Source organism: Streptomyces sp. CB02056 (genome assembly GCF_001905545.1).
Classification (GTDB): Bacteria; Actinomycetota; Actinomycetes; order Streptomycetales; family Streptomycetaceae; genus Kitasatospora.
Window position 1 is genome coordinate 114,164 of the sequence record NZ_LIPD01000013.1, and the last position, 55,144, is coordinate 169,307.

Consider the following 55,144-nt stretch of genomic DNA (forward strand, 5'->3'; position numbering starts at 1 on the left):
CCTCCGCGCCCCCCGCACGTCCTTGTGAGTGAGCGGCGGGAAACGCCGCCGGAACGGCCGGCCCGTCGGGCACGGACGCGATCACACTACTCATCAGGCCCGCTTCGTGCTGCCCGGATCCGGTCGTACCGGTCCGGGACGGATATCCAGGGGGAAATCCCATGCGCAAGACCGACCGTGCCCTGAACCGGGCCCGCCGGCTCACCCCGGCGCTGGCGCTGACCGCCGCGCTGCTCGCCGGCGGCGCCGTGACCGCAGCCCCGGCCTTCGCCGCCGCCGGGCCGCTCAGCCTCACCGTGCACACCCCGGCGGTGGTCGGCTTCGCGGGCGGGCCGGTCGAGTTCACCGAACACCTCGGCAACCCGGGTGACCAGGGCACCTCCGTCGTGCTGGACTTCGAGATCGAGAGCGACCTCGGGACGCCGCCGAACGCCCTGAGCCTCGACTACTTCAGCGAGCTGACCGGCGGCTGGCTGCCGGTGGAGCTGACGGAGCGCCCCGGGGCGGACAAGGTGGTCAACGCGGGCGGCACCGGCAAGGTCGTGGTCCCGGCGGGCGGCACCGACGTCCGGCTGCGGCTCGGCGTGCCGATGGGCAAGCCCCACGACGGGGCCACCAACGGCGGCACCGGTCCGAGCCTCACCTTCCGCACCGGCGTCAAGGGCTGGTCGCAGGACTCCCCGGTCGAGCCGCCGCTCACCGACAGCCACGTGGTCAAGGTGGAGGGGATCAGCAACGGAGTGTCCGGGGTCCCGGCCGAGGTCGTCGCGGGCGGCGAGCCCGTCGAGTTCGACGCGGTGCTCTCGAACCCGACGCCGTCCGCCTACACCAACCTCGGCAACGTGCTGTTCACCGACCGCCTCGCCAAGGTCGAGGTCCGCGGCGCCGACGGGAAGTGGACCACCGTGCCGGGCGTCACGGCCCCGGCGGAGCCCGTGGCGGGCCACTACCTGGACGGTCGCAACTCCTCGGCGGCGCCCCAGAGTTCGACCACCCGGCGGGTCCGGGTCAGCTACCCCGCCGACAGCCCGCTGGGCAGGACGGCGCTGAACCCCTGCGTGTTCGTCAACGAGGGCGAGGAGATGCCCTTCCGGGGCACCACCATGTGCTCGCAGGGCGCCACCACCGAGGTCGTCGCCCCCGCGCCGAAGCCCTCCCCGACCGGCACCCACAAGGCCGGCGAGCCCTCGACCGGGCCGGCCGGCTCCGACGGCTCGCGGCCGAAGCCGGACGGCGGCGCGGGCGTCGCCCAGCCGGCCGGCGACACCACCACGGCGCCCGCCGCCCCCGCTCCGGCCGCGCCGCAGCCCGGCGCCGTGTCCGCCGACAACGCCCCCGCCGCGGCCGCCCGGCCGGTGGACGCGAACCTGGCCTCCACCGGTGCGGACAGCGACCGGACCGGCCTGATCGCGGGCGTCGGCGCGCTGCTGGTCGGCGTCGGTGCGGGGGCCTTCGTGCTGGTCCGCCGCCGCACCGGCTGACCGCGCACGGCCGTGCCGTCGGCGGGGCGTACGGCTCTAGCGCAGGCCGGGGACGGGCAGCCCGAGGTGGTCCCGCAGGGTGGGGCCGGTGTAGTCGGTGCGGAACACCCCGCGCTCCTGGAGCAGCGGGACCACACGGTCGACGAACTCGTCCAGGCCGCCCGGGGTGAGGTGCGGGACGAGGATGAAGCCGTCGGCCGCGTCGCTCTGCACGAAGCGGTCGATCTCGGCGGCGACGGTGGCGGGCGCTCCGATGAAGGACTGCCGACCGGTCAGCTCGATCACCAGTTCGCGGCTGGTCAGCCTCTTCTCCGCGGCCACCGCCCGCCACCGTTCGGCGACGGCCACCGGGTCGGCGTGCCGGACCCGGCCCTGGACCAGGCCGCTGTCCGGGTCGGGGTCGACGGCCGGCAGCGGTCCGTCCGGGTCGTGGTCGGACAGGTCGACGCCCCAGACCTGCTCCAGGAAGGCGATCGCGGTCTGCGGGCTCACCTGGGCCCGGCGGATCTCCCGGGCCCGTTCGGCCGCCTCGGCGTCGGTGTCGCCGAGGACGAAGGTGACCCCGGGCATGATCTTCAGCTCGTCCGGCTTGCGGCCGTACGCGGCGAGCCGGCGCTTGACGTCGGCGTGGAAGGCCTGGCCGTCGGCGAGGGTGGAGTGCCGGGAGAAGACCACGTCGGCGGCGGCGGCCGCGAACTCGCGCCCCTCGTCGGAGTCCCCGGCCTGGATCACCACCGGGTGGCCCTGCGGCGGTCGCGGCAGCGAGAGCCTGCCCTCGACCTCGAACTGCGGGCCGGAGTGCCGGACGGGTTCCTCCCCGGCGTCCCAGAACTCCCGTGCCAGCTGGACGGATTCGGCGGCCCGGGTGTAGCGGTCGGCGCGGTCCAGGTACCCGCCGCGGCGGAAGTTCTCCCCGGTGAAGGCGTCCGAGGAGGTGACCACGTTCCAGGCCGCGCGGCCGCCGGAGAGGTGGTCCAACGAGGCGAAGCGGCGGGCCAGTTCGTACGGCTCGTTGAAGGTCGCGTTGACGGTGGCGGCCAGGCCGAGCCGTTCGGTGACGGCGGCCAGCGCGTTCAGCACGGTGATCGACTCGGGGCGGCCGACCACGTCGAGGTCGTGGATGAGGCCCTTGGTCTCGCGCAGCCGCAGGCCCTCGGCGAGGAAGAAGAAGTCGAACTTCCCGCGCTCGGCGGTCTGCGCGAGGTGGCGGAAGGAGGAGAACTCGATGTGGCTGCCGGCGGCCGGGTCGCTCCACACCGTGGTGTTGTTGACGCCGGGGAAGTGCGCGGCGAGGTGGATCTGCTTGAGCGGTCGGTCCGTCATCGGGTCACCTCGGCGAGGGCGGGAGCGGCGGTGGAGGCGGGGGAGGTGGGGGAGCCGTCGGCGGGGCGGGCGGCGTAGCGGCTGGCCGGGCGGGCCAGGCCGAGGTGGTCGCGCAGGGTGCGGCCGGTGTACCCGGTGCGCAGCAGTCCGGCGGCGCGCAGGGCGGGGGCGATCCGGTCGGCCAGCGCGGCGAGGTCGCGCGACGGGTCGGAGGGGGAGAGGTGGAAGCCGTCGACGCCGGTGCCGGGCGCGGTGAGCTCGGCGAGCAGCCGCTCGTCGGCGGCCCGGTCGGGCAGGGCGGACAGGTCGGCGTCGAGCCGGGCGAGGACGCGCAGGTTCTCGCCGGCCCGCAGCCGCAGCTCGGTGGCGGCGGTCAGCCGGGTGGCGCGGTCGGGGGCGTCGAGCAGGACGACGTCGGCGTGCCGGATCGCGGCGTCGACCCGGGCCCGCCCGCCCGGGGAGGCGTCCGGCGCGAGGTCGGCGGCGGCGACGGGCACCACGACCACCGGGCGGCCCTGCGGCGGGCGCGGGGTGATGGACGGGCCGCGGACGGAGAAGCGCGGGCCCTCGAAGTCGATGTAGTGCAGCTTGTCGCGGTCGATGAACCGTCCGGTGGCGGTGTCGCGGATCTCCGCGTCGTCCTCCCAGCTGTCCCAGAGCCGGGCGGCCACCTCGACGGCGTCGGCGGCCTCGGCCCACAGCTCGTCCTCGGCGGCGACGGGGCGGCGGCCGAAGGCCCGCGCCTCGGCCTCGGTCGTGGAGACGCCGACCAGCCAGCCGGCCCGGCCCTCGCTCACCCAGTCCAGGGTGTTGACCGAGATCGAGGTGTGGAAGGGCTCGGTGTGGGTGGTGGTGACGGTCGGCACCAGCCCGACCCGGCCGGTCAGCGGGGCGGTCCGGGCGAGGGTGGCGAGCGCGTCGGGGCGGCTCGGCTGGGCGGCGAAGGAGTCGTCGAGGGTGACGAAGTCCAGGGTGGCCCGCTCGGCGAGGCGGGCGAGGGCGGTGTAGTGCCCGGCGTCGAGACGGCCGGGGCTGTCGAGGGCTGCGGACAGGTGCAACTGGCGGGGCATGGTGAGCCTGGCTTCCTCGTGCGGACGCGTGCGGGCACCGGCGCACCCGTACGGGGACACGGGTGCGCGGGGGCGCGCCGGAGCGCGGTGGCGGCCCGCGGGCGGAGCCCGTACGGGCGGGGGAGGGAGGACCGGCGCCGGGCGGGACGTCAGCCGGGCGGCGGTGGGGGAACGGTCAGCTCAGCCGCGACACGCCGCGGACCACACGCGACCGAAGTCGATGTGGCTGCGGGTGACCAGCGGGCACGAGGCGTTCACCGCTTCAGTTGACCAGGGCGTCCGGCGGTTCGTCAACCGTCGTTTCCGCCCGCCTGAGCCCGCCTGAGCCCGCCGGAGTCCGGCGGGAGTCCGGTCGGGGAGCCGCCGGAGCCGCGTGGGCGTGCCCGGGTACGCCGAAGACCCCGCCCCGCCGCTGGGGGAGCAGCGGCGGGGCGGGGCCTCGGGAGCGGGCGGTGACGCGGGCGTCAGGCCTTGGTGACGTCCTCGATCTCGTCGTCGTCCTCGCGACCGGGGGTCTTGAGGTCGAACTTGGTGATCGCGAAGCGGAACAGGAAGTAGTAGACCGCGGCGAAGGCCAGGCCGAGCGGGATGATCATCCACGGGTCGGTGGCCTTGTTCCAGGCCAGCGCGTAGTCGATCAGGCCGCCGGAGAAGGTGAAGCCGTCGTGCACGCCGAGCGCCCAGGTGACGGTCATCGAGACGGCGGTGAGCAGCGCGTGGATGACGTACAGGACCGGGGCGATGAAGACGAAGGCGAACTCGATCGGCTCGGTGACACCGGTCACGAAGGAGGTCAGGGCCAGCGAGACCATCATGCCGGTGACGGCCTTGCGGCGGTGCGCCTTGGCGGCGTGGGCGATGGCCAGCGCGGCGGCGGGCAGCGCGAACATCATGATCGGGTAGAAGCCCGACATGAACTGTCCGGCGGTCGGGTCGCCGGCGAAGAAGCGGGTCAGGTCGCCGTGCACGACGGTGCCGTCGGGCTTGGTGAAGTCACCGGTCTGGAACCAGGCGTAGGAGTTCACGAACTGGTGCATGCCGACCGGCAGCAGGCCGCGGTTGACCAGGCCGAAGGCGCCCGCACCGAACGCGCCGGCGCCGATCAGGGTGTCGTTCAGGCTCTTGATGGCGTCGCCGATCGGGCCCCAGGCCAGACCGAAGAAGACGCCGACGGCGGTGCCGACGAAGGCCATGATGATCGGGACCAGGCGGCGGCCGTTGAAGAAGCCGAGCCAGTCGACCAGCTTGGTGCGGTGGTACTTCTGCCACAGCACCGCGGCCAGTAGGCCGATCACGATGCCGCCGAGCACACCCGGGTTCTGGTAGGTGGCCGCCTCGTCCTTGCCGGGGAGGATCTTGTACTCGGTGATCGGGAACGCGGTGAGCACGTTCTTGTACACCAGGAAGCCGACCAGGGCGGCGAGGGCGGTGGAGCCGTCCGCCTTCTTGGCGTAGCCGATCGCGATACCCACCGCGAAGAGCATCGGCAGAGCGTCGAAGACCGAGGTGCCGGCGGTGTTGAACACCGCGGCGACCTTGTCCCAGCCGAGGCCGTCCTTGCCGAACACGTCGTCCTGGCCGAGACGCATCAGCAGACCGGCTGCGGGGAGCACGGCGATGGGCAGCTGGAGGCTGCGACCGATCTTCTGCAGACCCTGGAGGAGGTTCTGGCCGAACTTCTTGGCGGGGCTGGGTGAGGCCGGAGCCGTGGCGGGCGCCGGTGCCTGCGCAGACTGACTCATGGGGGTGGGTTCCTAACGGCATGGCGGTCGGTCGGGGGGAAGGCACAGGGGCCGAACCGCGAACTGGTCTACACCACACGTGGTGTAGACCAGTTTTGTAGCACGGGTGGAGAAGTCGAGGAACCCCGGAAAGCGGTGTCGCCGGGAAGCGCTATGAAATCGAAACCTACTTACCGAATGGCGATCATGGTAGCGACCGCGATTGGGATTTTGGCCGACTGCGCAACAAAATCGATTTTGGCTAATCGCGCAACAAAAGCACAGCGTGCTCCGGTGGGCCCTGCCAGGCGCGTTGGGCCCGGTCGGCCGGGCTTTCGGAAATGCCGAAGGCCTCCGGACCGGTGGTCCGGAGGCCTTTGCGGGGATAACTCGGGTGACGCCCGGGTTCAGGCCTTGGTGACGTCCTCGACCTCGGCCTCGTCCTCCCGGCCGGGAGTTTTCAGGTTGAATTTGACGATGATGAACCGGAAGAGCGCGTAGTACACGACGGCGAAGCAGAGGCCGATCGGGATGATCAGCCACGGTTTGGTGGCCAGTCCCCAGTTGATCACGTAGTCGATCAGGCCGGCCGAGAAGCTGAACCCGTCGTGCACCCCGAGCCCCCAGGTCACCGCCATCGAGGCGCCGGTCAGCAGCGCGTGCACGGCGTACAGGGCCGGGGCGATGTAGGCGAAGGAGTACTCGATCGGTTCGGTGACGCCCGTCACGAAGGAGGTCAGGCCGACCGAGAGCATCAGGCCGTAGATCTCCTTGCGCCGGTGCGGCTTCGCCGAGTGCGCGATCGCGAGCGCGGCGGCCGGCAGCGCGAACATCATGATCGGGAAGAAGCCGGACTGGAACTGTCCGGCCGTCGGGTCGCCCGCCAGGAAGCGCGGGATGTCGCCGTGCACGATCGCGCCGTCCGGCCTGGTGAACTCCCCGAACTGGAACCAGACGAAGGTGTTCAGCAGCTGGTGCATGCCGATCAGCAGCAAGGCCCGGTTGAACAGGCCGAAGATGCCGGCGCCGCCCGCGCCCAGGTCGGAGAGGGTCTGCGAGAAGTCGTTCAGGCCGCGGCCGATCGGCGGCCAGACCCAGAGCGCCACCACGGCGGTCAGCATGCCGACCAGCGCGGTGATCATCGGCACCAGGCGGCGGCCGTTGAAGAAGCCGAGCCAGTCGACCAGCTTGGTGCGGTGGAACCGCACCCACAGCCAGGCCGACATCAGGCCGATCAGGATGCCGCCGAGCACCCCCGGGTTCTGGAACGTCGCGGCCGCCGCCTTCGCCGAGCTGTAGTCCACGCACTGGTCGCTGACCAGTACCGTCGGCGGCTTGCAGCTCTCCGGGAAGGCGTGCAGGACCTTGTAGTACACCAGGAAGCCGACCACGGCGGCGAGCGCCGTCGAGCCGTCCGCCTTCTTCGCCATGCCGATCGCGACGCCGATGCAGAACAGCAGCGGCAGGCCGAAGGAGGAGTCGAGCAGCGCGCCGCCGGCGGAGGCGAAGACCTTCGCGACGTTGTCCCAGCCGAGGCCGTCCTTGCCGAACACGTCCGGCTGGCCGAGGCGGTTGAGGATGCCCGCGGCGGGGAGCACCGCCACCGGGAGCTGCAGGGAGCGGCCCATCTTCTGGAGGCCGCCGTAGAAGATGTGCCATCGTTTGGCCTGCGGGGCCGTGGCGCCTGCCGAACTCATCCTTCGCCCTCCGAGAGCAGTTGCCTGCCGGGGGCCCGGCGGGACCCTCGGGCAGGGCTCGGGAACACCCGGGGCCGTTCCCGCGTTCGTCGGAGTACACATATATTGGTGTAGACCACTTGACGCAGGTCGCACTCCGGAGGCGCGAGCCCCGCTGATCGTCATCCTCGGGCGGCGATCCGGAGCCTGCCCGCCGGAATGGGCCGAAAGTGGACTAACGTGGCGGACCGGACCGGCACGGGTGATGCTGGTCGCGCCGCTCGCAGGCCGACCGCGGCCGAACCCGCGTCAGCCACCGGCACGCACCTCACCGCACGACGGTCGAGGGACACCCAGCACCAGCGCAGGACGGCACCCGGCAGAGCCGCCGAAGGGCCGAGACAGAGGGAGAAACCAGATGGCCAGCAAGGCTGAGAAGATCGTCGCCGGTCTGGGCGGCATCGACAACATCGAAGAGGTCGAGGGCTGCATCACCCGCCTGCGCACCGAGGTCAAGGACGCCTCCCTGGTCGACGAGGCCGCCCTCAAGGCCGCCGGCGCCCACGGCGTCGTGAAGATGGGCACCGCGATCCAGGTCGTCATCGGCACCGACGCCGACCCGATCGCCGCCGACATCGAGGACATGATGTGAGCTGAACCACCCAGGTTCAGCCCGCCCGGCCCGCCGACCCGCTCAGGGGGACGGCGGGCCGTGGCGCGTCCCCACCCTCTCCGGCTCGCCTCCGGAAGCGGCCCCCCGGAGCGACTACGCTCAGTGCCTATGTCACGCATCGACGGCCGCACCCCCGACCAGCTCCGCCCGATCACCATCGAACGGGGCTGGAGCAAGCACGCCGAAGGCTCCGTCCTCATCTCCTACGGCGACACCAAGGTGCTGTGCACCGCCAGCGTCACCGAGGGCGTGCCCCGCTGGCGCAAGGGCAGCGGCGAGGGCTGGGTCACCGCCGAGTACTCCATGCTCCCGCGCGCCACCAACACCCGCGGCGACCGCGAGGCCGTCAAGGGCCGCATCGGCGGCCGCACCCACGAGATCAGCCGGCTCATCGGCCGCTCGCTGCGCGCCGTGGTCGACCACCGCGCGCTCGCCGAGAACACCATCGTCCTCGACTGCGACGTCCTCCAGGCCGACGGCGGCACCCGCACCGCCGCCATCACCGGCGCCTACGTCGCCCTGGTCGACGCCGTCGCCTGGGCCCGCGACAAGAAGCTGCTGCGCGCCAAGGGCCAGCCGATCACCGGCGGCGTCAGTGCCGTCAGCGTCGGCATCATCGACGGCGTCCCGATGCTCGACCTCCAGTACGAGGAGGACGTGCGCGCCGAGACCGACATGAACATCGTCTGCACCTCCGACGGCCGCTTCGTCGAGGTCCAGGGCACCGCCGAGGGCGCCCCGTTCGACCGCGAGCTGCTCGACCGGCTGCTCGACCTCGGCAGCCTCGGCTGCGCGGAGCTCGACGAGATCCAGCGCAAGGCCCTGGAAGGCTGAACCGGCGAGGGCCCCGCGGCCGTGGAGCGGAACGGACGGACGGTCAACCCGTGGGTGGGGACGGCCGTTCGGACCGGTACGGACGCGCGTACGGGCCGCGGGTGGGGCCGCGGGGCGAACGGCCCGCCGAAGGGTCGACCTGACGGTCGGCCTGCTGTACAGGCCGGGTCCGGAGACCGTACGGTTCCCGCAGCACCCCCGCTGCGGGAACCGCGCACCCCTCTGCGCGCGTCCCACCCCACGGAACCCGCGCCCCCCAGGAGGATCGGATGCCGTCGAGCATCGCCCGCCCCGCCGCCCTCGCCGTGGCCGGACTCATCGCGATCCTCCCGCTCAGCATGGTGAGCTGCTCCGCCGCCCAGAAGGCGCTCGACTGCGGCAACACCGCCGTGAGGATCACCGGCGACCTCGCCGACGTCACCCAGGCGTACGACAACGCGAGCAACGACTCGGCGGCCGCCGGGAAGGCCCTGCAGAAGCTCAAGAACGACCTCGACCAGGTCGGGAAGAACTCCAAGAACACCGACGTCGCCAAGGCCGTGACCGATCTGCAGAAGCAGGTCGAGAACGTGCAGCGGGCGGCGGACAGGAACGAGGTCCCGGACCTCAAGCCGCTCGGCAACGCGGCCGGCAACCTCACCTCGCTCTGCACCGGCTGACCGCCTCCGGCCACTCGGTAGGGTGGGCGATATGTCCACCCGCCTGATCCTCGCCACCCGCAACCAGCACAAGGTCACCGAGCTCCGCGCCATCCTGGCGGACGCCGGCCTGGACGTCGAACTCGTCGGCGCCGACGCCTACCCGGAGATCCCGGACGTCCCCGAGACCGGCGTCACCTTCGCCGAGAACGCCCTGCTCAAGGCCCACGCCCTGGCCCGCGCCACCGGCCTGCCCGCCGTCGCCGACGACTCCGGCCTCTGCGTGGACGTGCTGAACGGCGCGCCCGGCATCTTCTCCGCGCGCTGGTCCGGCAAGCACGGCGACGACCGCGCCAACCTCGACCTGCTGCTCGCCCAGCTCTCCGACATCGCCGAGCCGCACCGCGGCGCCCACTTCTTCTGCGCCGCCGCCCTCGCCCTCCCCGACGGCACCGAGCGCGTCGTCGAGGGCCGCCTCCTCGGCACCCTGCGCACCGCCCCGGCCGGCGACGGCGGCTTCGGCTACGACCCGATCCTCCAGCCCCTCGGCGAGACCCGCACCTGCGCGGAGCTCACCGCCGACGAGAAGAACGCCATCAGCCACCGCGGCAAGGCCTTCCGCGCCCTCGCCCCGGTCGTGAAGGACCTCATCGCCTGACGCCCCGCAGTAACGAAGATGGCCCGCTCCCCTTCGATTTGAAGGGGAGCGGGCCATCTGGCCTGGTGCGCCCGGTGGGACTCGAACCCACGACACTGCGGTTCTAAGCCGCATCTCTCTTGCCAGCTGGAGTACAGGCGCGTGCCAGGTCAAGCCTACCGGCTGTCGCGCGTGGTGGTGGCACGATTCTTCCGGCGACAGTAGGTATCGGTGATGGCATGGCAGTTCGGGCAGAGCAGCCGGAGGTTGCCCGGGCGGTTGTCCGACCAGTCGCCGTTGACGTGGTCGACCTCCAGCGTCATGGGGCGTCCTCGCCACTCCGGCCCGGTGCCGCAGTCCTCGCACAGCTCGGGTCGGCCGAGTTCGGCCAGCGCACTACGGATTCGAGCGCCGGGGATTCGCTTCGCGCTCTGGGCGCGTCGGACCAGCAGTTGATCGGCTGGGATCCGCGTCGGAGCGTGCCCGCCGCGATTGTGGGCCTGTCCGGTGAAGTGCGACGTGTCGATGCCGAGGTCCTTGATGCGCCGCCCGATGTGGGCCTGGGTGCCGCCGGCCTGTCGTCGATCGAGGTAGCGTACGACGCCGGCCACGCTGTGGGATGCGGCGACGGCCTCCTGGAGCAGTTCCTTCGTGTAGATCGTCCCGGGCGTCGGGAAGTGCGAGGCGTCGACGCCGTACGCCTTGATCCGTTGCCGCAGGTACTTGCGGTTGTACTCGTTCGGCTCGCGATCGAGCGCGAGCAGCATCTCGTCGAGCGTGGTCGCGAGGGCTGCGGCTTCGGCCAGCGCCTCCTTCGAGTACTGGCGCTGACGGTAGGAGCGGCAGCCCTGGTCGAAGTGTGCGGTGTCGATGCCGTAATGGTGGAGCCGCTTGGTGAGGTAGCTGTGTGTGCCACGCGCCATCGGGATGCCGAGCTTGCGCATCATCTCGTTCACGCTGCTCGACTCGGCGGCGAGCGAAGCCAGCAGCTCGCGGGTGTACTTGACCGGCATGATGGCCCCCAGTGCGGGCTCGTGCGGGTCCTCCCTCGGACGGGCCAACGAGCGGGGCGGGGTCGGGTTACGGGTGGCGGTGGGTTTCGGCCAGGGGGCTGACTGGATGTCGCGCGCTTCCGACCTGTGATGTTTGGCTGTTGATTACCAATTGGTACAGACCTATTGACCTATGTGGTTCAGACCACATAGCTTCTCCGCCAATTGCAACCCCCCACGTGCGTGCTCCCCCACAGGCACGCGCCGACACTCTCTCCTGGAGGACCGAGTGTTGATCCGAAACACGGCGGAGCGGCGTCCCACCGCCGCGCACCGCCGGAAGAGCCCGGCGGCCCGCGCCGGTGTGGCCTCGCTCGCGGCGGCCTCGTTGGCCGGACTGCTGATGGCGACGCTGGGTGCGGCGCCCTCGCAGGCGTCGGCGGCCGTCGACAACGCGGCCTGTCGGCCCGACGGCCTGTACCAGACGCCCGGCGTGGACGTCCCGTACTGCTCCGTCTACGACACCAGCGGGCGCGAGAAGATGGGCGCGGACCACCAGCGCCGCATCATCGGCTACTTCACCGGCTGGCGCACCGGCAAGAACGGCGACGCCCCGTACCTGGCGACCGACATCCCCTGGGACAAGGTCACCCACCTCAACTACGCCTTCGGCCACGTCGGCGGCGACAACAAGCTCTCGGTCGGCACCGACGGCCCGACCAACGAGGCCACCGGGATCTCCTTCCCCGGCGTCCCCGGTGCCGAGCTGGACCCGAGCCTGCCGTACAAGGGCCACTTCAACCTGCTGACGAAGTTCAAGAAGCAGTACCCGAACGTCAAGACCCTGATCTCGGTGGGCGGTTGGACCGAGACCGGCGGCTACTTCGGGGACGACGGCAAGCGCGTCAACTCCGGCGGCTTCTACTCGATGACCGTCAACCCGGACGGCAGCGTCAACCAGGCCGGCATCGACACCTTCGCCGCCTCCTCGGTCGACTTCATCCGCAAGTACGGCTTCAACGGCGTCGACGTCGACTACGAGTACCCGACCTCGATGAAGGACGCCGGCAACCCGCTGGACTGGCAGCTCGCCAACGGCAAGCGCGGTTCGCTGGCCAAGGGCTACGCGGCGCTGATGAAGACCCTGCGCGAGAGCCTGGACAAGGCCGGCGCCGCCGACGGCAGGCACTACCTGCTGTCGGTCGCCGCCCCGTCCTCCGGCTACCTGCTGCGCGGCATGGAGACCTTCCAGGTGGCGAAGTACCTGGACTACGTCAACATCATGTCGTACGACCTGCACGGCGCCTGGAACAAGTACGTCGGCCCGAACGCCTCGCTGTACGACGACGGCAAGGACGGCGAGCTGGCCGCCGCCAACGTCTACGGCACCGGGCAGTACGGGGGCATCGGCTACCTGAACGCCGACTGGTCGTACCACTACTTCCGCGGCTCGATGCCCGGCGGCCGGATCAACGTCGGCCTGCCGTACTACACCCGCGGCTTCAAGAACGTGCAGGGCGGCACCAACGGCCTCTGGGGCACCGCCTCGGCGACCACCTGCCCGGCCGGCTCCGGCCTGACGGCCTGCGGTGACGGCGCGGTCGGCATCGACAACATCTGGAACGACAAGGACGACGCGGGCAAGGAGTCCCCGGCCGGGTCGAACCCGATGTGGCACGCCAAGAACCTGGAGAAGGGCATCCTGCCCGACTACCTGGCCAAGTACGGCGTCTCCGACACCGCGCTGCAGGGCACCTACACCCGCAACTACAGCTCGGCGCTGGTGGCGCCGTGGCTGTGGAACGACGCCAAGAAGGTGTTCCTCTCCACCGAGGACGAGCAGTCGGTGGGCGCCAAGGCGGACTACATCGTCAACCAGGGCGCCGGCGGCGCGATGATCTGGGAGCTCGCGGGCGACTACAAGTGGGACGCGGCCGCCAACGGCGGCAAGGGCGAGTACGTGCCCGGTTCGACGCTGACCTCGCTGATGTACGACAAGTTCAAGTCGGCGGCCCCGTACGGCGCGGTCCGCGCGACGACCGCGCTGCCGCAGCAGACCCTGCCGATCGACGTGTCGTTCACCAACTTCGCGCTGGGCGACTCGAACTACCCGATCAACCCGAAGCTGCACATCGTCAACAACTCGACGCTGACCCTGCCGGGCGGCACCGAGTTCCAGTTCGACTACGGCAACTCGGCCCCGGGCAACGCCAAGGACCAGTCCGGCTTCGGCCTCCAGGTCATCAAGCAGGACAACCCGGGCCCGGGCAACGTGGGCGGCCTGAAGGGCACCTACAACCGGGTGTCGGTCAAGCTGCCGGGCTGGCAGTCGCTGGCGCCGGGCGCCTCGATCGACATGGACTTCGTCTACTACCTGCCGGTGTCCACGCCGTCGAACTGGACGGTCAACGTGGGCGGCACGCTGTACGGGATCAAGGGCGACCTGACCCGCGGCGCGGTGGACGGCGGCACGCCGACCCCGACCCCGACGCCGTCGCAGACGGCCACCCCGACGCCGACCCCCACGGGCACGCAGACCGGCACGCCGACGGCCACCCCGACCGGGACGCCGACGCCGACCGCGACCCCGACCTCGGGCACCTGCGCGGCCGCCCCGAGCTGGGACGCCGGCACCACCTACGCGACGCCCACCAAGGTCTCGTGGAAGGGCCACTACTACCAGAACAAGTGGTGGACCAAGGGCGACGACCCCGCGGCCAGCGGCTCGTGGGGTGTCTGGAGCGACCTCGGGACCTGCTGATCAGGGCGGTCCGCTGAGGTGAGGACGGCGGTGGCGGTGCACCCGGTCGGGGGGTGTGCCGCCACCGCTTCGTCGTACCGGCCGTGCTTACGCGCCGACGCTTACGCGCCGACCTTGAGGTCGCGCAGCAGCTTGGCGACGTGGCCGGTGGCCCGCACGTTGTAGAACGCGTGCTCGACCTTGCCGTGCTCGTCCACGACGATCGTGGAGCGGATGACGCCCAGGTACGTGCGGCCGTAGTTCTGCTTCTCGCCGAAGGCGGCGTACGCCTCCAGCACCTCCTTGTCCGGGTCGGACAGCAGGGTGACCTTGAGGTTCTCGGCCTCGCGGAACTTGCCGAGCTTCTCCGGCTTGTCCGGGGAGATGCCGATGACGTCGTAGCCGGCGTCCGCGAGGACCTCCAGGTTGTCGGTGAAGTCGCAGGCCTGCTTGGTGCAGCCGGGCGTCAGGGCGGCGGGGTAGAAGTAGACGATGACCTTGCGGCCCGCGTGGTCGGCGAGGGACACCTGGTTGCCGTCGGCGTCGGACAGGCTGAAGGCGGGCGCGGTGTCGCCGGGCTGGAGACGCTCACTCACGGTCGTACTCTCCTGGATGCTGGGACGGGCGGTCGTACCACGGCAAACTTACCTCCGATGGTGGGTGGGGCCGCGCGACCGTGTGCGGCAGCTGACACACTGGGTCAGTCGCACCGATCGCAGGGATCGGATGGAACAACATCGGCGAGTGAATGGGGTGGCCCGAGTGGGCGAGGCGAGCACGCAGGACAAGTCGGCGCGGACGACCGCCCAGATCGAGGCGGACATCGAGCGGACGCGTGACCGGCTGGCGTCGACCCTGGACGAGCTGGCCGTCCGCGTCCACCCGAGCACGGTGACCGCCCAGGTCAAGGCCAAGGCGGTGGCCGCCGTCGAGGAGAAGACCGCCCGGGCGTACGTGGCCGCCAGCGGCGTGGTGGAGAAGGTCCGGGCGCAGTTCGTGGACGAGAAGGGGCAGCCGCGCCGCGAGCGGATCGTCCCGGCCGCGCTGGTCGGCGTGGGCCTGGTGCTGCTGGTCGCCTCGGCGCGCAAGCGCCGCAAGGGCTGAGCGCACAGCGGGACGGCGGGGCCGGGCGCGACGGGTGCCCGGCCTTTCGCGTGCCCGGGCTTCCGGGTGCCCGGCGCTCCGCCTGCCGGGCCTTCCGGATACCGGGCCAGCGTCACGCCCCGCGCCCGGGGGAGGTACCTTCGGGACCGTGAGTACGAACCACGAACCGACGCGCTCCGACGACGCGCAGGAGCCCGCCCGGCCACGACCGGCTCGGCGAGAAGCTGCCGATCCGGATGCTGCACGACCGCGTGCTGGTGCGGATCGAGGGCGGCGAGGGCGAGCGCCGTTCGACCGGCGGCATCCTGATCCCGGCCACGGCGGAGCTGTCCAAGCGCTGTACCTGGGCGGAGGCCGTCGCGGTGGGCCAGAGCGTGCGCTCGGTGGAGCCCGGCGACCGGGTGCTGTACGACCCGGAGGACAAGCTGGAGGTCGAGGTCCGCGGCGCCACCTACGTGCTGCTGCGCGAGCGCGACCTGCACGCCGTCGCCGCCACCCGCTTCGGCGACACGGAGGGCTCGACCGGGCTGTACCTGTGACGGTCTGATCCGCTCCGTGCCCTGAGGTGCCCCCGACCCGGGTCGGGGGCACCGTGCTTTCGCGGCGGGGGTCCGCGACATGGCGGTCCGCCGCGGGGGTCGGGGGCGTTGTCGGTGCCGCGCGCTAGGGTCCCGGCATGAGTGTGCCGGTGATCGGGGACGGGGAGCGTCGGGCCAGGCTGGGGCGGCGTCAGCTGCTGGCGCCGTCGGTGCGGGCGGCGCGGGTGGAGGACGTGGCCGACGCGGTGGTCGGGCTGCACGCGACGGACGCGGCCACGGTGTACCTGTCGGCCTGCGCGAGGCTGGCGGAGCCCTCGGCGGCGGAGGTGGACCGGGCGCTGTACGAGGACGTCTCGCTGGTGAAGCTGCTGTCGATGCGGCGGACGATCTTCGCGGTGACGGAGGGCCTGGCCCCGTACGTGAGTTCGGCGGCGGCGCGGGCGATCGCGGCGAAGGAGCGGGCGACGCTGCTGAAGCACCTGCGGGACCACGCCGAGGGCTGGGACGAGGCCCGGCTGGCGGAGGCGGAGCGCGAGGTGCTGGCCGCGCTGGCCGGGCGCGGCGAGGCGACGACCAAGGAACTCTCCGAGGACGTACCGCAGTTGCGCGAGACGATGCTGATGTCGGCGGGCAAGGCGTACGAGGCGCGGCAGAGCGTGGGCAGCCGGCTGCTGCGGCTGCTGGCCTCGGACGGGCACGTGCGCCGCTGCCGTCCGCGCGGGTCGTGGCTGAGCAGCAGCTACCCGTGGGCGCTGGTGCCGCAGTGGCCGGAGGTGCCGGTGCGGGAGGCGAAGGCCGAGGTGGTGCGGCGCTGGCTGGCGGCGTACGGGCCGGCGACGGTCGAGGACGTGAAGTGGTGGACGGGCTGGACGCTGGGGGACGTCCGCCGGGCGCTGGCCGATCTCGGGGCGCTGGACGTGGCGTTGGCCGGCGGGGCGCCCGCCCTGGTGCTGCCGGGGGACGAGGGGCCGGTGGCGGAGCCGGAGCCGTGGGCGGCGCTGCTGCCCGCGCTGGACCCGGCGGTGATGGGCTGGCGCGGGCGGGACTGGTACCTGCGGCCGGAGGACGTGCCGGCGCTGTTCGACCGGGCGGGCAACGCCGGGCCGACGGTGTGGTGGTGCGGCGAGGTGGTGGGCGGTTGGACGCAGCGCGCGGACGGCGAGGTGGTGTGGCGGCTGTTCCGGGGGGCCGGGGCGGAGGCGGAGCGGGCGGTCGCGGCGGAGGCGGAGCGGTTGGCGGGCTGGCTGGGCGAGGTGCGGGTGACGCCGCGGTTCCGCACCCCGCTGGAGAAGGAGCTCAGGGGCTGACCGGGAGCCGATCGGGGGCTCAGGGCGTCGGGGGCGGCGGCACCGGGTGGCTCGCGGGGCCGCCGGTGGCACTGGGCAGGGCCGTGGGGCGGGTCGGCTGGACCAGGGTGGGCTTCGGGGTGGGGCTGGGCTGCTCCGGGTCGGTGGTCGTCGGCCTGGTGGCCTGCGGGCTGGGGGTGTTGGGGCCGGTGGGGGGCTGGCCGGTGGCGGCGGGGGCGCTGGGCGTGTGGCCGGCGGGCGTGCCGGGGGCCGGGTCGGTGGTGGCGGGTTCGCCGCCGGCGGCCGGGGCGGTGGTCGGGGTGGTGGCGCTGGGGCTGCTGCTAGCGGACACGCCGGGCCAGGGGGTGGCGGTGGTGGCGCCGTGTCCGGTCCGGAGGTCGAAGTCCTGGGTGGGGGTGCCGTCGAGGGCGGCGGCGGTGTAGGCGGTCCAGATCCGGGTGGGGAAGGCGCCGCCGTTGATCCGGCTGAGTCCGGCGGTGCCGGCCAGCGGTTCCTTGGCGTGGGTCTTCGGGTTCTCCCGGAACAGGCCGACGGTGGTGGCGAGTTCGGGGGTGTAGCCGGCGAACCAGGCGGAGAGGTTGGAGTCGGTGGTGCCGGTCTTGCCGGCGGCGGGGCGGCCGAGGTCGAGGGCGGCGGCGCCGGTGCCGCGCGGGCTGATGACGTCGCGCAGCACGTCGGTGACGGAGTCGGCGATCTCCCGGTCGAGGGCGTCGGTGGGGTTGTGCTCGGGCATCTTGGGGACGTCGACGGCGCCGCCGGGGTTGACGCGTTCGAGTTTGAGGACGGACCAGGGGGTGTGCGCCTGGCCGTGGTCGGCGAGGGTGGCGTAGGCGCCGGCCAGGTCGAGGGCGCTGGGGGTGGCGGTGCCGAGGGTCATCGAGGTGTTGGCCGGGTCCATGCCGCGGACGCTGTCGGGGATGCCGAGTCTGACGGCGGTCTCCCGGACGCGGGCGAGTCCGGCGTCCACACCCTCCTGGGCGTACACGGAGTTGACGGACTTCACCATGGCGTAGCGCAGGGTGATGTTGCCGTAGTCGACGCCGTCCTCGTTGGGCGGGGCGTAGGGGGTGGGGCCGCCGGTGACGGGGCGTTCGCTGGTGCCGTCGTAGCGGGACTCGGTGGTGATCGGGCGGCCGTCGAGGTCGTGCTGGGCGACCAGGCCGGCGGCGAGGTCGATGGGCTTGAAGGTGGAGCCGATCTGGTTGTCCTGGCGCAGCGCGTCGTTGTAGGGCTGCTTGGCGTAGTCGGGGCCGCCGTAGACGGCGACGACCCGGCCGGTGGCGGGTTCGACGGAGGCGCCGGCGACCCGGACGTCGGTGTCGGTGGTGGGGCGGGCCTGGGGGTCGAGTTCGCCGGTGAGCTGCTCCTGGACGGCCTTGGCGAAGGCGTCCTGCCGGGGCTTGTCGAAGGTGGTGGTGATGCGCCAGCCGCCGGCCTTGAGGGTGGCGGCGTCGATGGTGCCGGAGGAGACGAGGTAGTCGTCGGCGACGCCGACCAGGTAGCCGGCCTGGCCGGCGAGGCCGGTGGCGGGCTGGGGGTCGATCGGGTCGGGGAAGGTGGTGGCGGCGCGGTCGGCGGGGGTGAGGAAGCCGAGTTGGACCATGCCGTCGAGGGCGTAGTTCCAGCGGGCGACGGCCTTCTCGCGGTTGGCGGGGGTGGCGGTCTTGACGTCGTAGAGGCTGGGGGCCTGGAGCAGGGAGGCGAGGTAGGCGCCCTGGCCGAGGGTGAGTTGGGAGACGTCGACGCCGTAGTAGGCGTGGGCGGCGCTCTGGATGCCGTAGGCGCCGCGGCCGAAGTAGCTGCTGTTGAGGTAGCCGGCGAGGATCTCGCGCTTGTCGCGCTGCTGGTCGACCTTGAGGGCGATGAGCAGTTCGCGGCCCTTGCGCTCGATGGTGCGGTCCTGGGTGAGGTAGTAGTTCTTGACGTACTGCTGGGTGATGGTGGAGCCGCCCTGCATGCCCTTGCCGAGCAGGGTGTTCCAGCCGGCCCGGAGCATGCCCTTCAGGTCGATGCCGCGGTTCTGGTAGAAGGTGCGGTCCTCGGCGGAGACGACGGCCTGCTGGGTCGGGAGCGGGATCTGGTCGATGGTGACGTCGGTGCGGTTGACGGCGCCGGTGCGGGCGATCTCGGTGGTGCCGTCGGCGTAGAGGTAGATGTTGTTCTGGGCGACGGCGTGGGCGTTGGGGTCGGGCACCGGGACGATGACGTAGAGCACGGCGAAGCCGCCGGCGGCGAGCAGGAGCAGCGCGGTGAGGGTGCCGAGGGTGATCCGCCAGGTGGGCAGGAGCCGGCGCCAGAGCGGGAGGGCGCGGCGGGCCTCGCGGCGGGCGGCCCGTTTGGCCTGGCGGCGGGTGCTCAAGGTCATGCCGAGATTATCTGCTATTTGACGTCGGCTCAGGTCGGAAAAACCGGGTGCGGGTGGTGCGGGCCGGAGGTACGGTGAAAGGTGAAAACCGCATAGCGCGCCGACTTTTCGGTGTACTGGCCTTCCAGTGCACCGGCTTTCCGGCGCACCGACTTCCGCAGCTCCGCCCGCCAGGCCCGGCACCCCCCGGGTACGGCCGGTCGGAGCCGTTGGGGCGTGCGCGGATGTCGAGGGGCGCCTCCCTCTGCCCATATTTGTCGACAAGGAGACAATATGCTCTACGCCGCCGTTGCCCGCGGCGCCTTCCGCCGCTACTCCACCTACCGGGCCGCCACCGTGGCCGGCACCTTCACCAACACCGTCTTCGGCATCATCCTGGCCTCCTCCTTCCTCGCCCTCTGGCAGGCCCGCCCCGGCCTCGGCGGCTACGACCAGAGCCAGGCCGTCACGTACATCTGGGTCAGCCAGAGCCTGCTGGTCACCGTCGCGGTGTGGGGCGGCGGCTTCCAGGACGACCTCCAGGACCGCTTCCGCAGCGGCGACATCGCCGTCGACCTCTACCGCCCGGTCGACTTCCAGGGCTGGTGGCTGGCCTCCGACCTCGGCCGGGCCGGCTTCCAGGCGCTGGTGCGCGGCACCGTGCCGATGCTGATCGGCGCGCTGGTGTTCCGCATCCGGCTGCCCGAACACCCGCTGACCTGGGCGTTCTTCCTGCTCTCGGCGCTGCTCGCGGTGATCGTCAGCTTCGGGCTGCGGTTCCTGGTCTCGATCACCGGCTTCTGGCTGCACGACTCGGAGGGGGTGCGCTCGGTGATGCTGGTGGTCTCGATGTTCTTCTCCGGGATGCTGCTGCCGGTCGCGCTGTTCCCCGGCTGGCTCGGCGACCTCGGCCGGGTGCTGCCCTGGTCGGCGCTGGTGAACGTCCCCACCGACGTCTTCCTGGAGCGGACCGGCGGCGCCGCGCTGCTCGGGGCGCTCGGCTTCCAGCTCGGCTGGGCGGCGGTGCTGCTCGCCGCCGGGCGGGGCGCCCAGTGGCTGGCCACCCGCAGGGTGGTGGTGCAGGGTGGCTGAGCAGCTCGTACGGGAGCCCCTCGAGCCCCGCGACTCCCTCGGGCACCAGGAGTCCTTCGGGCCCCGCACCGCCTGGGCGCTGCGCTCCTGGTGGCTCTGCGCCCGGATGTGGATGCGCTCGATGATGGCCTACCGGGCCTCCTTCGCCCTGAACCTGGTGGCCAGCCTGGTCACCCACTCCCTCGACTTCGTGGTGCTGGTGATCATGTTCCGGCACACCGACCGGCTCGGCGGCTGGAGCCTGCCGGAGACGGCCTTCCTCTACGCCACCGCGGCCTTCTCGCTCGGCACGGCCAACCTGCTGGTCGGCTCGGCCGAGGGCCTGGGCGCGCGGATCAGGAGCGGCTCGCTGGACACCATGCTGATCCGGCCCGCGCCCGCGCTCTCCCAGCTGTGCGCGGAGCGCTTCACGCTGCGCCGGCTCGGCCGCCCGCTCCAGGCCGTCGCCGTGCTGGTCTGGTCGCTGACCGCCCTGGACGTGCACTGGACCTGGGACCGGGTGCTGCTGGTGCCCGTCCTGCTGCTCTGCGGCACCGTCATCTTCGGCGCGGTCTACGTCGGCGGCGCCACCGTCCAGTTCTGGTGGGGCGAGTCCAAGGAGATCCAGAACTCCTTCACCTACGGCGGCGCGACCCTGCTGCACTACCCGCCGACGATCTTCGCCAAGGAGCTGGTCGCCGCGGTGGTCTTCGGCGTCCCGCTGGCCTTCGTCAACTGGCTGCCCACGCTGCGCATCCTCGACCGGCCCGACCCGCTCGGCCTGCCCACCGCCTTCCAGTTCGCCTCCCCGGTGGCCGCCGCGGTCTGCGTCCTCGCCGCCGGACTCGCCTGGCGGGCCGGGCTGCGCGCCTACCGCGGCACCGGCAGCTGAACCCCCCGCTTCGCTTCGCTTCGTGAGGAACCCCATGGCACTGATCGAACTCCAGGACGTCCACCGCACCTTCACCGTGCGGACCCGCACCGGCCGGTTCAGCCGGGCCAGGCGCGAGGTCCGCGCGGTGGACGGGCTCGGCTTCACCGTCGAGGCCGGCGAGTGCGTCGGCTACATCGGGCCCAACGGGGCCGGCAAGTCCACCACCATCAAGATGCTCACCGGCATCCTCGTCCCCAGCTCCGGACGGCTGCGGGTGGCCGGGGTCGACCCGGCCCGGGAGCGCGTCGCGCTGGCCCGCCGGATCGGCGTCGTCTTCGGCCAGCGCACCACCCTCTGGTGGGACCTGCCGCTGCGCGACTCCTTCGAGCTCGCCCGCCGGATCTACCGGATCCCCGACGCCCGGTACCGCGAGAACCTCGACCGCTGCGTCGAACTGCTCGACCTCGGCGGGCTGTTGGACACCCCGGTGCGCCAGCTCTCGCTCGGCCAGCGGATGCGCGGCGACCTCGCGGCGGCGCTGCTGCACGACCCCCGGGTGCTCTACCTGGACGAGCCGACCATCGGCCTGGACGTGGTCAGCAAGGGCCGGGTGCGGGAGTTCCTGCGCGAGGTCAACCGGGACCGGGGCACCACCGTGCTGCTCACCACCCACGACCTGACCGACATCGAGCAGCTCTGCGGCCGGGTGATGGTGATCGACCACGGCCGGCTGGTGTACGACGGCGGGCTGGAGGGGCTGCACGCCACCGGCCGCAGCGAGCGGACGCTGGTGGTGGACCTCGCGCAGGAACTCGGGCACCCGGTCGAGGTGCCCGGGGCCCGGGTCACCAGGGTCGAGGGGTCGCGCCAGTGGCTGGCCTTCCCGGCCCAGGAGAGCGCCGCGCCGATCGTGGCGGCGGTCGCCGCGCGCTACCCGCTGGTGGACCTGTCGGTGCGGGAGCCGGCCATCGAGGACGTGATCGCCCGGATGTACGCGGAGGTCGCGATCGGCTGACGGGTGCCGGACCGAGGTTCGCCTCCCTGGTCGTCGCTCACCCGTGCGACGGCCGGGGGTGCGTTCGGTTCCGCGTCACCGGTGTGGGTGATCGTCGTGACCCCCGGCCCCCACCGTGAGTTGACCCGGCATCACTCGCCGATGTCCGGAACCGGAGGCCCGCCACCCGATGGCCGTACCCGACGTGACCGTGGTGGTCGCGGTCTACAACACCATGCCGTACCTCACCGCCTGCCTGGACTCGCTGGTCGGGCAGTCCCTGGCGCCGGGGCGGCTGGAGGTGGTGGCGGTGGACGACGGCTCCACGGACGGCGGCGGGGAGCTGCTGGACGAGTACGCCGCCCGCCACCCCGGGCTGTTCACGGTGGTGCACCAGTCCAACTCGGGCGGCCCGGCCGGCCCGACCAACCGTGGCCTGGAGCTGGCCCGCGGCCGCTACGTGCTGTTCCTCGGCGCGGACGACTGGCTCGGCGAGGAGGCGCTGGAGCGGCTGGTCACGGCCGCCGACGCCTGGGGCTCGGACGTGGTGGTGCCCAAGCAGGTCGGGGTGAACGGGCGGCTGGTGCCGCAGGGGATCTTCCACGCCGACGCCGAGTCGGTGGGCTTCGCCGACTCCGCGCTGGCCTGGGCGCTGGCCGACACCAAGCTGTTCCGGCTCGACCTCGTCCGGCGCCACGGGCTGCGCCGCGACGAGGGGTTGAAGGTCTTCTCGGACCAGCCGTTCACCCTGGAGGCCTGCCTGCGGGCGGCCAGGGTGTCCGTCCTCGCCTCCTACGACTGCTACTTCCTGGTGCTGCGCGAGGACCGGGGCAACGTCACCGAGCGGGCCGGGGTGCTGGACCGGCTGCGCGGGATCGCCGCGCTGCAGCAGGTGGCCGTCGAACTGGCCGAGCCGGGCGAGGAGTTGGACGCCATCCGGGCCCGCAGCTTCGGCTGGGACGTGCCCCGGCTGCTGCGGGAGGGCTTCCTGCTGCTGACCGCGGACATGCAGGAGCGGGTGTGTGTCGAGACCGCCCGGCTGGTCGAGCGGTTCGGTGCCCGCGAGGTGTACCACCGGCTGCCGGTCGCCGAGCGGGTGCGGCTCGAACTCGCCTGCGCGGTACGGCCGGAGGCGCTGCGCGACCAGGTCCGCTACGAGGCGGCGCACGGCGATCCGCCGGTGGTGGTGGACGGACGGCGGCAGTACGCGGGCTACCCGGCGTTCCGGGACGCCCGGCTCGGTCTGCCGGACGAGCTGTTCCTGCTGCGCGAGGAGGCGGCGGTGGCGGAGGTCGAGGCGGCCGCCGGGCCGCTGGACCTGGCGCGGCAGCTGTGGCGCGGTCTCGTCCCGGAGCAGGTGCGGCGCGGGCTGCGGAGGAACCCGGCGTGGCGCCGGCTGGCCGACTCGGTGAACGGAGGACGGGGATGAGCCTGGACGTCTGCGTGGTCGGGCTGGGCAAGCTGGGCCTGCCACTGGCGGTGCAGTTCGCGCTGAAGGGCCACCGGGTGACCGGCGCGGACATCGCGCCGGGCGTGGTGGACAGCGTCAACCGGGGCGTGCCGCCGTTCCCCCGGGAGGCGGGCCTGGACCAGGCGCTCAAGCGGGTCGTCGCCGAGGGCCTGCTGCGGGCCACCACCGACACCACGGCAGCGGTCGCCCGGGCCGAGGCCGTCGTCGTGGTCGTCCCGCTGGTCACCGCCGCCGACGGCAGTCCGGACTTCGCCCTGCTGGACGCGGCCACCGACGCCGTCGCGGCCGGGCTGCGCCGGGGCACCCTGGTCAGCTACGAGACCACCCTGCCGGTCGGCACCACCAGGGAGCGCTGGGCGCCGCGGCTGTCGGCCCGGTCGGGGCTCGCGGCCGGGACGGACTTCGCGCTGGTGTTCAGTCCGGAGCGGGTCCGCACCGGACGGGTCTTCGCGGATCTGCGGCGCTACCCCAAGCTGGTCGGCGGTCTGGACGCGTCCTCCACCCGGCGCGGCGCCGAGTTCTACCGGGCGGTGCTGGACTTCGACCCGCGCCCCGACCTGCCCCGGCCCAACGGCGTCTGGGAGCTGGCCTCGGTGGAGGCGGCCGAGTTCAGCAAGCTCGCCGAGACCACGTACCGGGACGTGAACATCGCGCTGGCCAACCAGTTCGCCCGCTACGCGGACGAGGTCGGGGTGGACTTCGCGGAGATCGCCGACGCCTGCAACTCGCAGCCGTACAGCCACCTGCACCGGCCGGGCATCGCGGTCGGCGGGCACTGCATCCCGGTGTACCCGCGGCTGTACCTGTGGAACGACCCGGGGGCGACGGTGGTCCGGGCGGCGCGCGAGGCCAACCTGGCGGTGCCGGGGTACGCGGTGGGCGTGCTGGCGGGCGCGGTGCCGGGCGGGATCGCCGGGCAGGGCGTGCTGGTGCTCGGCGCCTCGTACCGGGGCGGGGTCAAGGAGACGGCGTACTCCGGGGTGTTCCCGCTGGTCGAGGCGGTGCGGTCGGCGGGCGCGCGGCCGTACGTCAGCGACCCGCTGTACGAGGCGGAGGAGCTGGCGGCGCTCGGGCTGCCGCCGTACGGCGGGGAGCCGGTGGTGGCGGCGGTGCTGCAGGCGGACCACCCGGAGTACCGGGACCTGGCGCCGGTGGACCTGCCGGGGGTGCGGGTGCTGCTGGACGGGCGGCGGTGCACGGACCCGAAGCGCTGGGCGGGCGCGGAGGTGCGGCGGATGGTGCTGGGCGGGGAGTGAGGCCCCTCCTCGCCCGGCATGTGAGGTCCCCGGGGGCGCGTGATCGCGATGCGCGCCCCCGTCCGCGCCGGGCAACGGGCAGACTGGCGGGGTGAGTGACGATGCCTTCAGCGGGACCGGCCCCGGAGTCCGGTTCACCGCGGCCGACGAGGAGAAGAGACGCGGCGTCCGCCGGATGAAGACCATCGCGACCGGCCTGCTGGCCTTCGCGACCCTGGTCTTCGCCCTGGCCACCTGGGCCAAGGCGGCCGGCGCCGGCCCCTGGGCGGGGTACGTGGCGGCCGCCGCCGAAGCGGGCATGGTCGGCGCGCTGGCCGACTGGTTCGCGGTGACCGCGCTGTTCCGCCGGCCGTTCGGCCTGCCGATCCCGCACACCGCGATCATCCCGACCAAGAAGGACGCCTTCGGCCGCTCGCTCGGCGACTTCGTCGGCGAGAACTTCCTCTCCGGCCACGTGGTCCGCGGCCGCCTGGCGGCGCTCGGCATCGGCCGCCGGCTGGGGGAGTGGCTGGCCGCGCCGGGCAGCGCCGAGCGGGTCACCAAGGAGGCCTCGGCGGTGCTGCGCGGCCTGCTCGCGGTGCTCCGCGACGACGACGTGCGGGCGGTGGTCGCCGAGGCGGTGACCAGGCGGGCCGCGGCCACCTCGGTGGCCGAGCCGATGGGCCGGATGCTCGGCAAGGTGGTCGCGGACGGCGGGCACCACGGGGTGGTGGACCTGGTCGCCGTCCGGGCGCACGGCTGGCTGACCACCAACCACGAGGAGGTGGTCCAGAAGGTCACCCAGAAGACCCCGGGCTGGACGCCCAGGTTCATCGACCACCAGGTCGGCGAGCGGGTCTACAAGGAGCTGATGCGGTTCGTCACCGAGATCCGGGACGACCCGGACCACCCGGCCCGCGGCGCGATCGACAACTTCCTCGCCGACTTCGCGACCGAGCTGCAGACCGATCCGGAGACCATCGCCCGGGTCGAGCGGGCCAAGGGCGAGCTGCTGGCCCGCCCCGAGGTGCAGGACCTGATCAACTCCACCTGGGCGGCCGTGCGCACCCTGGTGATGGGCGCGGCCGAGGACGAGGACAGCGAACTGCGCCGGCGCATCCGCGACGGCGTGCGCCGCTTCGGCGAGCGCCTGGCCACCGACCCCAAGCTCCAGGCCAAGGTGGACGGCTGGCTCCAGGACGCCGCCCAGTACCTGGTCGACACCTACCGCACCGAGATCACCTCGCTGATCTCCGAGACGGTGGCGGGCTGGGACGCCGACGACGCCTCCCGCAAGATCGAGGCCAACGTCGGCCGCGACCTCCAGTTCATCCGGATCAACGGCACCGTGGTCGGCGCCCTGGCCGGGCTGCTGATCCACACCGTGGCGGTCGCGCTCGGGGGGTGATCCGGGGACGGCGCCCCCGGCGTGGGCCTATCCTGGGCCGAACTTCGCGATACGCGCGTAGAAGCACGGAGAAGGAAGAAGGGAACCACCGTGGTCCAGCCGGACGGAAGTCGGATCGTCCCCCACACCAGCCGGATCGGCTCCACCGACCGGAGCATCGAGGCGTTCATCGCCGGGATGCCCAAGGCGGAGCTGCACGTCCACCACGTCGGCTCGGCCTCGCCGCGCGTCGTCGCGGAGCTGGCCGCCCGGTACGCCGGGAACTCCAAGGTGCCGACCGACCCGGCGGCGCTCGCCGAGTACTTCACCTTCACCGACTTCGCGCACTTCATCGAGGTCTACCTCAGCGTGGTGGACCTGGTCCGGGACGCCGAGGACGTCCGCGCGCTCACCTACGGCGTGGCCGAGGACATGGCCCGGCAGAACATCCGGTACGCCGAGCTGACCATCACCCCGTACTCCTCGGTCCGCCGGGGCATCCCCGAGGTCGCCTTCATGGAGGCGATCGAGGACGCCCGGCTGCGCGCCGAGAAGGAGCTCGGCGTGGTGCTGCGCTGGTGCTTCGACATCCCGGGCGAGGCCGGGCTGCGGTCCGCCGAGGAGACCGCCCGGCTGGCCACCGAGCTGGGCCCCGAGGGCCTGGTCAGCTTCGGCCTGGGCGGCCCGGAGATCGGCGTGCCGCGCCCGCAGTTCAAGCCGTACTTCGACCGGGCCCGGGCGGCCGGCCTGCACAGCGTGCCGCACGCGGGCGAGACCACCGGGCCGGAGACGGTCTGGGACGCGATCCGGATGCTCGGCGCCGAGCGCATCGGGCACGGCACCCAGGCGGTGAAGGACCCGGCGCTGCTCGATCACCTGGGCGAGCACCGCATCCCGCTGGAGGTCTGCCCGACCTCCAACATCGCCACCCGGGCCGTGGAGCGGATCGAGGACCACCCGATCAAGCGGATGGTGGACGCCGGACTGCTGGTGACGGTCAACAGCGACGACCCGCCGATGTTCGGCACCGACCTCAACACCGAGTACGCGGTGGCGGCGCGGCTGCTGGGCCTGGACGAGGCCGGGGTGGCGGGGCTGGCCCGCAACGCCGTCGAGGCCTCCTTCCTGGACGGGGCGGGCAAGACCCGGCTGACCGGGGAGATCGACGCCTACCTGGCGGGCTGGCAGCAGGCCTGACCGTCCCGCGGTCCGCGTTTCCCCTGGTGAACCGCCCCGTCGACCCCCTCGTTCCCGGGGGTCGGCGGGGCGGTTCCGTGTTCCGGTGCGGGTTGGCGCCACCGCCGTTCGGGTGATGGCGCCATAGTGGTGCCATAAATGCTCGACATGGCGCCACCGCTGTGCCATGCTTACGGCCATGGACCTCACGCCATATGTGGAAAACCTCCGGAACGAGCTCGCGGTGGCCGCCGCCACCGGCGGGGACGAAGCCCGCGCGCTGGCCGAGCGGCTGACGCTCCCGCTGGAGTCGGCCGTGCGGCTCACCCTGCTCAACGCGCTGTCGGCGGCCATGGGAGAAGTCACCCGCGACCTCGCCCCCGGCTCGGTGGACGTGCGCCTGCGCGGACTCGACCCGGAGTTCGTGGTGACGGCGCCGCCCGGATCGGACGCCTTCCACGGCGATATGGCACCACCGTCGGCGCCGGTGGCACCAGTCGTGCCGCCCGTGGTGCCACCGGTGGTGCCTCCGGTGGCGTCGGAGTCGGACGAGACGGGCACCGCCCGGATCAACCTCCGGCTGCCCGCCCACCTCAAGGCCCGGGCGGAGGAGGCCGCCGTCGAGGCCGGCCTCTCGCTCAACGCCTGGCTGGTCCGGGCCCTGGCCGGCGCCCTGGAGGGCGGTGAGCCGGCCCGCCGGCCGGTCGTCGACCCGGGGAGCCGGGTCCCGCGCAGCATGGGCGGCCAGGGCTTCACCGGCTGGGTCCACTGACAGCTCCGTAGCGCCCGCAGCACCTCCCGCACCACCTTCTGCACCTTCGACGTCACCCCCGCTCCGACCAGCGGGGACACCCACACGAGTCAAGAGGACGGGACAGCCATGCCTACGTACGAGACCGACGGACCGATCTCCGCCATCCTCGAGTTCGACATCGGCTCGGTCTGGATCAAGGCGAGCAAGCGCACCGACGCCGTGGTCGAGGTCCGGCCCGCCAACCCGGCCAAGGAGGCGGACGTCAAGGCCGCCGAGCAGACCCAGGTCGACTTCTCGGGTGGCCGGCTCGGCATCAAGGCCCCCAAGCAGCGCTCCGTCTTCAGCGGCAAGAAGGGCGCGGTCGAGATCCTGGTCGAGCTGCCGGTCGGCTCCGAGGTCCACAGCGAGTCCCCGATGGCCGAGTTCGTCACCGAGGGGGCGCTCGGCGCCTGCCGGCTGAAGACCTCGCTCGGCCGGATCCAGGTCGAGCACGCCGACAGCGCCCGGCTCGACAGCGGCTTCGGGGACATCCGGCTCGGCGGGACGGCCTGGGACGCCGAGGTCTCCGGAGCCGGCCGGATCGAGATCGGCTCCGTCGGCGGCCGGCTGACGGTCAAGAACAGCAGCGGCGACACCGAGATCGACGAGGTCCGCGGCGAGCTGCACGCCAACGCCTCCAACGGCCGGATCCACGTCGGCCAGGCCGAGGGGAACGTGACCGCCAAGTCGGCGCACGGCCACATCCGGGTCGGCCGGGTGGTCCGCGGCCAGGTCACCCTGCAGACCAGCGTGGGGGACGTGGAGGTCGGCATCGCGGAGGGCACGGCGGCCTGGCTCGACGTGCACAGCAAGGTCGGCGGCGTCCGCAACGACCTCGGCCCCACCAAGGGCCCGGGCGACGCGGTGGAGACGGTCGAGGTCCGCGGCCGCACCCAGGTCGGCAACGTCATCGTCCGGCGGGCGTGATGGCGGCGAACGCGGCGGCCCCGGCGGACGCGGCGGTCCGTTCGCTCCCGGCGGTCTCGGCGACGGGGCTCACCAAGTCCTACGGGGACAAGGCGGTCCTGCGGGGCATCGACCTGGAGATCCCGGCGGGCAGCGTGTTCGCCCTGCTCGGGCCCAACGGCGCCGGCAAGACCACCACCGTGCAGATCCTCTCCACCCTGATCCCCGCCGACGGCGGCTCGGCCCGGGTGGCCGGGCACGACGTGGAACGCGAGGCCGACGGGGTGCGGAAGGCGATCGGGGTGACGGGCCAGTTCTCCGCGGTGGACAACCTGCTCACCGCCGAGGAGAACCTGCTGCTGATGGCCGACCTCAACCACCTCCGCCGTCGGGAGGGTCGGAGGCGGGCCGAGGAGCTGCTGCGGCGCTTCGACCTCACCGAGGCCTCCCGCGAGGCCGTCGCCACCTTCTCCGGCGGCATGCGGCGCAAGCTCGACCTCGCGATGACCCTGGTCGGGGACCCGAGGGTGATCTTCCTGGACGAGCCGACCACCGGGCTGGACCCGCGCAGCCGGCGCACCATGTGGGAGATCATCCGGAGCCTGGTCGCCGACCACGGGGTGACGATCTTCCTCACCACCCAGTACCTGGAGGAGGCCGACCAACTCGCCGACCGGATAGCCGTCCTGGACGGCGGCCGGATCGTCGCCGAGGGCACGGCCGAGGAGCTGAAGCGGTACGCCCCCGGCGGGCGGATCCGGCTCCGGTTCACCGACGCCGGCTCGCTGGCCGCCGCCGCCGTCCTGTTCCCGTACGCCACGGCCGACACCGAGGCACTGCGGCTGGAGATCCCGGGGGACAACTCCGTCCTCACGGTGAAGGCCGTGCTGGACGCCCTCGACAACGCGTCCGTGCAGGCCGAGTCACTGGTCGTGGAGACGGCCGACCTGGACGACGTGTTCCTCCAACTGACCGGGGAGGGCTCGCGATGAGCACGGCCACGCACACGGCCACGCGTATGGCCACCAGTACCGCCGGCCAGGCGCTCGGCGACTCGCTGACCATGCTGCGCCGCAACCTCAAGCACGCGCTGCGGTACCCGTCCCTGACCTTCGCGGTCGTGGTGACGCCGGTCATGATGCTGCTGCTCTTCAACTACGCCTACGGCAGCACGCTGGGCGCCGGCATCGGCGGCGGCCACTACATCGACTACGTCACGCCCGGCATCGTGCTGATGGCGGCCACGTCCGGGGCGCTGGTCACCGCGATCGGCATCTGCACCGACATGACCGAGGGCATCGTCAACCGCTTCCGCACGATGGCGATATCGCGCTCCGCCTTCCTGGCGGGGCACGTGGTCGGCAGCGTCATCCAGACCATGATCGGGCTGGTGCTGGTGGTCGGCACGGCCCTCGCGATGGGCTTCCGGCCCAACGCCGGACCAGTGGAGTGGCTGGCCGCGGCAGGGCTGCTGCTCTTCCTCACCATCGCCCTGACCTGGATATCGGCCGGCATCGGCCTGGTGGCCAAGACGGTCGAGAGCGCCAGCAACATGCCGATGCCGCTGCAGTTCCTGCCCTTCATCGGCAGCGCCATCGTGCCGACGGACTCCATGCCCACGGCGCTGCGCTGGTTCGCCGAGTACCAGCCCTTCACGCCCATGATCGAGACCCTGCGCGGGCTGCTGCTGGGCACCGGGATCGGCAGCAGCGCCTGGATCGCCCTCGCCTGGTGCACCGTGCTGACGCTGGTCGGCTACTTCTGGTCGCGGAGCGTCTTCTACCGGCGGTGACGGGGGTATCGCCGGTGCGCCGAGTGACCAGGGCCGAGTGACCAGCGCCGGGTGACCAGTACGCAGTGACCAGGTGCCGGGCGGCCCGGACAGCGGAGCACCCGCCGTCCGGGCCGCCCGGCACCCCCGTAGTAAAGTCCCGGCAAAGGGCAACTCCGGGGGGAGCAAATGACGGTGACGCGCCGCGGGCAGGTCGTCTGGTGGCTCCGTGGCGCGGCGCTGGCGGCCTTCCTGGTGTACCTGCCGGGCTACTTCTCCTCCCGCCAGGGCGGGCTGGTCGAGGTCGAGCGCTGGCTGAACCACCCGGTGCTGCTGCTCGGTACGGCCGTCACCCTGGCCATGGCCTCGGCGGTGGCCCAGGTCGAGTTCCGCACCAGGTGGGCGCAGATCGGTTTCGCGGCCGTCCTGTCGCCGCTGCTCGTCATCGGGGCGGCGGTCGGCGGCCTGGCGTACGTCTTCGGCGGCGACGGCCGGCTGGTCGACCGCAAGCCCGACCCGAGCCGCTCCGACCACGTGCTGAGCGTCACCGACGTCGCCTTCTCGATCGATCCGGTCTACCGGGTGGAGCTGGTGGCCGGCAGCGGCTGGTCGGCCCGCCACTGGGGCCTCGGCACCTGGGAGGAGGAGGACGGCTTCGTCAGGGCCGAGTGGTCCGGTCCGGGCCGGATCACGGTGACCTTGGAGAAGGAGATCGAGGTCTTCACCGTGGGCGAGGACGGGACGCCGGCCGGCCCGTCGTCCACGCCCCGGCCGCGGTAGCGGGCCTGTAGTAGGGTCCGCGCCAAAGTTCGGTCAAGAACCGCCGGGGGGCGAAGGTGACAGCGGTACGCCGCAGAGGGATCGCGTGGGGGCTCAGAGGCGTGGCGCTCGTGGCGCTGTCGGCCTACCTGGTGGGCCGGCACGCCTCCCGTTCGGGTGGGCTGGTGGAGCTCGAACTCTGGTTCCACCGGCCGGTCCTGCTGGTCGGGGCGACGGTCGTGCTGGTGCTGGTCTCGCTGATCGTCGAGCTGGACTTCCGTACGCCGGAGTCGCAGATCAGCCTGGCCGGCGGCCTGGTGGCGCTGGTCCTGCTCGGAGTGCCGCTCGCGCTGTCGACGCTCGCGGCCGGGGACTCCGGGGTGCGGACCGCGCGGGAGGCCGCCCCGGGCCACCCGGACCGGGTGCTCGTCTTCACCGATGTCGCCGACTCGTTCGAGCCGGACCGCCGGGTGGAGCTGCTGACCGGCAGCGGCTGGTCGGCGCGCCACTGGTCCCTCGGTGCCAGGGGGCCGGGCGAACGCCTGCTCAGGGCCGAGTGGTCGGGCCCGGACCGGATCACGGTGACCTCGGAGAAGGAGGTCCAGGTGTTCACCGTGGGCGAGGACGGGACGCCGGCCGGCCCGTCGTCCACGCCCCGGCCGCGGTAGCGGGCCTGTAGTAGGGTCCGCGCCAAAGTTCGGTCAAGAACCGCCGGGGGGCGAAGGTGACAGCGGTACGCCGCAGAAGGATCGTGTGGGGGCTCGGAGGGGCGGCGCTCCTGGCGCTGCTGGCCTACGCGGTGGGTCGGTACGAGTCCCGGTCGGGAGGGCTCGTGGTGGTCGAGCGCTGGCTCGACCACCCGGTCCTGCTGGTCGGGACGGCGGTCGTGCTGACCGCCGTCGCGTTGTACATCGGGATGGAGTTCCGGACCTGGGTGTCGCAGATCGGCTGCGCCGTCGCCATGGTGGCACTGGTCTTCGGTGGGCCGCTGATCGCGTTCCTGGCGCTCGTGAGCGGCGAGGGGCGGACCGCGCGGACGGCCGCCCCGGGCCACCCGGACCGGGTGCTGACCATGACCAACGTGGCCTCGATCGACCCGGTCTACCGGGTGGAGCTGGTGGCCGGCAGCGGCTGGTCGGCCCGCCACTGGAGCATGGGAATCTGGGACACCCGGGGCGGCGACTTCGTGCGCGCCGACTGGTCCGGCCCGGACCGGATCACCATCACCGGCCGCAGGAAGCTCACGGTCTTCGACGTCCACCCGGACGGCAGCCTGAGCGCGCCCCGGGAGGAGCCCAAGCCCCCGGAGGGCTGAGTCCGGCCCGGCCCTCCTCCGAAGTCCGGGGGAGGGCCGGGGCGTTCGGGCTCAGCGGGGCGGTGTCACCACGTGTCGATGTGCATCGTGTTGGCCGCGTTGTGGATGGCGTTGTAGTGCGGGATCGACATGTCGGACCTCTTCTGGCTCGCCGGCAGGTTCTTGTCGGCGGCGCGGAACTCGTCGCGGGCCTCCGCCAGCAGGCTGACGCCGTGGGAGACCGGGACGTCCTTCGTGCCGTGCGCCGGGTGGGACTTGGCGGCCGTCTTACTGCCGGCGTTGATCAGGGTGCCGCGGGCCTGGTTGTAGTCGGCCACCTTGATCGTCTTCGGGTTGCGGAGCTCTGCCTGCACCCCCGCGGTCGGCGGCGTCTGCTCGGCGGCCAGGGCGGCGGGAGCGGCGGCGGTGGTGAGCGCACCCGTCACGATGACGGTGGCGAGGGCGTTGCGGAGGGTCCTGTGCATGAGGGTGTCCTTCCGATAAGAAAGCATCAAGGATTTCGCGCCCGCCGTGATGATGAAACGGTCGGGATGCGAACGTCTCGGCCCTACCCCGGCCCTCGGTGGCGGAAAACCGGCTTCCGTTCCGGGAATTCGCAGAGGATGAGATCAGGCCTTTTTCTGATGATGCGCCAATACGATTGGTGTAATGGGGCGATGGGGAATCACCGGCCCCGGCCCCGGTGCCGCGAGCGCGGCGTCCAGGCTCGGCCGAGGGACTGCGCCGGGGGGAGGGGGAGCCCGGGCGCGGCCCCGCGCTGCGGCAGACGGGGCAATGCGATTCGTACGCTGACTCCACCCGGGTTACTCGGCGTTGCGGGGGCCCGGTGCGGGTGGTTCCCTCGCGTTCGTGACCGGAAGTGCGGTCACGCGATTCGAGGAATCACCCTCGCAGAAGGAGAGATCCTTGTTCAGCATCAAGAAGGCGGCCGTCGTCACGGCCGCCGCCCTGGCCGTCGCCGGCTCGGTGGGCGCGGCGGAGCCCGTCAAGGCGGGCGGAGTGCGGGGCCCGGGCCAGGAAGTGCGCTTCTTCAACGAGGCCGTGAACGGCTTCCTGGACTCGGCCAAGCACGGGCCCGTCGCCATCACCTGGCAGGCCAACGGCACGGAGTGGCAGAACTGGGTCCTCCGCCCGACCTCCAACGGGTACCTGGTCGAGGCCAAGGCGAAGCCGGACAAGTGCCTCCAGGCGATCATGAAGCCCGGCTCGGAGGTCCCGCTCGTTCCGTGCAACGTCGACGTCCCGACCCAGCACTGGCAGCTCGACCGGGCGGGCGACAAGTACGTCATCGCCGAGGCCACGGACGAGGACTACGTCATCGCGGCACAGGGCAACGACAGCCCCGTGGTGAAGGCGCTCCGCGACAACAGCCCGCGCCAGCTCTGGGACGTGGTGTCCCCGAACTGACCGACCGGTGGTCTGAGGGTTCCCGCCGGATCCGCCTCCCTCCGGCCGGGTCGTCGATGTGTTCCTGATGGCGGCCCGACCGGAGTGAACCGGATCGCGGCGGTGAAGGAGGGCCGGGCGATCTGCCACACTCTTGCCCACTCTCGCCGACGCGGACGGAGTGTGGATGGAAGAGCAGAGGAACGGTTCAGGGGCGGGCCCGGCGGCAGGCCGGCGTCGGCCCCGGAGGACGCGGGGGGCGCGGGGGGCGGAGAACTCCGCAGGCCAGGGCCCCGTCCAGCCGGTCATGTTGGAGGTCGAGAAGAACGCCGAAGGAGTCCGGGGCCGTGTTTCGGCACCGGATTCGCCCCGGGCCCACGGGACGGTCCGGATCGTGGCGTCCCTCGGTGCCGCGGTGGCCATCGTCCTGGGCGGGGGGTCGCTCGCGGTCAAGTACGCGACCAGTACGGGCAGCGCCGGTTCGACACCGTCCGCGCAGCACCCGGAGCCGCCGCCGGCCGCGGTGGCGGGGGAGCAGTGCGCTGCGGAGTCGCCCGGTGACGCCGCAGGGAGCACGATCAGGGTCTGCTTCCGGCGGGCCGGGAACACCGTCTACATGGTGGCCTACGCCAAGGCGGACCCGGCGACGTCCGCGGACGTGTACCTGTGGCTCAAGGACGGCAGCGGCACCGCGGCCGTGTACCCGGCGAACGGCCAGGCCGTGTCGTGGACCGGCGTCCCCCTGGAGTCCTCCGCCGAGGTGCGCAAGGAGACGCCCGTCAACCAGTCCCTGGTCCGCGGCACGACCTACAACGTGTCCCTCGCCGTGAAGCCGGCCGGCGGTCCGGCGCCGAACATCAGGAACCACGCCGTGGACGGCCGACAGATCCAGTTCACGTACTGAGGCTTCGGCGGGCGACTGGGCGCCGAGTGATCAAGTGCCGGGGGAACGCGGAAGGGTCCGGCACCTGTGTGGTGCCGGACCCTTCCGACTGTGGAGCGCCAGGCCCGGGTTGCACGGACTCTTCCTACTGAAAGTAGGACGTGCTCTGGTAGCACCGCTGACGCCTGACGAGGACTCATGTCCCTCGCGACATCAGGAATATTAGCAGCTCAACGCCGGTGCGCCGAATCGCGTCCCCGGCACCAGGGCCTTGCCGAACTCCAGTGGGGCGTGCGCATGTCGGAGGCCGTCGGCCCGAACCCGGTTGGCCGGGCGCCGGCCGGGTGCTATCACCATCAGCTGACCGTATTCGTGTGCGTGGCCTGCGACCGTCCGACCACCGGGGAGCTGACCGGGTTCCCCGAGGTCCCGGAGCGGCCGATGGGCCAGGGCAGCAGCAAGGCCGACGGGTCCCGGTAGGCCACGTCCACCGTGCCGCTCGGCTTCTTCGCCGTGGAGCCCGAGCCGTGGGGCGCCCCGCTCGTTCCCTCCAGGGAGTGCCTGGCGGTCTTCCTGGGCGGGCCCGCCGTCGTGGACCCGGACGGCTCCGGGTTCCTGGTGTCGCGGGGCCCCGCGACACGGTCGTCCTCCACCCCGGGGATGCGGCGGAACTCCAGCCGCATCCCCGGGGTGGGGGCACGCGGGGTGCTGCGGCACCACAGGTCGGAGCGGCATGAACCGGCTGTGCCCCCGCGGTGCGGAAGTGGCCACGCTGGTCAGCGATTGCAGTACCCCGTACGAGCTGCACCTGGATCCCGACCGGGTGCGCGCCGTCCGCCAGGGTTCGCCCCGCGAACGCGAAAGGGCCCGGCACCTGTGTGGTGCCGGACCCTTCCGACTGTGGAGCGCCAGGCCCGGGTTGCACGGACTCTTCCTACTGAAAGTAGGACGTACTCTGGTAGTACCGCTGACGCCTGACGAGGAATCATGTTCCTCGCGACATCAGGAATATTAGCAGTTCAGTGCCGGTGTGCCGAATCGCGGTGCCACGAGGCCGGGGGTTCGGGGTTCAGGGGGCGACGGCGTACTCGGTGAACAGGCCGCAGGGCTGGAATCCGAGGCGGCGGTAGACGGGCTCACCGTCGGAGGAGGCCTGGAGGACGGCGGTGCGGTAGCCCGCGTCGTAGGCCGTGCGCAGGGTGGCCAGGGTGATGGCTCCGCCGTAACCGCGTCGGCGTTCGGAGGCGAGGGTGGCGATGTTGTAGATCCCGGCGACCCCGGTGAAGAGGAAGACCTCGGCCGAGCAGACCGGCCGCCCGGCCACGTACCCGACGAGGTAGCGGGCGGGGCAGTCGGGGGAGAGGGCGGACCCGGCTGCGTCGGCGTAGAAGCGGCGGACCGTGGCGGCCGGCGGGTCCCAGTTCGCGGCCACGATCGTCGCGTAGTCGGCGAGTTGTTCGGGAGTTGTCGCGAGGCGGATGTCCAGGCCGTCGGCGGACGGCTCCGGCGGAGCGGTGTGCAGGTCCAGGCACATCCCGGTCTCGGTCTCGGAGGCCTGGAGGCCGGCGGTGGAGAGGAGGGTGGGGAGATCTGGGGGAGTGGTGGCGGGGCCGACCCACCAGGAGAAGGGGCGGCCGGTCGCGGTGAGCGTCCGGACGGTCTCCGCGATCCGGGCGGGGGCGGTGGAGGCGGTGAAGCGCGCCGCCGCAACGATGTTGAAGGTGTCGTCGTCGAGTCCGCTGTCGGCGATGACGAGGTCGGCGGTCTCGGTGACGGTCGCGTGCTCCAGGCGGCGGTGCAGGTGGCAGGCGTGCTCGGCGAGGTTCCGCTCCATGCTGACGGGCAGGTCGGAATCGTCGGGAGCGGTTGGTCGCGTCTGGTCCATGCCCGCCACGATGTCAGTCGGGGGAGGAGATGCCGAGTGATTAACTGATCGTTTCGGAATGACTTCGAAGGTGCCGGAGGCAGACGATGCTGCAGGCCAGGCCGCCGATCCGCTGCTGCACCTGGTGTCACAGGTCATCGCTAGGTTGGTGTTCCTTGCAGGCCGATTGTGCCGGTGACCGGACGCAGCACGGGGGTTGGGATGGGTGTCGGAGTCGGAGGCCGGGCGAGCTGGCTACTGGAGCCGCTGGTGGGGGTGGGGCCGCTGCGGTTCGGGATGTCGCCTGAACAGGTAAACGTGGCGCTGGGCGAGGATGCTCCGGCCGGTGTCCTCAGCGGCGCTCTGCGGTCGTGGAGCTGGTACCGCCGGCATGGAGTGAGCGCGATCTTCGGACCGCGGGAGCAACTGGTGGCCGTGGGGATCAATGCGAATAGCGGGCCGCTGGTGCTGTTGGAGGGCGTGGTGCTGGTCGGCCGGGCGCCTTCCGAGGTGCGCGCGGACATCAGCCGCCTGGCGCTGCGGTGCGGGGTGAAGGAGGTGCCGAACGCCGAAGGGGAGCAGGACGTGCCGGCGTGGGGTGTCTCGGTGGGTGCGGTCCAGCAGTGGCTGCCGGATGCCGAGGGCTTCCGGCGACAGCGGCTGGATGCCATGGTCACCGACCTGCTGGTGACCGGGCCCGGCCTGGCCGAGAACCCGTACGGCGACAGGACCGTGGCGAGTTGGCGTAGCAACTTCCGGCGCCCCGACCCCGAACCGGGGCCGTGGACAGTACGGCCCGAGCGGGAGCGGCCGCAGTGGGAGTGTGTGCCGCTGGAGCGGGTGGGGCCGCTTCGGTTCGAGATGACGCCGGAGCAGGTGTCGGCTGCCCTGGGCGGGGAGACGGCTTCTTCGCGCGGCATCTACCATCCCTTCCCCGCAGGCACCCCTTGGGCGACCCAGGGTGACCCTGAGGAGGAGCGACTGGTGGAGGAGCGATTCGAGGCCGCCGGCGTCCGCGCGCACTACTCGGGGTGGGAGCAAGGCCGCGGCTCGCTCCTTGTCGCGGTCACCGCCCTTGGGCGATCCGGCCCCCAGATCCTCCTCGACGGCATCCCGCTCGTCGGCCGGCCGGTCACCGCCGTCGAAGCCGACATCGTCAGGTACATCGCGGACAACGACCTCGGCCTGCGGCTTCCCGTCAGCGGGGACATGGAGATCTACGGCCTCGGCGTGTTCGTGCGTGCCGCCCGTGTCGGTGACGCCGCCATCAGCGAGGCCCGGCTCGGGGCAGAGCAGTGGTACGAGGAGTGATCCTGCCCCTGCTGACCGCTTCAGCATGAGTTGAGCTGCCCTCTTGTACTCGGCGGTCTCGGTCGGCAGGGTACCCGGGGTGCGTGTTGCTCCCGTCCCGGATGACTTGTGGGAGCGGGTGGCTCCGCTGCTGCCGCCCGCTCCCGGACGACGCCATCGACCGAGGCCAGCGTGTGGCCCCGCTTGCACGCCGCACTGCTGACCGAACTGCACCGCGCGGACCTGGCTCCAAGCGCCATGTGATCGTGGACCGTCGCGGCATCCCGATCGCCGTGACATTCACCAAGTGCCGGGGGGGAATGCGGAAGGGTCCGGCACCTGTGTGGTGCCGGACCCTTCCGGTGATGGAGCGCCAGGCCCGGGTTGCACGGACTCTTCCTACTGAAAGTAGGACGTGCTCTGGTAGCACCGCTGACGCCTAACGAGGGCTCATGTCCCTCGCGCTGAAGGAAATATTAGCAGTTCAGTGCCCGTGTGCCGAATCGGAGCCGCCGGGGCACCGGCCGGAGGGTGGAGCGGGCCGGCCGGTGCGGCGGGGGAGGCGTCAGACGTCGAACTCGCCCGCGCGGATGGCGGAGACGAGGTCGCGCCATTCGTCGGGGGTGAGCTGGGCGATGGCGTCAGGCAGGAGGCTGCTGCGGACGTATACGGCGTTGGTGGTGATTGCCACCTCTGGGCAGTTGCCCGCATTGGAGCACGCGTTGGGACGGGTCCAGGAACGGTTCTCCATCGGCTATATCTCCTTCTTGATCTTCGCGATCAGATCGCGGGAGTCGGCAACCGAGAGAGACCTGTCAGTCATCTGTTCAACGACTGCGCGGTACTCCTCCAGGTGCTCAGCCAGATGGAGGAAGATCGGGCCCTCCATGGAGTCATAGCTGACGGTGTCGAGCCTGGGTACGAGCCCGTTCGCGTAGTAGATGGCCTGGCCGGGTCCCTTGAAGCCTCCAGCCGCGAAGCTGATCACTCGAAGCGTGACATGTGGCAGCTGGGACAACTCCAGCATCCAGTCCAGCTGTTCCCGCGCCACGTCACGGCCGCCGAACTGCATGCGAAGAGCCGCCTCGTGGACGATCGCCGTGTATGGATGGGTGCCTTTCGCCATCAACATCTCGGATCGCAGCATCCGTTGCTCGACACGCGTCTCAACGACGCGCGGAGTCAACCGGACCTGGTTGTCCTGGAAGATCGCGCGACTGTAGCGCTCCGATTGCATGGGGCCCGGCGGATGGCAGATCTGGTACGAGTACATGCCCTTCGCATGGTGCTCGAACTCGCAGATGTCGAGGAAGCCCTGCGGAACCGATCCGCGATACTCCTCCCACCAACCCTTGGTCTTGTCGCCCGCAATCGCCGCGAGGGCCTCGACGTACTCGGAGTCGGCTTCGCCGTACTTCTGAGCCAGCGCGACCACTCGTTCGGGAGACACGGAGTAGGTCGCCTGCTCGATGAGTGTGATCTTCGTGCGATCCACGCCAAGGACGGTGGCCGCCTCTGTGGTGGTCGTACCGGCGGCATCGCGCATCTTCCTCAGCTCGATGCCAACCCGCTGCTTGCGTGCACTTGGGGTAGGTGGCATGTGCCCAAGCATCCACCGGGGCACTACAGCGAGTCCAGCCGCATTTAGGGGTACATGTGTGAGAAGTGCTCGCACATGTACCGTCCTATGCCCTACAGTCTGTGATGCACCGATCACCGAACGGATCGTCAGTAACGCCGCTCGGGCACCGAAGAACACCCATGTCCAGTGGGTTCGTTCACGGCGACGCATCCGCCGGTCTCACCCTTTCCCCCATCGGGAGACACTGTGCGCAACATCAACTCCCCCTCCCTCACCCTCTCCCGCGACGCCCTCCGCGACGGCATGGCCAGCGCCGGCTGGCCGCCCTCCCTCATCGCGGACGCCGAGCTCGCCATGGTCGAACTCATCGTCAACGCCTGGCGCCACGGCGAGACGACCTCCCCGGTCATCCTCATCGACCACCGCGTCGACACCCTCCGCGTCGCCGTCTCCGACCGCAGTCCACTCCTCCCGAACCTGGGCCCCCACGCCCTCCTCTCCGAGACCGGCCGGGGCCTCCAGCTCGTCGCCGGCCTCACCCACCGCTGGGGTGTCGACCCGCAGCATCTCGGCAAAACCGTCTGGTTTGAGCTGCGGCAGGACGGTGCCGCGTGAGCGCCCACCACCCGATCCACCCCGCCGACCCGGCCCTGCTCCACCTCACCTCGCGCCAGGTCACCGAACTCATCGTGGAACTCCGCACCGAGGGGCGTGAGTTCGGCCTCCTCTGGCCGTCCGCCATTCCCGGTGACATCAACCTCCACGGCCGCCGCCTGGTCGACATCGGCAATGTTCCGGCCAGCACTCTGATCAACCTCCTCGCGCTCATGCGCGAGTACAAGCGCAACCGCGACGTCCGCCACCGGCTGGAGTGACGACACCTTCCCGGGAACAGTCCCGCTCTGTGATCCTGTTCGCATGCTGCTCCCCGACGTCGCCTCGCAGACCGTCCTCATCGAAGTGGTCCGGATCGCGGATCCGGTGAGGGCCTACGGCTCGGACTCCGTCACCGGCGAGGTCCTCACCGTCTGGGATTCCGAGCACCTCCGGCAGGCCCTCGACCTGATGGGCGAGCTGCCGGAGGGCGAACTGCGCCGCTGTTTCGCGCCCGGGTACGGGATCCGGGCGCACGGCCCCGGCGGGCTCCTCTTCGAGGTCTCCTTCTGCTTCAGCTGCCACGGCGTCTGGCTGGCGGGCCCCGGAGTGCCGTCCGACCTCCACGGCATGCAGGCCTTCGACGCCGACAGCCCGCCCGCCCGCGAACTGCTCCACCGCTTCCGTACGTCCGCCGGAAATCCGGCGTGACACGTCACCCCTGCCCATCGGACCGACCTCACCCCGAGGAGCCGCCATGCCCGTACCGCAGCAGCCCGCCGACCCGTACGCGGCGATCGGCGTCGTGGGCCCCGCCCCCGAAGGGGTCACCCTGCCGTTGCCGCCGGTGTTCGACTCGGTGGAGGAGGAGCGCCGGTACCGCAAGGAGCAACTCGCCGCGGGCTTCCGCCTGTTCGGGCGGTTCGGCTTCTCGGAGGGCGTCGCCGGGCACATCACCGTCCGCGACCCGGAGCACCCGGACCGGTTCTGGGTGAACCCGTTCGGCATGAGCTTCAGCCAGATCAAGGCCTCCGACCTGATCCTGGTCGACCACGAGGGCACCCAGCTGCACGGCACCCGCCCGGTGAACCGGGCCGCCTTCGCCATCCACTCCCAGGTGCACGCCGCCCGCCCCGACGCGGTCGCCGCCGCCCACTCGCACTCGCTCCACGGCAAGGCCTTCTCCAGCCTCGGCATCCCGCTCGCCCCGCTGACCCAGGACGCCTGCGCCTTCTTCGAGGACCACGGCCTGTACAGCGACTACCGGGGCGTCGTGACCGACACCGAGGAGGGCAAGAGGGTTGCCGCCGCGCTCGGCAGCCACAAGGCCGTCATCCTGCAGAACCACGGCCTGCTGACCGTCGGCCAGTCCGTGGCCGAGGCGGTCTGGTGGTTCGTCACCATGGAGCGCTCCTGCCAGGCGCAGCTGCTCGCGATGGCGGCCGGCACCCCCAAGCCGATCGACCGGGAGACCGCGCTGATCACCCGGGGCCAGGTCGGGACCCCGCTGGCCGGCTGGTTCCAGGCCCGCCCGCTGTGGGACCAGATCACCGTCTCCGACCCCGACCTCTTCGACTGACGGCCCCCGCCCTCCCCGCCCCCTCCCCGTCCGCCCTCCCCTCGGAGAAGCCCCCCGTGCCCGCCACCCCCGCCCAACGCAGGCTCCGGATCGCGGTGTTCGGCGCCGGCTCCATCGGCTGCCACCTCGGCGGCATGCTCGCCGCGACCGCCGACGTCACCCTGATCGGGCGGCCGGCGGCGATGGCGGCGATCGACGCGGCCGGGCTGACCCTCACCGGCCCGGGCGGGGCCCGCCGCGAGGTACGGGGCCTGACCGTCGCCACCGACCCGGCGGCCGTGGCCGGCGCCGACCACGTCCTGGTCACCGTGAAGTCCGCCGACACCGCGACCGCCGCCCGCGAACTCGCCCCGCACCTCGGCCCGGACACGGTGGTGGTGAGCTTCCAGAACGGCCTGCGCAACACCCGGGCGCTCGCGGCCGCGCTGCCCGCCCACCGGGTGCTGGCCGGCATGGTCCCGTACAACGTGGTGCGGACCGGGCCCGCCGCCGTTCACCAGGGCAGCGGCGGGTCGCTGATGCTGGCGGCGGGGGAGGGGGCCGCCGCCCTCGCCGGGGCGGCCCGGGCGAGCGGGCTCCGGCTGGACCTGCGGCCGGACATGCCGGCCGTCCAGGCGGCCAAGCTGCTGCTGAACCTCAACAACGCCGTCAACGCGCTGTCCGGGCTTCCGCTGCGCGAGCAGGTCGGGCAGCGGGCGTTCCGGCGGTGCGTGGCGCGCTGCCAGCGGGAGGCGCTGGCGGCGTTCCGGGCCGCCGGGGTCACCCCGGCGCGGCTCGGCCCGGTGCCGCCGGGGCTGATGCCCTGGGTGCTCGGCCTGCCCGACGCCCTGTTCCAGCGGCTGACCGGGGCGAGCCTGCGGATCGACGCCACCGCCCGCTCCTCGATGTGGGAGGACCTCCAGCGCGGCCGCCCCACCGAGATCGACTCGCTCCAGGGCGAGATCGTCGCCCTCGCCGAACGCCACGGCCTCACCGCCCCCGCCAGCGCCCGCCTGATCACCCTCGTCCGCCGGGCCGAGGCCGCCGCTCCCGCCGCCACCCCCGCCTGGACCGGCCCCGCCCTCCTCGCCCAACTCCCCCCGGCCCGCTGACGGCTGGCGCCCGTCGGCCTGGTTGGATCGCCGCATGACGGACTGGTCGCGCCTCCACCACGCCTACGGCTCCGCCGAGGACGTACCCGCCCTGCTGGACCGGATCGCGGCGGAGCCCAGCGCCGAACTCTGGAACGACCTGTGGTCGGCCCTGTGCCACCAGGGCAGCGTCTACCCGGCCAGCTTCGCGGCACTGCCCTGGCTGGCCGACCTGGCCGGGCGCGGGGACCGGGACCAGGCGGTCAACGCCGTGGTGCTGGCGGGCGCGATCACGGCCGGAGCCGACCAGCTGCACGAGGCGGGCGACGTCCGCGCGGAGCACGCGACGGAGATCGCCGGACTCCTGGCAGCCGCGAACCGGTACCTGCGGACCGCCACGGACCGCAGGGAGTACGTCCACCTCCTGGAGGCCGTCCTGGGCTTCGAAGGCGTCGCGGGGTGGAGCGAGGACCTGGCCTGGGGGCTCGGGAGCGAGGAGTACGAGGTCTCCTGCCCGGGCTGCGGGGAGGGCCTGTTCATCGTCTTCGGCGAACGCGGCCACTTCTCCACCGGCGAGGACTACGCGCTCTCCGATGGGGACATCGAGACCCGGCCCCTGCGGTCGGCCGACCCCGCGGACCTGGACGGCATCGGGCGGCGCCTCCACGACCTCGCGCTCGCCGACGGACAGCGCGAGGTCGCGCACGCGCTCACCCACGTGTTCGGCGGTGCGACCTGCCCCGACTGCGGGACCGACTTCCCGGTCGCCGACCGGATCCGGGCCGAGGGCTGAGCCGGCTGCCGAGCTGCGACCGCCGGGCGGCGGGCGGCGCTTGCGGGCGGGCGCCGCTCAGTAGTCGAACCAGACCACCAGCCGGACGTTGTCGTCACCGTGCTGCGAGGCGAGGGCCTCCATGACCGTCCAGACCGGCTTCCACTCGCCGTCCTCGCGGACGGCGTCGCGGCGGTCCATCCGCTCGGAGCGGTAGACGATGTCGTCGACCACCCACTCGCTGCCCTCGGGCCAGGTCCGGACCTCGCCCGGCTCCGACCCCGGCCCCGGTGTCGGCACCGGTTCGGGAATGCCGAGGGTCTCGCCGAAGCGCCGGTTCCAGGCGCTCTTGCCGACGAGCGTGAGCCCGTCGGGGGTCCGCCGGTACTCGTGGAGCCGGCTGTCGGGTGCCTCCGCCGCCTCGGCCCAGTCCACGGCCCTCACCTCGGCCCAGGTGATCCAGGTGGTGCCGTAGAAGGTGGTCCCGTAGGTGTCCACCGCCGCCCGCACGGTCTGCGAGGCGTCCGGCGGCAGTCCGCGATCGGCGGCCAGCGGACGGAAGTTGGCGTGGTTGCGGACCCCGAAGAGGCAGCCGAAGGCGTCGTAGTTCCTGGTGGTGTTGAGGAGGTCGAGGGCGACGGCGGCCTGCCAGGCCGGCTTCCCGTCCTCGTCGCGAAGGAACCACGCCCGGCACTCGATGAATCCGTTGATGTCCGTTCCCATGCCGGGCATTCTCCAGGCCGCCCCGCGCGAGAAGTCGGCCCGGCCGACTTCCCGTGCGCTCCCCAGCCGGGCCGACGTCCCGCGCGGCGCCCGCGTCGGCTCAGTCGCGCGGCCAGGGGCGGCCGTCGAGCCGCTCGATGCCGGTGTTGAAGCGGCGCAGGAAGCCGGCGAAGGAGGCGATGTCCTCCTCCGGCCAGTCCGTCATCACGAGGTTCAGTGCCCGTACGTGGGCCTCGCGTTCCGCGTCCAGCCGGCGGCGGCCCTCCTCGGTGAGGCGGAACTTGCGGGCGATGCCGCCGTCCGGGTCCGGGATGCGTTCGAGCAGTCCCGCGCTCTTCAGGGCCGCCGTCTGCCGGTTGAGGGTGGAGACGTCCAGGGCGAAGGCGTCGCTCAGCTGGCCGATGGACATCGGCCCCTCGGCGTCGACCCGGCTGAGCAGGATGTAGGCGCTGCGTTCGAGCTGGCTGCCCTCGGGGCGGGCGTTGACCTGGCTGAGGTCGCGGTGCCGGGCGAACACCAGGAACTCGAGGGCGACCTCGTGCGTGGGGCTGGTCATGTCGAAGTCCCTTCATCACCGCTTCGACCTGCGGGTTCTCCGTGGATCACCCTTCAGTATGCCAGAGGCATGCGCGGCACACATGATGTGCATCGCGCACATCCTGTGTAAGCTGACCGTCTTGTGTTTCATGCACATCGTGTGTTTTGTGCATGTTTCCGCTCTCGAACGCTCTTCGAACGTTCTTCGACTGCTCTTCGACCGCCCGAGGAGGCCCGTCATCAACGGCCCCGCCCCCACCCCCCGCACCGGTCCGATCGTGGCGGTGCTCGCCTTCACCGGCACCGTCGCCGCGATCATGCAGACCCTGGTCACCCCGCTGATCAGCCAGCTCCCGCAACTCCTGCACACCAGCGCGTCCAACGCCTCCTGGGTCATCACCGCGACCCTGCTCTCCGCCGCCGTCTTCGTCCCGATCAGCGGCCGCCTCGGCGACCTCCTCGGCAAGCGGACGATGCTCATCGCCTCCTGCGTCCCACTGCTGCTCGGCTCGGTGCTGTGCGCGGTGGCCGACTCCGTGGTGCCGATGATCGCCGGACGGGCCCTGCAGGGCATGGGCATGGGCCTGGTGCCGATCGGCATCAGCCTGCTGCGCGACGTGCTGCCGCCCGAGCGGCTCGGCTCGGCGATCGCCCTGGTCAGCGCCTCCATGGGGATCGGCGGCGGCCTCGGCCTGCCGATCGCGGCCGGCGTCGCCGACTACGCCAGCTGGCGCGTGCTGTTCTGGGGCACCGCCGTGCTGGCCGTCGTCATCATCGGCCTGCTCTGGGTCATCATCCCGGCCCCGGCCGCTTCCGCTTCCTCGGGCGGCCGCCCCGCCGCCGGCGGGCGCTTCGACTACGTCGGCGCGATCGGCCTGAGCGTCGGCCTGGTCTGCCTGCTGCTGCCCGTCTCCAAGGGCGGCGACTGGGGCTGGGGCAGCACCCGGACCCTCGGCCTGTTCACCGCCTCCGCCGCGATCCTGCTGCTCTGGGCCCGCTGGGAGCTGCGCGTCACCGAGCCGCTGGTGGACCTGCGGGTCACCGCGCGCCCCCGGGTGCTGCTGACCAACGCCGCCTCCGTCCTGGTCGGCTTCGGTATGTACGCCCAGGCGTTGATCGTGCCGCAGCTGCTCCAGCTGCCGGAGGCCACCGGCTACGGGCTCGGGCAGTCGATGCTGGCGATGGGCCTGTGGATGGCGCCCGGCGGGCTGATGATGATGGTCGTCTCCCCGTTCGGCGGCAAGCTGTCGGCCGCGCGCGGACCGAAGTTCACCCTGGTCGCCGGGGCGCTGACGATCGCCGTCGGGTACGGGCTGGCGCTGCCGCTGATGGGCTCCACCTGGGGCGTGCTGATCGTGACGATCGTCTGCAACAGCGGCGTGGGCCTGGCCTACGGCGCGATGCCCGCGCTGATCATGAGCGCGGTGCCGCTGACCGCGACGGCCTCGGCGAACAGCTTCAACACCCTGATGCGCTCGCTGGGCACCTCGGTGTCCGCCGCCGTGATGGGCGTGGTGCTGTCGCAGATGACCGTCACCCTGGGCGGCCACACCCTGCCCTCGGAGGGCGGCTTCCGGGTCGGCCTGGTGATCGGCTGCGGCGTCGCGCTGATCGCGGCCGCCGTCGCCGCCGTCATCCCCGCGCCGCCCGCGTCCCGGCTGCGCTCCGTTCCGGTGCCGGCGGGGGCCGGCGCCGAGGAGGCGGACCAGGCCAAGGCCTGAGCTCCGCCGGTCCTCGAAGCCCCGCCCCGGGCGCGCCGTGCTCGCGCGCCCGGGGCGGTCCGTCTTTCCCGGTCCGCCGTTCCGCCGGGCCCGGGCCACTCGGACGGGTCAGGAGCTGTCGCTGTGGAGCGGGATGTTGCCAAGCATGGGGACGTACGGGCCCCTCGGCCGCCGAACACCGACCAGGAGAGGGATCCCTCGGTGCGTGAACTCCACAGTCCCCCCAGCCACCGCCGACCGGGCCGGAGGTGGACGCCGCAGCGGACGGTCGCGCTGATCGTGGCGGCCTCCGGCGTCGCCGTGCTCGCGGCCTGCAGCAGCAGCTCCTCGGGCACGGCGGCCGGCTCGGCGACGGCCACCCCGCCCAACGCGGGCGCCTTCTCCGGCGAGCCGCCCTCCGCCGTCGCCTCCGCCGCCGAGTCGCTGCTGGCCTCGGCGTCCGCGGCCATCGCCTCGGCCTCGGAGGCCTCCGCGGCGTCCGTCGCCTCCAAGGCCGCGGCGGCCTCCGCCTTCGAGGCCTCCGTCTCGGCGCAGCAGGTGACGACCAGGGAGAAGGCCGCCTCGGTGCTCAGCGGGGAGCCGGACGGCGGCAACGCGGTGAACGACGTCGCGATCACCGGCATCAACCGGCAGAACACCGGCGGCCTGCACGCCGTGGTCGTCACGATCCGCAACCGGGGGCTCGAAGCGGCCTCCTACGCCGTCCAGGTCGACTTCACCGACACCAGCGGCAAGACCGTGGACAGCGCCGTCGTCGGCGCCGAGAACGTCCCGGCGAACGGCACGGCCGAGCCCGTCGCCTTCAGCAGGCAGCCGGCCGACCGGACGCTGCTGCCGGTGGTGGTCAAGGCCGTCCGGTACTGACCCCCGGCCTGGCGGAAGTCCGCCGCGTGGTCCCGCACCCAGCTGCGGACATCGCGCGGCGGACGCCCGGGCCCCTCCCGTTCGCGGGCGCGTCCCGGGTTACGTCACGCCGCCGGGGGGTTACGTGACGCCGTCCGCGCGTTCCCGCTGCCGGGTGCGGTAGGCGCGGGAGCGGCAGCGGGGCGAGCAGTAGCGGGGCGGGCGGCCGCCGGGGCGCGGGCCGGCGGGGGAGGGGGCGGGGGCCGTCAGCGGGCCGCCGCAGGCGGGGCAGGCCGGGGCCGGTTCGGGCTCCTCGCCGGGGGCCGGGGCGTCCGGGACCGGGTGCGAGGTCAGGCCCAGCCGTTCGGCGACCACGCCGGCCTGGAAGCGGCTGTGCGCGCCGAGGCCGTCCAGCAGGTCCGAGACGTGGCGGCGGCAGGTGCGCAGGGAGATGCCGAGGCGGCGGGCGACGGACTCGTCCTTGAGGCCCTTCGCGAGCAGCACCAGGATGCTCTGCTTCATCGTCTTGGTGACGTCGTGCGCGGCCTGCGGGCCGCTGGCGAACGGGGCCGCGTTCTCCCAGTCCCGTTCGAAGACCGTCAGCAGGTAGGAGAGCAGGTCGGGCTCGCGGATGATGAGGGCGCCGCCGGAGCTGGCGGGCAGCAGGGCCAGCGAGCCGTCCACGATGATCAGTTGCGGCAGCACCTCCGGCAGCGTCCGGATCTCGGCGCCGGCCTCGATGAGCTGCTCGGCGTGCACCCGGGTGGGCTGGTCGAAGCGGGTCGCGTGCTGGTAGAGGCTGCGCATCCGGACGCCCCGGTCGAGCAGCGCCAGGTCGCGCGGCAGCGCCTCGCGCAGGGCGGCCGGGGAGAACGAACCGCCGTGCTTGGAGACCAGCACCTCGCTGCGGCAGGAGTCGATCACGTCGGCGAGCAGCGAGCGCACCGCGAACTTGTCCGGCAGGCGGTCGATGGTGCCCTGGGGGAAGGCGTGCTGACGGGCCTGGAGGTAGACGGGCACCAGCGCCGCGAGGCCGTCGCGCTGCTGCTGGACGATCCGCCGCTGCTCGCGCAGGGCCTCCTCCCGGGCGCGCAGGGCGGTGTCGCGGGCGGAGAGCAGCTGGGCGGTGGCGGCCTGGGGGCTGACGGGCTGCCAGGCGACCGGGGGCGCGTCCGTACGGGTCCCCTCCGTGCGGCGGTCGTCGGGGAACAGTTCCTGGAGGAGGCAGGCCCCGGTGAGCTGCCGGACGGCCGCCTCGCACTCCGGCAGGGTCAGGTCGGTCTCCGACGCCGCCTGCGCGAGGGTCGCCGGGGTGAGGCGCTCGTGCACCACCGTCCACCGGTAGAGCGTGACGGCCGCGCTGTCGAGCGCGGGCACGTCGGCGGTCGGGTCGGGGACGGTCGGGTCGGGGCCGGTCACGGGGTGCATCGCATGCCTCCTAAAGCTGCCAGGCAGGCTCATGATCCCCTGCGGGGGATGCCGTGGCCATCCGCCGCCTGGCAGGGTGACGAGCACGGACCGGGCGATGCGGCAGGAACTGCGGAAACGCCCGGAACGTGTGGAACCGTCCCCGAAGTGATGGGAGTTGTCGTCATGCGAGGAATCGTGACGCGGACACTGGCCGTGGTCGCGCTGGGTGCCGCCGCCTGGTTGGGCGGGGTGGCTCCGGCCGGCGCCTCCGTGTTCGACGGCGCGACGCTGACGGAACCCGGCGGCGTGCACGACGGCCACCACTGCGTCCAGACGACGGCCTGGGGCGACGCCTGGTGCCCGGGCAAGCCGCTGAGCTGACGCGTCGTCGCGGGCGACTCCCGTCCCCTCCTCATCGAAAGGGAAGTCCTGTCATGCACATGGCTCTGAAGCGTTCCGTCCGTACCGCGCCCACCGCCACCGGCCGGGCCGGCTCCGCGTCCTCCGCCTCCTCCGCCGGGGCCTCCGCCGGGTCCGCGAGCTGATCCGCCCGGTGAAGTGACGTAGCGCGCCCTGCACGGGAAGTCGGCGGAGTCGACTTCCCGTGCAGGGCGCGTTGCCGTACCCGTGGGTGCGAGGGGCTCAACCGCCGACGCGCACCACGTACTTGCCGGTCGCCCGGCCCTCCTGCATGGCGTCGTGGGCGGCCGGGACGGCGTCGAGGCCGGGCAGTTCGGTGACCGGCAGGTCCAGGCCGCCGTCGGCGAGGAGGTCGAGGACCCGGCGGACGGCGCGGGCCAGCCGCTCGGGGGCGGTGGCGGCCAGGCCGCGGTGGCTGAAGCCGGTGACGGTCAGGTTGCCCGCCATCAGGCGGCCGAGCGGGGGCAGGTCGGCGACGGCGCCGCCGCCCGCGTTGCCGAACAGCACGATCCGCGCGCCGGGCGCCGCCACGGCGAGGTCGAGGTCGAGGGCGGCGGTGCCCAGCGGGTCGAGCACCAGGTCGACGCCCCGGCCGCTGGTGGCGGCGCGGATCGCCTCGGCCGGTCCGCCGCCGCTGCCGCTTTCGCCGCTACCGCTTCCGTCGGCGCCCGGTCCGTCGGCGCCCGGTCCGTCGGCCGCGCCGCGGGCGAAGACGTGGTCGTAGCCGGAGGCGAGCGCCGCCGCGGCCTTCTCCGGCCGGCCGACCGTGCCGATCAGCCGGCCGCCGCCGAGCAGCGGGACGAGCCGGGCGACGGCGTTGCCGATCCCGCCGCCCGCCGAGTGGACCAGGACGGTGTCCCCGGCGGTGAAGCGGCCCGCGTCGGTCAGCAGCAGCATCGAGGTGGCCAGGCCCAGCGGGACGGCGGCGGCCTCGCGCAGCGCCACCCCGTCCGGGAGCGGCACGGTGAGCGCGGCCTCCGCGACCACCACCTCGGCCAGTCCGGCGCCGACCGGCGCGGCGACCACCCGGTCGCCCACCGCCAGGCCGGTGACCCCGGCGCCGAGCTCGCGGACCGTACCGGACACCTCCTTGCCGGGCCGGTACGGCCACTCGGCGGCGTACGCGGCGTCGCCGCGGCGGGTCATCACGTCCACGAAGTTCAGTCCGGCGTGGGCGACGTCGACCGCCACCTGGCCCGGTCCGGGGTGCGGCACCGGGACCTCCCGGACCTCCGAGTTCTCCGCTCCACCGGGTGCGGTCATCACCAGTGCACGCATGTCGGGCCCCCTCGACTACGATGTTCGACGAACGACGAAATTGGCGCGGGACAGTGGTACCACGCCATTTCCATGGATGTCGAACATCGCAGATCAGGGAGGTCGACCCATGCCCCGCAGCACCCGCCGACGACCGGCGCTCGCCCACCCCGCGGCCGAGGAGATCGACCTCTTCGACGTCCTGCACGCGCTCTCCGACCCCACCCGGATGACCATCGTCCGTGTTCTGCGCACCGAGCCCGAACGGGCCTGCGGCACCTTCCCGGTGGACGTCGCGCCCTCCACCCTGAGCCACCACTTCAAGGTGCTGCGCGAGTCCGGCCTGATCGTCCAGCGCGAGGAGGCCAACCGGCGCTTCTCCGCCCTGCGCACCGTCGACCTGGAGCAGCGCTTCCCCGGGCTGCTCGACACCGTCCTCGCCGCCCACGCCGCCGCCGTCGCCCACGCCGCCGCCGTCGCCCACGCCGCCGCCCACGCCGGTACGGCGGGTTAGGCGACACCGGAGCGCTCAACGCCGGTGCCAGACCGCCCAGTTCTGCCGGGCGTCGAAGCGCTCGACGTACCAGTCGGCGGGGTGGCCCGGCCAGTACGCCTCCGGCGGCCTCCCCTCCCCGGGCAGCGGGAGGACCATCACGTTCGCCTCCGCCGGGACGGGCTGCCAGCGGGGATCGCGGGACCAGACCCGCCCCCGGTAGACCTCGAAGGTCTGGGCGGCGCGCAGCGACCAGTCGACGTCCCAGGCGAACACCACGTTGTCGTCCGCCGTGATCCCGGCGGCGCGGGTGAAGCCGGTCGCCAGGCCCTCGCGGCCCTCCGCGTGCGGCCGGGCGACCTGTGCGGTGATCGTCGTGGTGGCGAAGGCGGCGAACAGCGCCAGCGAGACGCCGAGCGCCCCGAGCACCCGGCGGCCCCCGGCGTGGCGGACCAGGACCGCCGCACCGAGCAGGACCAGTACGGCGGCGCAGGTGCGGGGCAGGTCGATCCGGCCCCAGTCCGCGGCCAGGAACGAGACGTCGGGCAGGGTCCAGGGGATGAACATCGACGTGTGCAGCCGCTCGCCGGCCGCCAGCGCCACGACCCCGGCGAGCAGCAGGACGAGCCCGGCCGCGACCGCCGCCGTCCGGACCAGCGCGCGGCGACCGTGCCGCGCGAGCACCGCGACGCCCGCGACGAAGGCCGACGGGACGAGGTAGGAGGTGTACCGGGCGTACACCCAGTCGTCGACCCGGCCGTCCAGCGGCAGGGCGGCGGCGGAGGCCACGGCCGTGCCGAGCAGCAGGGCCACCAGCACGCCGCCGGTGGTCCGCAGGGCGGGCGGCCGGCGGCGGTCGAACACCGCGCACAGGCAGGCGACGACGGCGAGCCCGCCGACACCCCAGGTGGAGACGGTGAAGTACCAGATCTGACCGGCCGCCCGGGCGAGGGTCTGCACGGCGGCGCCCGGATCGGTCAGGCCCTTCCAGAGCGAGCCGCCGACGTCGCTGTCCGGGACGGTGAACCGCGCGTGCAGCCAGGCCGACAGCAGCTCGGCGCCGAGCACGCCGAGGCCGAGCGCCGCGAGCCCGGCCGCCGTGGCGCGCCACGGCGCCCGGCGCAGCAGCAGGACGCCGAGCAGGACGGCGGCGGTCAGCGCCACCACCACGCCGCCGCGGTCGTGCACCGCCATCGCGTAGCCGGCCGACGCCCCCGCCCCGACGGCGTGCCAGGTGCGGCGCCGCGGCGGACCGTCGGCGAGCCAGCCGTGCAGGCAGAGCAGCCAGGCGAGCACCAGGACGGGCAGGACGGCGTCGGTCAGCACGAACTGCGAGTAGAAGACCACCGGCGGCAGCAGCGCGGTCGCGGCGGCGAAGGCGTACGAGAGGCGGCGGTTCAGGCCGAGGCGGCGCAGCGCGACATGGGCGAGCGGGAAGACCAGGGCGTTGACGGCGGCGTTGACGCCCGTGACCAGGTGGTAGGCGGTCGTCGGGTCGTCGGCCAGGCGCAGCGCGGGGGAGATCAGCAGGGGGTAGCCGCCGGGGATGACCGCGCCGACCGGGATCTCGGTCGCCGAGCCGCCGGCCAGCACCCGGGCCTCGGCGAGGTAGGAGTCCTCGTCGGGGTGGACGGACGGGAAGTCCATGGACCGGACGAGGACGAGGCGGAACAGCAGCTCGGCCAGGTAGCCGACGAGCAGCACGACGGCGGGCCGGGTGGCGGCGGTCCGGAGGACGGCGGCGCGGACGGTGGCGGCTGTGGCACGCACGGCGGTTCGGGCGGTGCTTCGGGCGGTGCTTCGACCGGTGGCGAGCGGAGTCGGGTCGGGCCGGGTCGGGTTCGGCCGGGTCGTGGTGCGGGGTGGCATGGGCGCGCCCCCTTCTGTCGACTGTCGGACGACTGTATATGTCGTTGGACTGCATATGTAGTCCGACTGGTTCCACGGAAGGGGGCGGGCGCTTACGGGCCGGGCCGGGTCATTTCGCCGGCGGGGTCGGGTGCAGGCTCGCCAGCGGGTTGACGTACTCCTTGGCCGGCATGCAGGAAGGGCCCGGGGACTTCATCAGCCCGGCCTGCATCTCGCGGGAGCTGTTGGCCGGCGAAGTCCTGGCCAGCGGCAGGTAGATGAAGATCTCCGTGCCCGCCGGGAGCCGACGGGGGTGGACGGTCAGCACGAGCGGTTCCCCGGGCCCGTGCTCGATGTCCCACCCGGCGGTGAGGTCCACGTGGGAGGGCTGCTTCGGCTCGCGCGCCTTGCAGCCCGGCTCGCCGGGGTAGACCCGGGCGCGGATCCCGAACCGGTCGATGTCGCGCTGCAACTGGTCCACGTCCACCGGCTTGTAGTCCTCGAGGATGGTCAGCCGGACCACCTCCTCCTCGCTCTCCAGGGTGTACGCGACACCGCTGCTGCTGCCCAGCGACCGTCCGCTGTCGTCGCCGCCGGGGGCGGAGCCGTCGGTGCCGGTGGCGAGCAGGACCCCGGTCAGCGCGGCGGCCAGCCCCAGCGGGAGGGCGGCGCCCAGGAGCAGGCCGCGCCGACGGGTGGTGCGCCGGGGAGCGGAGGGGGTGCCGTCCGGGTCGGTGATGCTGTCCAACAGGTGCTCCTTGAGCAGGAGGTGGCGGCTCCGGGGGAGGACCGGAGCGGCCGGGGCCGGCAGCAGCCGGGCCAGCTCCTCCCGATCGGCCTGTTCGGACCGGTGCCGGGGGGTGGCGCTCATCGGATCGTCTCCTTGGTCGGCCGGACCGCGGGAGTGCGGTCACCTGGTACCTGTCCGGTGCTGCCCGGGCGTTGCGCGGTCTCCGCCGCCCGGTGGCCGGCCCGCTGCCCCGGCCGCGGCGTGCCCGGCTGCTCCGCCGCCGGCGCGCCCCGCTGCTCCGCCCGCGCCGAACGCGCCGCGGCCAGCTCCCGCTCGGTCAGCTCCCGCAGCCGGGCGCGGGCACGCGAGAGCCGGGAGCGGACCGTACCCACCGGGCAGCCGAGCGCCTCGGCGACGGCCGCGTGGTCCAGCCCCTCCCACACGTACAGCGCGAAGACCTCCCGCTCGGCCGGCCGCAGCCGCTCCAACGCGGCCTTCGCGGCGGCCAGTTCCTCGGCGTCGGCGATCCGGCCCGCCAGCTCGCCGGAGAAGTCCGGCACCACCTCGCGCGGCGGCAGCTTGGCCATCGCCTTCTGGTGCCGGCGGGCCGCCCGGCGGGTGTTGCGGATGACGTTCCCGGCGATGCCCAGCAGCCACGGCGCCAGGCTCTCCGCGCCGTCCTCCCGTTCGGGGGCGATCCGGGCGCGCAGCCGCCAGGCCTCCAGGAAGGTCAGCGAGACCACGTCCTCGGCGACGGTCCGGTCCCCGGTCATCCGTACGGCGTGCCGGTACACCGCCTGGGCGTGATCCTCGAAGACCTGCCCGAACGCCTCGGCGTCCCCGGCGCGGATCCGCGCCCGTATCGATTGCTCCACACCCGGTCCTGTCCGGCGGGCCCCGGGCGCTGCCGTGATCCGCGTCACATGCCTGCCCGGCTGTGCTTCAGGCCGTCCGCGGGAGCGTCGTCGCCGCCGACGGCGCCCGGTGGCGGCGGTGGTACGACACGGTGACGGCCGCCAGCAGCGGCGCCCAGGCGACGGTCGGCAGGTAGAGGAAGCCGACCAGGGTGTGGCCGAGCGGGGTCATGCCCGTACCCGGCAGGGCCCACCAGCCGACGAACGGCGTCCACAGCAGGGCCAGGCCGACGGCGCCGAGCGAGGCCGCGAGCACCACCGCACGCGGGCGGACCGGGCGGCCGCCGAAGAACGGCACCCAGCGCGGCGGCACCGTGCCCCACGGGCGGACCAGCCCGATCGTGAGCAGCGCCAGCGCCTCGGTGAACAGGCTCAGGAAGACCGGCCACACCGCGCC

55 protein-coding genes and 1 tRNA gene (1 of these 56 only partly in view) are annotated in these 55,144 nt (G+C 72.7%); 36 read left to right on the plus strand and 20 right to left on the minus strand.

The features are described from left to right. Nucleotides 1-161: 161 nt before the first annotated feature. Complete coding sequence (locus AMK13_RS31065) at nt 162-1,481, plus strand: LAETG motif-containing sortase-dependent surface protein (protein WP_074005048.1); 1,320 nt, start codon at nt 162-164, stop codon at nt 1,479-1,481. Between the two features lie 36 nt (nt 1,482-1,517). On the opposite strand, the gene AMK13_RS31070 is transcribed toward AMK13_RS31065, so the two are convergent. The 4 genes from AMK13_RS31070 to AMK13_RS31085 form a co-directional block, all read right to left on the minus strand. After that, nucleotides 1,518-2,804: an LLM class flavin-dependent oxidoreductase gene (locus tag AMK13_RS31070; RefSeq protein ID WP_074005049.1), complete on the minus strand. Its 1,287-nt coding sequence runs from the start codon at nt 2,802-2,804 to the stop codon at nt 1,518-1,520. Continuing rightward, nucleotides 2,801-3,874: an LLM class flavin-dependent oxidoreductase gene (locus AMK13_RS31075; protein WP_074005050.1), complete on the minus strand. Its 1,074-nt coding sequence runs from the start codon at nt 3,872-3,874 to the stop codon at nt 2,801-2,803. The genes AMK13_RS31070 and AMK13_RS31075 overlap by 4 nt, the downstream gene beginning before the upstream one ends. Before the next feature lie 464 nt (nt 3,875-4,338). After that, complete coding sequence (locus AMK13_RS31080) at nt 4,339-5,616, minus strand: PTS transporter subunit EIIC (RefSeq protein WP_049655708.1); 1,278 nt, start codon at nt 5,614-5,616, stop codon at nt 4,339-4,341. Between the two features lie 386 nt (nt 5,617-6,002). After that, the gene (locus tag AMK13_RS31085) at nt 6,003-7,292 is read right to left on the minus strand and encodes a PTS transporter subunit EIIC (RefSeq protein ID WP_049655706.1); all 1,290 of its coding nucleotides are present in this window, start codon (nt 7,290-7,292) and stop codon (nt 6,003-6,005) included. A gap of 397 nt (nt 7,293-7,689) precedes the next feature. Here AMK13_RS31085 and AMK13_RS31090 point away from each other — a divergent pair, with 397 nt between their 5' ends. The 4 genes from AMK13_RS31090 (at nt 7,690) to rdgB (ending at nt 10,074) form a co-directional block, all read left to right on the plus strand. Beyond that, nucleotides 7,690-7,923 carry a glucose PTS transporter subunit EIIB gene (locus AMK13_RS31090; RefSeq protein WP_030060521.1) on the plus strand — a complete coding sequence of 78 codons (234 nt, stop codon included), beginning with the start codon at nt 7,690-7,692 and terminating at the stop codon, nt 7,921-7,923. A gap of 129 nt (nt 7,924-8,052) precedes the next feature. Then, nucleotides 8,053-8,778, plus strand: coding sequence for a ribonuclease PH (gene rph / locus AMK13_RS31095; RefSeq protein WP_049655704.1), 726 nt, complete (start codon nt 8,053-8,055; stop codon nt 8,776-8,778). A gap of 269 nt (nt 8,779-9,047) precedes the next feature. Continuing rightward, the gene (locus tag AMK13_RS31100; RefSeq protein WP_049655703.1) at nt 9,048-9,437 is read left to right on the plus strand and encodes a hypothetical protein; all 390 of its coding nucleotides are present in this window, start codon (nt 9,048-9,050) and stop codon (nt 9,435-9,437) included. Nucleotides 9,438-9,468: 31 nt separating this feature from the next. Next, nucleotides 9,469-10,074 (plus strand): RdgB/HAM1 family non-canonical purine NTP pyrophosphatase, encoded by a 606-nt coding sequence (gene rdgB / locus AMK13_RS31105; protein ID WP_074005051.1) that lies wholly within the window; start codon nt 9,469-9,471, stop codon nt 10,072-10,074. Nucleotides 10,075-10,137: 63 nt separating this feature from the next. On the opposite strand, the gene AMK13_RS31110 is transcribed toward rdgB, so the two are convergent. Then, nucleotides 10,138-10,215, minus strand: a tRNA-Leu gene (locus AMK13_RS31110). Nucleotides 10,216-10,229: 14 nt separating this feature from the next. Beyond that, a complete protein-coding gene (locus AMK13_RS31115; RefSeq protein WP_063780269.1) occupies nt 10,230-11,066 on the minus strand; it encodes an HNH endonuclease signature motif containing protein in 837 nt (278 codons plus the stop codon). 382 nt (nt 11,067-11,448) lie between these two features. On the opposite strand from AMK13_RS31115, the gene AMK13_RS31120 reads away from it, so the two are divergent. Further along, nucleotides 11,449-13,806 carry a chitinase C-terminal domain-containing protein gene (locus AMK13_RS31120; RefSeq protein ID WP_380717822.1) on the plus strand — a complete coding sequence of 786 codons (2,358 nt, stop codon included), beginning with the start codon at nt 11,449-11,451 and terminating at the stop codon, nt 13,804-13,806. 101 nt (nt 13,807-13,907) lie between these two features. Here the strand turns inward: AMK13_RS31120 and bcp are convergent, their stop codons facing one another. After that, complete coding sequence (bcp, locus tag AMK13_RS31125; RefSeq protein ID WP_049655699.1) at nt 13,908-14,381, minus strand: thioredoxin-dependent thiol peroxidase; 474 nt, start codon at nt 14,379-14,381, stop codon at nt 13,908-13,910. Between the two features lie 166 nt (nt 14,382-14,547). Here bcp and AMK13_RS31130 point away from each other — a divergent pair, with 166 nt between their 5' ends. The 3 genes from AMK13_RS31130 (at nt 14,548) to AMK13_RS31140 (ending at nt 16,735) form a co-directional block, all read left to right on the plus strand. Further along, nucleotides 14,548-14,889, plus strand: a complete 342-nt coding sequence (locus AMK13_RS31130; protein ID WP_049655697.1) for a DUF3618 domain-containing protein — start codon at nt 14,548-14,550, stop codon at nt 14,887-14,889. Nucleotides 14,890-15,125: 236 nt separating this feature from the next. Then, the gene (locus tag AMK13_RS31135) at nt 15,126-15,428 is read left to right on the plus strand and encodes a GroES family chaperonin (protein WP_049655715.1); all 303 of its coding nucleotides are present in this window, start codon (nt 15,126-15,128) and stop codon (nt 15,426-15,428) included. A gap of 137 nt (nt 15,429-15,565) precedes the next feature. Continuing rightward, nucleotides 15,566-16,735 (plus strand): winged helix DNA-binding domain-containing protein, encoded by a 1,170-nt coding sequence (locus AMK13_RS31140; protein WP_049655696.1) that lies wholly within the window; start codon nt 15,566-15,568, stop codon nt 16,733-16,735. Nucleotides 16,736-16,754: 19 nt separating this feature from the next. On the opposite strand, the gene AMK13_RS31145 is transcribed toward AMK13_RS31140, so the two are convergent. Further along, nucleotides 16,755-19,100 (minus strand): transglycosylase domain-containing protein, encoded by a 2,346-nt coding sequence (locus tag AMK13_RS31145; RefSeq protein WP_074005052.1) that lies wholly within the window; start codon nt 19,098-19,100, stop codon nt 16,755-16,757. A 273-nt stretch (nt 19,101-19,373) separates the two neighbouring features. On the opposite strand from AMK13_RS31145, the gene AMK13_RS31150 reads away from it, so the two are divergent. The 14 genes from AMK13_RS31150 (at nt 19,374) to AMK13_RS42395 (ending at nt 32,831) form a co-directional block, all read left to right on the plus strand. Continuing rightward, a complete protein-coding gene (locus AMK13_RS31150) occupies nt 19,374-20,171 on the plus strand; it encodes an ABC transporter permease (protein WP_074005053.1) in 798 nt (265 codons plus the stop codon). Next, nucleotides 20,164-21,042 carry an ABC transporter permease gene (locus tag AMK13_RS31155; protein WP_241853105.1) on the plus strand — a complete coding sequence of 293 codons (879 nt, stop codon included), beginning with the start codon at nt 20,164-20,166 and terminating at the stop codon, nt 21,040-21,042. The genes AMK13_RS31150 and AMK13_RS31155 overlap by 8 nt, the downstream gene beginning before the upstream one ends. A 34-nt stretch (nt 21,043-21,076) precedes the next feature. Next, nucleotides 21,077-22,039, plus strand: coding sequence for an ABC transporter ATP-binding protein (locus tag AMK13_RS31160; protein WP_074005054.1), 963 nt, complete (start codon nt 21,077-21,079; stop codon nt 22,037-22,039). A 169-nt stretch (nt 22,040-22,208) separates the two neighbouring features. After that, complete coding sequence (locus AMK13_RS44285; protein WP_053111993.1) at nt 22,209-23,447, plus strand: glycosyltransferase family 2 protein; 1,239 nt, start codon at nt 22,209-22,211, stop codon at nt 23,445-23,447. A 2-nt stretch (nt 23,448-23,449) separates the two neighbouring features. Further along, nucleotides 23,450-24,745, plus strand: a complete 1,296-nt coding sequence (locus AMK13_RS31170; protein ID WP_074005141.1) for a nucleotide sugar dehydrogenase — start codon at nt 23,450-23,452, stop codon at nt 24,743-24,745. A 91-nt stretch (nt 24,746-24,836) separates the two neighbouring features. Further along, the gene (locus AMK13_RS31175; protein WP_074005055.1) at nt 24,837-26,132 is read left to right on the plus strand and encodes a DUF445 domain-containing protein; all 1,296 of its coding nucleotides are present in this window, start codon (nt 24,837-24,839) and stop codon (nt 26,130-26,132) included. Between the two features lie 135 nt (nt 26,133-26,267). Further along, entirely contained in the window at nt 26,268-27,308 is a 1,041-nt protein-coding gene (locus AMK13_RS31180) for an adenosine deaminase (RefSeq protein WP_375874793.1), read from the plus strand. A gap of 178 nt (nt 27,309-27,486) precedes the next feature. Continuing rightward, on the plus strand, nt 27,487-28,059 hold the full coding sequence (locus AMK13_RS31185; RefSeq protein ID WP_074005056.1) for a toxin-antitoxin system HicB family antitoxin: 573 nt from the start codon (nt 27,487-27,489) through the stop codon (nt 28,057-28,059). Nucleotides 28,060-28,167: 108 nt separating this feature from the next. Further along, a complete protein-coding gene (locus AMK13_RS31190; protein ID WP_049650301.1) occupies nt 28,168-29,007 on the plus strand; it encodes a DUF4097 family beta strand repeat-containing protein in 840 nt (279 codons plus the stop codon). Further along, entirely contained in the window at nt 29,007-29,978 is a 972-nt protein-coding gene (locus tag AMK13_RS31195) for an ATP-binding cassette domain-containing protein (protein WP_074005057.1), read from the plus strand. Before AMK13_RS31190 ends, AMK13_RS31195 begins: the two co-directional genes overlap by 1 nt. A 26-nt stretch (nt 29,979-30,004) precedes the next feature. Then, nucleotides 30,005-30,778: an ABC transporter permease gene (locus AMK13_RS31200; RefSeq protein ID WP_074005058.1), complete on the plus strand. Its 774-nt coding sequence runs from the start codon at nt 30,005-30,007 to the stop codon at nt 30,776-30,778. A 168-nt stretch (nt 30,779-30,946) separates the two neighbouring features. Next, a complete protein-coding gene (locus tag AMK13_RS31205; RefSeq protein WP_074005059.1) occupies nt 30,947-31,537 on the plus strand; it encodes a hypothetical protein in 591 nt (196 codons plus the stop codon). Between the two features lie 101 nt (nt 31,538-31,638). After that, a complete protein-coding gene (locus AMK13_RS31210; protein ID WP_074005060.1) occupies nt 31,639-32,184 on the plus strand; it encodes a hypothetical protein in 546 nt (181 codons plus the stop codon). An 83-nt stretch (nt 32,185-32,267) separates the two neighbouring features. Then, nucleotides 32,268-32,831, plus strand: a complete 564-nt coding sequence (locus AMK13_RS42395) for a hypothetical protein (RefSeq protein ID WP_074005061.1) — start codon at nt 32,268-32,270, stop codon at nt 32,829-32,831. Nucleotides 32,832-32,896: 65 nt separating this feature from the next. Here AMK13_RS42395 and AMK13_RS44290 read toward each other — a convergent pair whose 3' ends face one another. After that, nucleotides 32,897-33,295, minus strand: a complete 399-nt coding sequence (locus AMK13_RS44290) for a hypothetical protein (RefSeq protein ID WP_198959475.1) — start codon at nt 33,293-33,295, stop codon at nt 32,897-32,899. A gap of 442 nt (nt 33,296-33,737) precedes the next feature. Between AMK13_RS44290 and AMK13_RS31225 the strand changes: the two genes are divergently transcribed. Together AMK13_RS31225 and AMK13_RS31230 are read left to right on the plus strand one after the other, a co-directional pair. Then, complete coding sequence (locus tag AMK13_RS31225; RefSeq protein WP_074005062.1) at nt 33,738-34,238, plus strand: ricin-type beta-trefoil lectin domain protein; 501 nt, start codon at nt 33,738-33,740, stop codon at nt 34,236-34,238. A gap of 373 nt (nt 34,239-34,611) precedes the next feature. Further along, the gene (locus AMK13_RS31230) at nt 34,612-35,121 is read left to right on the plus strand and encodes a hypothetical protein (RefSeq protein ID WP_074005063.1); all 510 of its coding nucleotides are present in this window, start codon (nt 34,612-34,614) and stop codon (nt 35,119-35,121) included. Nucleotides 35,122-36,169: 1,048 nt separating this feature from the next. Here the strand turns inward: AMK13_RS31230 and AMK13_RS31240 are convergent. Continuing rightward, the gene (locus tag AMK13_RS31240) at nt 36,170-36,934 is read right to left on the minus strand and encodes a GNAT family N-acetyltransferase (protein ID WP_074005065.1); all 765 of its coding nucleotides are present in this window, start codon (nt 36,932-36,934) and stop codon (nt 36,170-36,172) included. 426 nt (nt 36,935-37,360) lie between these two features. Here AMK13_RS31240 and AMK13_RS31245 point away from each other — a divergent pair, with 426 nt between their 5' ends. Continuing rightward, on the plus strand, nt 37,361-38,275 hold the full coding sequence (locus AMK13_RS31245) for a hypothetical protein (protein ID WP_158077765.1): 915 nt from the start codon (nt 37,361-37,363) through the stop codon (nt 38,273-38,275). 544 nt (nt 38,276-38,819) lie between these two features. On the opposite strand, the gene AMK13_RS31250 is transcribed toward AMK13_RS31245, so the two are convergent. Both AMK13_RS31250 and AMK13_RS31255 read right to left on the minus strand, forming a co-directional pair. Further along, nucleotides 38,820-39,005 (minus strand): DUF397 domain-containing protein, encoded by a 186-nt coding sequence (locus AMK13_RS31250; protein ID WP_074005067.1) that lies wholly within the window; start codon nt 39,003-39,005, stop codon nt 38,820-38,822. Nucleotides 39,006-39,008: 3 nt separating this feature from the next. Next, complete coding sequence (locus AMK13_RS31255; RefSeq protein ID WP_158077766.1) at nt 39,009-39,854, minus strand: DUF5753 domain-containing protein; 846 nt, start codon at nt 39,852-39,854, stop codon at nt 39,009-39,011. Nucleotides 39,855-40,082: 228 nt separating this feature from the next. Here AMK13_RS31255 and AMK13_RS31260 point away from each other — a divergent pair, with 228 nt between their 5' ends. Genes AMK13_RS31260 through AMK13_RS31285 form a run of 6 tightly spaced genes read left to right on the plus strand, consistent with a single transcriptional unit; the run spans nt 40,083 to nt 43,872 of the window. Further along, on the plus strand, nt 40,083-40,451 hold the full coding sequence (locus tag AMK13_RS31260; RefSeq protein ID WP_079272654.1) for an ATP-binding protein: 369 nt from the start codon (nt 40,083-40,085) through the stop codon (nt 40,449-40,451). Further along, nucleotides 40,448-40,711: a hypothetical protein gene (locus AMK13_RS31265; RefSeq protein WP_074005068.1), complete on the plus strand. Its 264-nt coding sequence runs from the start codon at nt 40,448-40,450 to the stop codon at nt 40,709-40,711. Before AMK13_RS31260 ends, AMK13_RS31265 begins: the two co-directional genes overlap by 4 nt. Nucleotides 40,712-40,754: 43 nt before the next feature. Next, nucleotides 40,755-41,141 carry a hypothetical protein gene (locus AMK13_RS31270; RefSeq protein ID WP_074005069.1) on the plus strand — a complete coding sequence of 129 codons (387 nt, stop codon included), beginning with the start codon at nt 40,755-40,757 and terminating at the stop codon, nt 41,139-41,141. Nucleotides 41,142-41,187: 46 nt separating this feature from the next. Further along, nucleotides 41,188-42,009: a class II aldolase/adducin family protein gene (locus AMK13_RS31275; RefSeq protein WP_074005070.1), complete on the plus strand. Its 822-nt coding sequence runs from the start codon at nt 41,188-41,190 to the stop codon at nt 42,007-42,009. Between the two features lie 56 nt (nt 42,010-42,065). Then, a complete protein-coding gene (locus AMK13_RS31280; RefSeq protein ID WP_241853106.1) occupies nt 42,066-43,100 on the plus strand; it encodes a 2-dehydropantoate 2-reductase in 1,035 nt (344 codons plus the stop codon). A gap of 34 nt (nt 43,101-43,134) precedes the next feature. Further along, nucleotides 43,135-43,872, plus strand: a complete 738-nt coding sequence (locus AMK13_RS31285) for a hypothetical protein (RefSeq protein WP_074005071.1) — start codon at nt 43,135-43,137, stop codon at nt 43,870-43,872. A 57-nt stretch (nt 43,873-43,929) separates the two neighbouring features. Here AMK13_RS31285 and AMK13_RS31290 read toward each other — a convergent pair whose 3' ends face one another. Both AMK13_RS31290 and AMK13_RS31295 read right to left on the minus strand, forming a co-directional pair. After that, nucleotides 43,930-44,574: a hypothetical protein gene (locus AMK13_RS31290; RefSeq protein ID WP_074005072.1), complete on the minus strand. Its 645-nt coding sequence runs from the start codon at nt 44,572-44,574 to the stop codon at nt 43,930-43,932. 100 nt (nt 44,575-44,674) lie between these two features. Continuing rightward, nucleotides 44,675-45,130: a MarR family winged helix-turn-helix transcriptional regulator gene (locus AMK13_RS31295; protein ID WP_049650286.1), complete on the minus strand. Its 456-nt coding sequence runs from the start codon at nt 45,128-45,130 to the stop codon at nt 44,675-44,677. A gap of 220 nt (nt 45,131-45,350) precedes the next feature. On the opposite strand from AMK13_RS31295, the gene AMK13_RS31300 reads away from it, so the two are divergent. Further along, nucleotides 45,351-46,832, plus strand: coding sequence for an MFS transporter (locus AMK13_RS31300; RefSeq protein ID WP_074005146.1), 1,482 nt, complete (start codon nt 45,351-45,353; stop codon nt 46,830-46,832). A 201-nt stretch (nt 46,833-47,033) separates the two neighbouring features. Then, nucleotides 47,034-47,696: a hypothetical protein gene (locus tag AMK13_RS31305; protein ID WP_234348259.1), complete on the plus strand. Its 663-nt coding sequence runs from the start codon at nt 47,034-47,036 to the stop codon at nt 47,694-47,696. A gap of 120 nt (nt 47,697-47,816) precedes the next feature. On the opposite strand, the gene AMK13_RS31310 is transcribed toward AMK13_RS31305, so the two are convergent. Continuing rightward, nucleotides 47,817-49,103, minus strand: coding sequence for a helix-turn-helix transcriptional regulator (locus tag AMK13_RS31310; RefSeq protein WP_074005073.1), 1,287 nt, complete (start codon nt 49,101-49,103; stop codon nt 47,817-47,819). 165 nt (nt 49,104-49,268) lie between these two features. On the opposite strand from AMK13_RS31310, the gene AMK13_RS43090 reads away from it, so the two are divergent. Then, entirely contained in the window at nt 49,269-49,466 is a 198-nt protein-coding gene (locus AMK13_RS43090; RefSeq protein ID WP_143204680.1) for a hypothetical protein, read from the plus strand. A 261-nt stretch (nt 49,467-49,727) separates the two neighbouring features. Here the strand turns inward: AMK13_RS43090 and AMK13_RS31315 are convergent, their stop codons facing one another. Further along, the gene (locus tag AMK13_RS31315) at nt 49,728-50,783 is read right to left on the minus strand and encodes a quinone oxidoreductase family protein (RefSeq protein WP_074005074.1); all 1,056 of its coding nucleotides are present in this window, start codon (nt 50,781-50,783) and stop codon (nt 49,728-49,730) included. A 109-nt stretch (nt 50,784-50,892) separates the two neighbouring features. Between AMK13_RS31315 and AMK13_RS31320 the strand changes: the two genes are divergently transcribed. Next, nucleotides 50,893-51,276: an ArsR/SmtB family transcription factor gene (locus tag AMK13_RS31320; RefSeq protein ID WP_074005075.1), complete on the plus strand. Its 384-nt coding sequence runs from the start codon at nt 50,893-50,895 to the stop codon at nt 51,274-51,276. 15 nt (nt 51,277-51,291) lie between these two features. On the opposite strand, the gene AMK13_RS31325 is transcribed toward AMK13_RS31320, so the two are convergent. From AMK13_RS31325 to AMK13_RS31340, 4 genes are all read right to left on the minus strand, one after another. Beyond that, complete coding sequence (locus AMK13_RS31325) at nt 51,292-53,025, minus strand: hypothetical protein (RefSeq protein WP_074005076.1); 1,734 nt, start codon at nt 53,023-53,025, stop codon at nt 51,292-51,294. Between the two features lie 208 nt (nt 53,026-53,233). Then, nucleotides 53,234-53,974, minus strand: a complete 741-nt coding sequence (locus AMK13_RS31330; RefSeq protein ID WP_074005077.1) for a hypothetical protein — start codon at nt 53,972-53,974, stop codon at nt 53,234-53,236. Continuing rightward, nucleotides 53,971-54,708 carry an RNA polymerase sigma factor gene (locus tag AMK13_RS31335; RefSeq protein ID WP_107418904.1) on the minus strand — a complete coding sequence of 246 codons (738 nt, stop codon included), beginning with the start codon at nt 54,706-54,708 and terminating at the stop codon, nt 53,971-53,973. The genes AMK13_RS31330 and AMK13_RS31335 overlap by 4 nt, the downstream gene beginning before the upstream one ends. Before the next feature lie 67 nt (nt 54,709-54,775). Continuing rightward, nucleotides 54,776-55,144, minus strand: partial view of a hypothetical protein gene (locus AMK13_RS31340; protein WP_074005078.1) — the 3' portion only. 189 nt of this gene lie beyond the right edge of the window; the window shows 369 of its 558 coding nt (coding positions 190-558); its start codon lies beyond the right edge, outside the window; its stop codon occupies nt 54,776-54,778.

Bases quoted from the DNA above. Each gene is read 5' to 3' on its own strand.
- AMK13_RS31065 (WP_074005048.1), top strand. From the start codon at position 162: ATGCGCAAGACCGACCGTGCCCTGAACCGGGCCCGCCGGCTCACCCCG.
- AMK13_RS31070 (WP_074005049.1), bottom strand. From the start codon at position 2,804: ATGACGGACCGACCGCTCAAGCAGATCCACCTCGCCGCGCACTTCCCC.
- AMK13_RS31075 (WP_074005050.1), bottom strand. From the start codon at position 3,874: ATGCCCCGCCAGTTGCACCTGTCCGCAGCCCTCGACAGCCCCGGCCGT.
- AMK13_RS31080 (WP_049655708.1), bottom strand. From the start codon at position 5,616: ATGAGTCAGTCTGCGCAGGCACCGGCGCCCGCCACGGCTCCGGCCTCA.
- AMK13_RS31085 (WP_049655706.1), bottom strand. From the start codon at position 7,292: ATGAGTTCGGCAGGCGCCACGGCCCCGCAGGCCAAACGATGGCACATC.
- AMK13_RS31090 (WP_030060521.1), top strand. From the start codon at position 7,690: ATGGCCAGCAAGGCTGAGAAGATCGTCGCCGGTCTGGGCGGCATCGAC.
- rph (WP_049655704.1), top strand. From the start codon at position 8,053: ATGTCACGCATCGACGGCCGCACCCCCGACCAGCTCCGCCCGATCACC.
- AMK13_RS31100 (WP_049655703.1), top strand. From the start codon at position 9,048: ATGCCGTCGAGCATCGCCCGCCCCGCCGCCCTCGCCGTGGCCGGACTC.
- rdgB (WP_074005051.1), top strand. From the start codon at position 9,469: ATGTCCACCCGCCTGATCCTCGCCACCCGCAACCAGCACAAGGTCACC.
- AMK13_RS31115 (WP_063780269.1), bottom strand. From the start codon at position 11,066: ATGCCGGTCAAGTACACCCGCGAGCTGCTGGCTTCGCTCGCCGCCGAG.
- AMK13_RS31120 (WP_380717822.1), top strand. From the start codon at position 11,449: ATGGCGACGCTGGGTGCGGCGCCCTCGCAGGCGTCGGCGGCCGTCGAC.
- AMK13_RS31135 (WP_049655715.1), top strand. From the start codon at position 15,126: ATGCTGCACGACCGCGTGCTGGTGCGGATCGAGGGCGGCGAGGGCGAG.
- AMK13_RS31140 (WP_049655696.1), top strand. From the start codon at position 15,566: ATGAGTGTGCCGGTGATCGGGGACGGGGAGCGTCGGGCCAGGCTGGGG.
- AMK13_RS31145 (WP_074005052.1), bottom strand. From the start codon at position 19,100: ATGACCTTGAGCACCCGCCGCCAGGCCAAACGGGCCGCCCGCCGCGAG.
- AMK13_RS31150 (WP_074005053.1), top strand. From the start codon at position 19,374: ATGCTCTACGCCGCCGTTGCCCGCGGCGCCTTCCGCCGCTACTCCACC.
- AMK13_RS31160 (WP_074005054.1), top strand. From the start codon at position 21,077: ATGGCACTGATCGAACTCCAGGACGTCCACCGCACCTTCACCGTGCGG.
- AMK13_RS44285 (WP_053111993.1), top strand. From the start codon at position 22,209: ATGGCCGTACCCGACGTGACCGTGGTGGTCGCGGTCTACAACACCATG.
- AMK13_RS31185 (WP_074005056.1), top strand. From the start codon at position 27,487: ATGGACCTCACGCCATATGTGGAAAACCTCCGGAACGAGCTCGCGGTG.
- AMK13_RS31190 (WP_049650301.1), top strand. From the start codon at position 28,168: ATGCCTACGTACGAGACCGACGGACCGATCTCCGCCATCCTCGAGTTC.
- AMK13_RS31195 (WP_074005057.1), top strand. From the start codon at position 29,007: ATGGCGGCGAACGCGGCGGCCCCGGCGGACGCGGCGGTCCGTTCGCTC.
- AMK13_RS31200 (WP_074005058.1), top strand. From the start codon at position 30,005: ATGGCCACCAGTACCGCCGGCCAGGCGCTCGGCGACTCGCTGACCATG.
- AMK13_RS31205 (WP_074005059.1), top strand. From the start codon at position 30,947: ATGACGGTGACGCGCCGCGGGCAGGTCGTCTGGTGGCTCCGTGGCGCG.
- AMK13_RS44290 (WP_198959475.1), bottom strand. From the start codon at position 33,295: ATGCACAGGACCCTCCGCAACGCCCTCGCCACCGTCATCGTGACGGGT.
- AMK13_RS31240 (WP_074005065.1), bottom strand. From the start codon at position 36,934: ATGGAGCGGAACCTCGCCGAGCACGCCTGCCACCTGCACCGCCGCCTG.
- AMK13_RS31250 (WP_074005067.1), bottom strand. From the start codon at position 39,005: ATGGAGAACCGTTCCTGGACCCGTCCCAACGCGTGCTCCAATGCGGGC.
- AMK13_RS31255 (WP_158077766.1), bottom strand. From the start codon at position 39,854: ATGCCACCTACCCCAAGTGCACGCAAGCAGCGGGTTGGCATCGAGCTG.
- AMK13_RS31270 (WP_074005069.1), top strand. From the start codon at position 40,755: ATGCTGCTCCCCGACGTCGCCTCGCAGACCGTCCTCATCGAAGTGGTC.
- AMK13_RS31275 (WP_074005070.1), top strand. From the start codon at position 41,188: ATGCCCGTACCGCAGCAGCCCGCCGACCCGTACGCGGCGATCGGCGTC.
- AMK13_RS31285 (WP_074005071.1), top strand. From the start codon at position 43,135: ATGACGGACTGGTCGCGCCTCCACCACGCCTACGGCTCCGCCGAGGAC.
- AMK13_RS31290 (WP_074005072.1), bottom strand. From the start codon at position 44,574: ATGGGAACGGACATCAACGGATTCATCGAGTGCCGGGCGTGGTTCCTT.
- AMK13_RS31295 (WP_049650286.1), bottom strand. From the start codon at position 45,130: ATGACCAGCCCCACGCACGAGGTCGCCCTCGAGTTCCTGGTGTTCGCC.
- AMK13_RS31310 (WP_074005073.1), bottom strand. From the start codon at position 49,103: ATGCACCCCGTGACCGGCCCCGACCCGACCGTCCCCGACCCGACCGCC.
- AMK13_RS43090 (WP_143204680.1), top strand. From the start codon at position 49,269: ATGCGAGGAATCGTGACGCGGACACTGGCCGTGGTCGCGCTGGGTGCC.
- AMK13_RS31315 (WP_074005074.1), bottom strand. From the start codon at position 50,783: ATGCGTGCACTGGTGATGACCGCACCCGGTGGAGCGGAGAACTCGGAG.
- AMK13_RS31320 (WP_074005075.1), top strand. From the start codon at position 50,893: ATGCCCCGCAGCACCCGCCGACGACCGGCGCTCGCCCACCCCGCGGCC.
- AMK13_RS31330 (WP_074005077.1), bottom strand. From the start codon at position 53,974: ATGAGCGCCACCCCCCGGCACCGGTCCGAACAGGCCGATCGGGAGGAG.